We start from the raw sequence: 57,671 nt of genomic DNA, 5'->3' as shown, positions 1-57,671 counted from the left end.
GGTACTTTACAATATTGTACTAATAGTTCATCATTATCACATCAAAGGCACACAGACGAACAGGCAAGGAAAGCCCACGAAGTAGCCGCTACCGGCGCACGAACAGGTAGATGATTCGCAAGTGCTAAGAAACAACGCAGTACCAGTAACAAGACAGGAAGCGGTAACTAAAAGGAATTTTCGCTCTTTAACAATCTGTCCCCTATGCCGAAAGGTGTAGACCAAAGCGAAGTTAGCTTTGTTGTGGCGTGACACTGTGGCCCGATTACATCACAACAAAGCTAATTAACGGAGGTTCTTATGAATGCAAAACAGCGTTGCAAATTACGCCGCAAAAATCGACGCATGGAAGAACAAAATCTTATTGAAGCTAACAGAAAGCTCGAAAGGAAGATCGTCACCGCTTTAACGGGATGTTCAACAAAAACACTAAAGGCTATTTCGCTATCTGCTATCACGCAAAATAAGACAGTGGAATCATTTAATAACCGTTGTTTACACAACACTTTTCTTTATTCAGTCGGCAAGAAAAGTAGCAATATTACAGCCAGACAATGAGCGAATTTCGCCACACTTGGGAATAACAGGAAATTTTTGGCATGGATGCTACTTATTGTAGAGAGTTAAATATAAGAACATTAAAAGGAGAATTAATCATGGTTTAGTGACACAGCTATACCGCTACCAGCCTGATAAATCCAGGCACACGACGACTGTGTAGAGGTCGGGTTCCCACGGCGACGTAGTGAGGGAAAGGCGGCTTAGAGCATCACTGAGTTCCGGTTAGCGCCCGGTTAACGCATAAGTAGGCTATAACACTTCATCGGGAAAAACAGGGAATCATCGGCACGGAAGCCAATTATTAAATTAATATGAGGATTAAACAATGAACATCAGCAAAGCAATCATCAACTACGCAGCCCGCCGCAACATCGACATTGACGCAAGATATTTCGAAACTGTTGAAATGAATGATGGCGAAATTGTTAAAGTAAACAATGTCTGGTTCGCGGTAATTCGTGAAGATGGTGAAGTTCAGTGTGAGCCGATGTTCGTGTATGCAGTGAATGGCAATCATTTAAGATATAACGGTCATTGCGCGATGAAAAAAGAAATTGCGGAAGAATTACCAGCTACTATCGACAGCGACAAGAAACTGAAAGAAGTTATCAAGTTCATCGAATCAGAAATGAAAGCTGGCAACATCGAATAACGCAGATAAACTCAGAAGGTAAACAAAATGAAAATTAATCAAGTAAAATTCAACGAAAATGATTTGGTGAAAGTAAGTTTCTTATGGATGAAAAATAATCCTAGTAAAATAATTCCTCCGCATCGGCATGACAACATTTATAATTTCTCAGTTAAAATTAATGGTTCTTTTCATTGTCTTAACAAATATGAAGAATACAAGGTCTATTCTATAGGTACTACTGGCACATGGTTAGTTATTAAAGATGAAAATCTAAACTGGATTTTTGTTGATTGCGATGAGTTTCGTGAGATTTTCATTAAAGTGTAAATATGAGGGTTAAACAATGATAAAAATACAAGATACTTACAGTTTTGAAATATTGTGTGAAGACGTAAGAATTATGCCCGTCGAAATGGATTGGATTTCAGTTGAAGTGTTTGGTGTAAGCGAAGAAGGCTTGCAAAGAATGATTAACGAATTTTATTGCGAAGATATACTAAAAATAATTGGCGAGAAAGATATTGTTAATTATTTAGAAGAAAATGGTTACTCCGTAATTAAAAGAGAGAAAGAATAATATGGTCGCTCATGTACACGCTGAACTTATGATGCAATATGCACAAGATGCTTTTAAAACTGATAAGCCTTGGCTGCTTTGGGAAATGTTTATTGACGATGGGACGTGGGAAGGTATTTGTAGTCATCCGAGTTGGTACCCCGATTTTAAATATCGCCGCAAGCCTGAGATGATAACAGTAGGCAAAGTCAATTTTCCTAAACCTGTTGATTGCAAATTAGAAGTCGGTGATAAATATTATATAATATTCAATTCATATATGATGGCATGGGGTGATTGTGACGAAGATTATGATAATCTTGAATCTGGAAGAATTCATTTAACTTTTAAAGCGGCAAAACAACATGAAAATGCGTTAATTAAAATAAGTAAGGGTGAGTTTTAATATATATGGAGTAGTGAAGCCAGCGGATGGCATTGGAGTATATATCATGAAAATAAACAAACAACTTTTCAATTTAGCTCAATGTGAAGCTTATATCGCCCGTCAACTAATGAGCGATATAAACTGGTCAATAGCCATGCAATATTTAAGGTTAGCATATGAAGATAGTTAAAGAGTGGCTCTTCGCTATGTTATTTCCCGCCTGTTTAGTTCTCTTCTCGACGTTAATTTTAATTTTTTTGAGGTAATTATGCTTATAGTCAATTGTGATTCTTTTAAAGTCAATCGCACTAGTAAATCAAATGAAATTGAAATAACAGGGAATGTCACTATACAAGGAAATTCCGAGGAAGTGCTTAATTCAACTAATCTTTGTTTCAACGAAATAAAGGAATATTTCGAAAACAAAGGTTATAAAATCGAGGCTTTGTGAAATGAACCCATATGCCGTTTATGATGAAATTGAAGAAAAGCAGTTGGAAGATGAGCATTATAGAGAGGTTATATTAGAGCAACAAGGCATGGACGCCGAAACCATTTATAATAAACTCCCGCTCGAATCCACAAAGCTATTCTCAGATATAACAAATAAATATTTTGGCAATATATTTGAAGACAATATCGAAGCAATGAATTTGCTCAATGATTTCTTATATTCTGCCTGTTTATTAGTAGTAAAGCAAAAGGGGTAAACAATGAAGCCCGGTATTTATTATGACATATCGAACGAAGATTATCACAACGGTGAGGGGGTGAGTAAGTCGCAGTTGGATGATATTGCAAAAAGTCCCGCATTTTATAGATGGAAGAAAAATGCTCCAATCGACACGGAAAAGTTAAAAGCGCTGGATATGGGAACGGCGCTTCATTGCTTATTGTTAGAACCTGATGAATTTTCTAACCGGTTTATTGAAGCCCCGGAATTCAATAGACGGACAAATCAGGGAAAAGCAGATGAAAAGGAATTTCTCAAGGATTGTGAAAAGACAGGAAAAACCGTAATGGATTACGAGCAGCATAGAAAACTGAAATTAATGAGAGATAGTGTCATGGCCCACCATGCGGCCAGATATTTTTTAGAAGCTGATGGATATAACGAAGCATCCATTTACTGGTCAGATCCAGACACGGATGAGTTATGTCGGATAAAGCCAGATAAATTTTTATTAAATCAACCTGTCATTGTCGATGTTAAGAAAGTCGCGGACATGGAAAGGTTTCCGTGTCATATCGAGGAATTTCGCTATCACGTTCAAAATGCAATGTATCAAGAAGGTTATTTGCGTCACTTTGGAGAATCGCCGCTTTTCCTATTTATTGCAGTCAGTGAAAGTATTGATTGTGCCCGCTATCCAGTGCGTGTCTTTGAACTGGATTCAGACGATGTTGATGTCGGGTTCAATCTGTTTAAACAGAATTTACACATTTTCCATGAGTGCCGTATCAACGATGATTGGGGCGGTATCGAACCTATTTCGCGTCCTGACTGGGCCAAACGGAGAAACTAACGTGTCACAAGAAATTACTGCGTTCGAAAATGAACATGAAGCCGATACATCAGCGGCAATTTTTAGCCCTACAGGGCTGCAAAAACTACAGGCATTTGCTGAGGTTATGTCTCAAGGGATTGCGACCGTTCCGAAACATTTAGCAAGCAAACCAGCCGATTGTCTGGCGGTAGCGTTACAAGCCGCGCAATGGCGAATGAATCCATATGCAGTAGCACAAAAAACACACCTTGTTAATGGGGTATTAGGTTACGAGGCGCAGTTAGTAAACGCAGTGGTTACAAGCTCAAAGGCTGTTCGCGGACGCTTTCATTATCGGTATGGCGGAGATTGGGAGAAAATCACAGGGACCAAGAATAAATCAGATGAAAGCGGATTGTTCATTGAAGTGGGTGCAATCCTTAATGGTGAGTCTGAAATTACATGGGGAGAACCTATTTATCTGATTGACATTACGACACGAAACTCTCCGCTGTGGAAAACGGCACCCAAACAGCAAATCGCTTACCTGGCTGTGAAATACTGGGCGCGTCTTTATTGCCCTGAAGTGATTTTGGGTGTTTATACGCCTGATGAGCTTGAGTCAGAGCCTCGCTCTATGCGCGATATAACCCCAGTCACAACAAAGCAATCTCTGAATCAATTAATCAACAATAAGTCAATAAAGGATGAGCCAAAAGGCGACAAACGCACGCCTGATGAATTGCTGTGTGATTTCACCGAGGCTGCAAATAACGCAAAAAGCATTGAAGAATTAAATAAGTTCTATACTTACAGCGCTAAAAAACTCGCTAATGAGCAAAGCTCTCTCGATAAAGCCACGGATATTTATCAAATCAGAAAAGATGAGCTAATAACCGTGGATTAAAAAAGTGAACGTTCTAAATAACATGGGGAATTCAGTAAATGACAGAGGAACAGACTAAATATATTGGTAATCCGTGCCCACTCGGGCACACTCTCAGATATATGTCAAACGGCAATTGTATTGAATGTCAAATTGCCAGTCAAAAGAAAGCGAAAAATAAAGTTAAAAAGCCCAAGCGAGAGAGTAAAAATAAAGTCAATCCCGACGATTTTACTCATCGCGTATTTATTCTCGGAAATCCTGAAAGATGTAAGGAAAAATAATTATGAATATGTATCTATATATTTATAAATCAAAAGACTCACCGTTACTTGATATCGAAATAATACATTTAGGATACACTTTTGAAAAATGGTCAAGAATGACAAAGAAAGAACAAAATGATGTTATTTCCAAGTATATTTTTAACAATCAATCTTATCATTATTTCATCAAAGCTGAATAAATTATTCAATTAAGGGTAATATCATGATTAATGTTGTCAGTTTTTCTGGCGGCAGGACATCGGCATATCTCGTATATATGATGGAACAGCGCAGGAAAGCCGGTGAGAATGTTCAATATGTATTTATGGATACCGGCTGTGAGCACCCAATGACTTATCGATTTATCAGGGAGGTCGTAAAATTCTGGGATATTCCGCTAGTAATATTACAAGCTGAAATGAACCCCGAACTTGGCGCATCTAATAGCTATACAGTATGGGAACCGAAAGATATTCAAACGAGACTGCCCGTATTAAAACCATTCACGGAAATGGTAAAAAAATATGGAACCCCGTATATTGGAGGAGCATTCTGTACTGATAGACTGAAATTGAGACCATTCAGAGATTATTGCAATGACAATTTCGGAAAAGGAAACTATCACACATGGATTGGTATTCGTGCAGATGAGCCACGGAGATTAACCCGCAAGGATGGGGTGAGTTATCTGGCGGATATTTCTGACTTTGACAAGCAGGATATTTTAGATTGGTGGAAAGGACAATTATTTGATTTAACAATACCGGAGCATTTAGGTAATTGCATGTTCTGCATCAAAAAAAGCAGTAAAAAACTAGGATTAGCCTGTCAAGATGAACCAATGATGAAAAGAGTATTTGAAGAATACTGCATTAAAGGGAAGCATGTTAGGGATGGTCATAGAAAAACACCTAAAGAAATAATGTATAGAGGGAATTTGTCATTAGATGGCATAGCCCGAATGTATTCAAATACAGATTATCAAAACCTCTACCGAGAAATAGTTGCAGCCAAACAATTTGATACCGGTTCCTGCTCTGAATCCTGCGAAATATTTTAGTTAGACCTATTTTAACCCCACCCATTAATAACCAGCCTTTATATGGCGGAGGATATATGAAAATTTACAGCATCGAAGTATTTAATTTAAACACTACAGGAGTGTTTTACGGAGAAGCAGTTCCAAAAGGGTGCCTGGGTGTTGTTGTAGACAAATTTAAATTCGATAAATACTACGAAATTTGCGACGGGATTTTCGTTGCTGAGTATGATGGTCTTGCGCACTGCTATGAGCATAAAAAAGGAACAGCAGAGGGGTTCGCTGGATGCACTATTGTTTTGCCAGTTTTTGAAAAATCTGTTGTTTTCAATAAAAAAGCAATACGGCGCAGGGTTTTTAATGGCTCATTGTGGAACACAGTAAACGCTAAACATAAGGCGCAAGAATATTTGAATACAAAACTTTTTGGTATCGGAATCAGAGAATCATGTTATGAAGTTTATTCAGGAGCATTAGCAACAGAAACATTCATGCAGCGAATAGCAAAAGTTGTCATTCTTGGTGAGGCACAACAAAGCCCTCTGATTTAATAATACTGTAGCTTGAGGATTTATTATGGAGAAAACACCGTGGAATCCATGTGAAAAAGCAATACAGCGGGTTAAAGACCCGCTACCAATTCCTGTCAGATGTCATTATTGCTGCGGCCATGTAACAATAGCTCATCATGAAAAGATATTCGGAAAAATCCACAGTAAATGGCCGTGGATATATATATGCACATCATGCGGGGCATATGTCGGCATGCACCCATATACAGATATACCTTTAGGTACTCTCGCAAATAAAGCCACACGGATAGCACGAATGAGAGGAAAAAGGGAATTTGAGGAAATGCGGGAAAAATGGAATTTAGAGCGCACGGATGCATATCAATTGCTAGCAAAGCGTCTTGGAATTAATAAGTGTGAATGTCACTTTGGATGGTTCGATATTGACACTTGTCATCGAGCAAAAGAAATTTGTGAAAATATGATTATTAAGAAAAGGTAATTATCATGACTAAAAATACAGAGTCTTTAATATCCGCATGTCACGAGTTAGCAAGAACAGCAAGTTGTGACGATTATTTAATTTTGAATGATGTTGCTGACAAGTTGGAATCTCTTCGTAAAGAACGCGACAGCTATAAAGAAATGTTTTATGATTCCTGCAAAGGTCTTGCTGCTATAGCTGATGCGGCGGGTATTAAAGCAGAAGATGATTCAGGTTCGCCGGGCCAAGTAATAGAAAAAATTGAGTCAATGCTTAATATAGACTGGAATTTCACAGAACATCCCGAAATTAAAGTCGGTGAAGAAGTTAAATGTTGGGCTTATATTAAAAAAACTTTTAAGTTTGGTCATTATGAGTACGATGAATTAACGGGTAAACCTGAATTTGTTTCTGAATCAATAAAAGAACATTTTCATGTTTCAACATTGATTTATGTAAATAAGTCAACTCCTTCCGGGGAAAATGAACATGAATGTGAAGAAGAAAAACCAGATTGGGCATTAGAAGATGATGAATATGAATGGGTTCATGTAGTTGGCTGGGCAAGAGAATATTCGCATCCTGATTATTCAAATTGGGTTGATTTATTGGAAGAAAATGAAAAAGTATTGGCTTGGGCTGAGTTTATCGAGCCTGACGCGCCGGAGATTGAATAATGAGTAAACAAATGATACTTAAAGCTCAAACAAACATGATCGGCTCTATGAGTCAAACAGAGCTGAATATAACAGAAGCAGAATGGAAAGGAATGACAGATGATGAACAGCAACAAATAATTAATGAATTTATGTCTGATGTTGTCGATATTTGGGTAGATGTTGAAGATGAGGATGAAAATGAATGATTATCTCTGCAACCATTTTTACTTTATCTGGAAACGAATGTTCAAGCGATATGTGATAAATACTCTCATGTATCGCGGAATGAGTTTATCAGAAGCGAAAGAAGCGGCTGCATGTGAGATCGAGGCATATTCAAGGAAAGACGGAGACTGGAAATATATTCATCCTCACGATGCAGCGAAAGAATCATTGTCTTACTGGAGTGATTAATTATGGAAATAAGATTAGATAAATATGTCATCACATCAGATGAGTATCAGTTTATACTTAATGAGATTAAAATAAATAAGGAGGGTAAAAACATCGGTCAAGAAAGATTGCAAACAATTGGCTATTATCCTCGTTTAGAGCAATTAATTAAGAAGCTAATTTTATTAGAAATTCGTCGCGATGATATTAAATCACTGCAAGATATGAGTGATAAAATAAATCAGTTTGCAACAGAAATTTCATTGAAAATAAAATAAGGTTAATTTATGGCAGACTTCGGAGGTAGCAATACACCGGAAGAATTTCGAGACAGATGGCAAACCCCGGTTGAAATATTTACAGCATTAGACATAGAGTTTGGTTTTTATTTAGATGCCGCCGCCGATTATAAAAATTCTTTATGTGCTCATTATCTCACGGAACGAGATGATGCGCTTGAATGTGATTGGGTGAGTTGCGGATCAATATATTGTAACCCGCCCTATTCTAATATTGGTCCGTGGATATTAAAGGCAACAGAACAACGCAGGAAGCAATTACAGACTGTTGTTATGTTAGTCCCAGCCGATACATCCGTGGGGTGGTTTAAATTAGCTATGGAAAGCGTTGATGAAATTAGATTAATAACAGGCGGCAGGATTTCATTTATTAATGCCGGTAATGGAAGACCGGTAAACGGAAATAATAAAGGGAGCTTGCTGTTGATCTGGCGTCCGTTTATAAAACCGCGCTGTATATTCACGACAGTTGATAGGGATGAACTAATATCAACTGGCTCAAACATATTAAAGGAAATAAAGTCACATGAAATTAATCAGCTTAATAAAGCCGATCGCAGTTAACTACTTTGGCATTGAATTATTAGTTCCGTTTTGGACTAAATTTATAGTCACAGAAAACAAGGGAATTGTATTGGCATGGAATAAAAAGCCGTCTGAATTAAAAGGATACTGGGACTCTGAATCACAACAATCTCAATATGAAATTGTAGCTATTGTTGATTTGGAAGATATGGACTGGAAAGAAACTCTCGTCGAACTATGAACGAACAAGTTCTTGAAAATGGACGTCGAAAAATAGCAAAGGAATGCTTAAGCGAGCTGACATCTCTCAGCAAATACGACGATAAAGCAGTCACAGCAATACTCGATAAATATACACAGAAATTCAAATTAATTATGTCTGAGCATCAGAGGAGAAAAGCCAGTCCGAAAAACTGGCTTTCTTATTATGTGAGAAATTTGCAAAAAGAAGGATAGACAAATGAGCGATCCTATTTATCTGACTGATATTGAACTTTTTTCAATAACAGGATTTAAGCAAAAAAGCCAGCAAATAAAGTGGCTAATAAACAATCACGTTCATCATTATGTCAATAGACTTGGTAAGCCCATTGTTATTAGAACTGCGATTACTGGAAAATATACTATTAATCAAGCTAATGCGAATTTTGAAACACCTGATTTTGGAGCATTAATTAATGGCAAGGAAGCGCAAAGATCATAATGATAACAAGCTACCCACACGCGTATCAAAAACCAAATATGCTTATTACTTAAAAACCAAAGATAATAAAACAATCACACTTGGCCCTATAACAATGAGCATGACCGAATTATGGGCCAAATATGATGGAGAAATAGCAAACCAAAAAATAGTAATGACATTCTCTAAATTGTGGGGAATGCACTTGAATAGCCCCGCATTTACTGAATTATCAGCTCGTTCTCAGAAAGATAAATTACAGGGAGCAAAAAATATTCTAAAAGTTTTTGGTCATATTAATGCTGATAATATTAAACCAGAACATATTAGGCAGTATATGGATATAAGGGGAACTCAAAGTAAAACACAGGCTAATCATGAACTATCTTATATGTCTGTAGCATTTTGCTGGGGATATGAGAGAGGTTATTGCAAGATGAATCCGTGTTCGGGGGTAAAAAAGTTCTCACTAAAAAACAGAGAAAAATATATCACAGACGAAGAATACCAGGTCGCTTATGATGTATCTTCCCCTGTTGTTAAAATAGCTATGGAGATATCATATCTATGCGCGTCGAGGATCGGAGATATATTGAAGCTAAAGCATAACCAGATATCAGAACAAGGGATTTATATTAAGCAAGGGAAAACAGGAGCTAAGCAGATAAAGCAATGGACTGATAGATTACGCGAAACTATAAATTACGCAGCAAAACTATTCCCTCCCACGTCAACACAATCCCATGTCATTTTGAATGCAGACGGTAATCAATTCACGAAATCAGGTTTCGATAATCACTGGAGGGAAGCCAAAGAGAAAGCAGCGGAAATATTAGGAAGAAAAATTGATTTCACGTTTCATGATATCAAAGCTAAAGCAATCTCAGATTTTGAAGGAAGCTCAAAAGACAAACAATTATTCAGTGGTCACAAAACCGAATCTCAAGTAAAAGTTTATGATCGCAAAACAAAGATAACCCCTACCCTAGACCTTCCAAAAATCAATAAAAATGAAAGAATATAGAGGAATTGAAATAGTTAAATAGTTGAGATAAAAGGATTTATATTTACGTTTTTATACTGTATATTCTTTCAAATTTTTATAACCAATTGATTTATATATAACTTGTATCGGATTCTGATTCCGGCATTCCCAGGTTCGAATCCTGGTACCCCAGCCATATTCAGAAAGCCCGCTTGCAACAAGCGGGTTTTCGCTTTTCAAGTCCCTTCTGTTTTTTTCCGTTCGTAAGTGCATATATTTATTGCATATATAGAAGAAAAGTAAATTGTCCACGCCATAAACAAATTTACGACGTGCTTGTGATCTTCACTACCAATCTATACGGTTACAATCCTAACGCATACTTAAGCACCGCTTTTTTCATTACGCCAGCCCGTTGAGCTGCCATCAGCGCCAGATTACGAACAACTTTCAACCCTGGCAGCTCATTACTGAACACGGTGTAAAATAGATCCATTCCAGCTTGCATCATCAGGTTATCCGGCATTCTGCGACGCTGATAACGCATCAACACTTCCAATGAATCCCACTGCTCTGTTAATTCTTTCGCCTTCACCAAAACATCAAGCAGAGTATTCACATCCCGATAACCAAGATTTACTCCCTGCCCGGCTAGAGGATTAATGGTATGAGCCGCATCTCCCAACAATACTAATCCTTCACGCACATAATTGTTAGCATGATGACGAGCCAAAGGAAATGAACCGGCGGCAACGGGGGTCACTTTACCTAGCCGTACAGGAAACGCCTGAAAAATTTCCTGCTCAAGTTGAGCCATCGACATTGCCTGTAATTGTCGTATGCGTGCCGGTTTGTCATACCACACCAGCGAAGCCCATTGATTAAATAGTGGAAGAAACGCCCTTGGGCCAGAAGGAAAAAACTGCTGCCAGGTAATATCCTGCTGTGGCTGTTCTGTTTTTACCGTGATCAACATACAAGACTGTCTGTACTGCCAGCCATGACTGCCAATTCCTGCCATTTGCCGAACCTGAGAACGAACACCATCAGCCCCGACAATCAAGCGAGCCGTCATTTCTGTTCCGTCAGCCAGAGTCACTAACCAACCCACTTTCTGCCACTGCATTGATTGCAATACTGCCGGGCATAGCAAAGTCAAATTGGGATATTTTTCAAACTGCTGCCACAAAGCCAGTTGCAAGATACGGTTTTCAACCATATAGCCCAACTCAGGCAACCCTAGGCTTTGGGCATCAAACACCAAATTAGAATCATTCTGTTCCCAGGTCTCTAATGTACGATACGGCGCGCTGCGCATCTGCAATACCGCATCCCATGCGCCAAGTTGTTTGAACAAATCGACAGAAGCACAACTGATCGCAGATACACGTACATCAGGATGACTCTGTGCATCATAAGATTGTGGTGGTTGATGATCCAATAAAGCAACTGTCCAACCCTCCTGTGCCAGCCCCAATGCTGTTGCAGCGCCGATCATGCCAGCACCAACCACCACTACATCAAAAATCTGTTGTGAATTATTCATCTCAGTCATGCTATTAACCCATTGATTAGTACAGTGTACCGAATTTTTAATTCTCCGGTAGAGAATATCCTGTTTAACAGTCTGGTCACTGCTCCTGCAAATGACTACAATACCCGACAACTTTATGCCTAATACACAATTGCTTTTGCCGTGTAATAACACTTTTCAGCACGGTAGAAAGCTCGGATGCACAAGAAAATGTCGACGATCAAAAAACTGTATATTAAAACTTGGGGCTGTCAGATGAATGAATATGATTCATCTAAAATGGCCGACCTGCTGGAAAGTACTCACGGTTATCAGTTAACCGATGTCGCCGAAGAAGCAGACATTTTGCTATTAAATACCTGTTCAATCCGCGAAAAAGCACAGGAAAAGGTTTTCCATCAATTAGGCCGCTGGAAAAACCTAAAAGATACTAATCCAGATATCATCATTGGAGTCGGTGGCTGTGTCGCCTCTCAGGAAGGGGATTTCATCCGTCAACGCGCTCAATGTGTAGATATTATTTTCGGGCCGCAAACATTGCACCGTTTACCTGAGATGATCAACCAGGTGAAAGGCACCCGCAGCCCGGTTGTTGATATCAGCTTCCCGGAAATCGAGAAATTTGACCGTCTGCCTGAACCGCGTGCTGAAGGTCCGTCTGCTTTTGTTTCTATTATGGAAGGCTGCAACAAATACTGTACTTTCTGTGTCGTCCCTTATACCCGCGGAGAAGAAGTTAGCCGCCCATGCGATGATGTACTGTTTGAAATCGCGCAGCTTGCCGCGCAAGGCGTACGTGAAGTCAATCTTCTCGGTCAGAACGTGAACGCTTATCGTGGCACCACTTATGATGGTGATATCTGCTCTTTCGCTGAGTTAATTCGTTTGGTAGCGGCTATAGATGGTATTGACCGTATTCGCTTTACGACTAGCCACCCAATTGAGTTTACAGACGATATTATCGCGGTTTACGAAGATACACCGGAATTGGTTAGCTTCCTGCATCTGCCGGTGCAAAGTGGCTCGGACCGTATTCTGACGTTGATGAAACGCGCCCACACAGCCCTCGAGTATAAAAGCATTATCCGCAAACTGCGTAAAGCACGTCCTGATATCTTGATAAGCTCTGACTTCATTATCGGATTCCCAGGTGAAACCCAAGATGACTTCGAGAAAACCATGAAACTGATCGCTGATGTCAATTTCGATATGAGCTACAGCTTCATCTATTCTGCTCGTCCGGGAACGCCAGCAGCCGATCTGCCTGATGATGTCAGCGAAGAAGAGAAGAAACAGCGTCTTTACCTGTTACAACAACGTATCAACCAACAAGCAATGAGCTACAGCCGTGCTATGTTAGGCAGTGTACAACGTATTCTGGTTGAAGGAACTTCCCGTAAGAATGTGATGGAACTTTCTGGCCGTACCGAAAACAATCGGGTTGTCAACTTTGAAGGCCAGCCTGATATGATTGGCAAATTCGTTGATGTTGAAATTGTTGACGTCTACGCCAACTCACTACGCGGTAAAGTTACCCGTACCGAAGATCAAATGGATCTTCGTACACACGAATCACCTGAGTCCGTTATAGCCCGCACCCGTAAAGAAGATGAAATCGGGGTCGGCACTTATCAGCCCTAAATATAGAGATAATCAGTGATTCAACAAATTCATTCACAAATAGCAACTCAGGAAATTTTCCTCGAACCAGCCGATAATCAGCGCCTAATGAGCCTGTGTGGTCCGTTTGATGACAATTTGAAGCAGCTTGAACGCCGGTTAGGTATTGAAATCAGCCGTCGCGATAACCGCTTTAAACTGATGGGTAAACCGCTGTGCGTTAGCGCAGCCACTAATATCCTACGCCATTTATATGCGGAAACTTCCCCTGTCCGTGGGGTGATCCCTGACATCAAACCAGAACAGATCCATCTGGCAATTACCGAGAGCCGGGTTCTGGAGCAAACCGCCGAGAGCATACCCGAATACGGTAAAGCTGTTAATATTCGCACCAAACGCGGCATGGTGAAACCACGCACGCCCAATCAGGCACAATATATTGCTAATATTCTTAGCCATGATATTACGTTTGGGATTGGTCCTGCCGGCACGGGAAAAACTTACTTGGCCGTTGCCGCTGCGGTTGATGCGCTAGAACGACAGGAAATCCGCCGTATCCTGCTAACCCGTCCGGCAGTAGAAGCTGGCGAAAAATTGGGTTTTCTACCTGGCGACCTGAGCCAAAAAGTTGACCCGTACCTGCGCCCACTCTACGACGCTTTGTTTGAAATGCTAGGTTTTGAAAAAGTTGAGAAGCTGATCGAACGTAACGTCATTGAAGTTGCCCCATTAGCTTATATGCGTGGACGAACCCTAAACGACGCTTTTATTATTCTGGATGAGAGCCAGAACACGACCATCGAACAGATGAAGATGTTCCTGACCCGTATCGGCTTCAACTCCAAAGCGGTTGTTACCGGCGACGTTACGCAGATCGACCTGCCTCGTGGGCAGAAGTCCGGCCTACGCCATGCTATTGAAGTTTTATCAGGCGTCGGCGAGCTGAGTTTCAACTTTTTCCACAGTGATGATGTTGTCCGTCACCCGGTGGTTGCTAAAGTTGTCATTGCCTATGAAGAGTGGGAAGCAACCGAGCAAAAACGCAAACAGACACTCAGCGAACAACGCAAGCAGGAAGCACAATGAGTTCAGTCATACTTGATTTACAAATTGCCTGTGAGCATTTACAAGGTCTTCCTGAAGAAACCCTGTTCCAGCGCTGGCTGGATGGGGTTTTACCTCAATTTCAACCTGAAAGTGAAGTCACTATCCGCATTGTTGACGAGGCAGAAAGCCACGATTTAAATCTGACCTACCGTGGAAAAGATAAGCCAACAAATGTGTTATCTTTCCCATTTGAAGCCCCACCAGAGGTTGATTTACCCCTGCTTGGCGATCTCATTATCTGTCGTCAGGTTGTTGAAAAAGAAGCGGAGGAACAACAAAAAACAGTAGAAGAACATTGGGCGCATATGGTTGTGCACGGCTGCCTACATTTGCTGGGTTATGACCATATCGAAGATGATGAAGCAGAAGAAATGGAATCTTTGGAAACAGAAATTATGCAAGCGTTAGGTTATGCTGACCCCTACCTTGCAGAAAAAAAGTAACCATTCGTACCATTTTTATGCTAAAAAATACCGACAATAACTTATTTAATGGGAAATTTTCATTAAAACGCCATGAGCGACGACCATCCTTCAAGTAACGATAACCCTGGCCCTAAGAAAGGGTTTTTCACTCTTCTTCTTAACCAGCTTTTTCACGGTGAGCCAAAAAGCCGTGATGAACTGGTGGAACTGATCCGTGACTCTGAACAAAACGATCTGATTGATCCTGATACCCGCGATATGCTCGAAGGGGTAATGGATATTTCCGATCAGCGTGTCCGGGATATCATGATCCCCCGTTCTCAAATCGTTACCTTAAAACGTAATCAAACCCTGGACGAATGTCTGGATGTAATTATCGATTCGGCTCACTCTCGTTTCCCTGTGATTAGTGAAGACAAAGACCATATTGAAGGGATTTTAATGGCAAAAGATCTATTGCCATTTATGCGCACCGATGCGCCGCCATTCAGCATAGATAAGGTTCTACGTCAGGCTGTCGTTGTACCTGAAAGTAAACGGGTTGACCGCATGCTGAAAGAGTTCCGTTCTCAACGTTATCATATGGCAATTGTCATTGATGAGTTTGGTGGTGTATCGGGCCTAGTCACTATCGAAGATATTCTTGAACTGATCGTCGGTGAAATTGAAGACGAATACGATGAAGAAGAAGATGTCGATATTCGAGCTTTGAGCCGTCATACCTATACGGTAAGAGCGCTGACTCAGATTGAAGACTTTAATGAAGCCTTTAGCACCCAATTCAGTGATGAAGAAGTGGATACTATTGGCGGTCTGGTTATGCAAGCATTCGGTCATTTACCGGCCAGAGGGGAGTCCGTTGATATCAACGGTTATCTCTTTAAAGTCGCTATGGCCGATAGCCGAAGAATTATTCAAGTTTACGTTACGATACCGGACGATGCGCCAATACCTAACCTTGAAGAAGAATAAAATCTGAATGAACAAAGCTTCATTATTAAATTGCCAGCGGCTGCGCGCCTTACTGGCACTGTTTTTCGGAGCCAGTGGAACACTGGCTTTTTCGCCTTTCGACTTCTGGCCTGCCGCTATTATCTCCCTGTTTGGACTACAACTTCTGACTTTGAACAGAACACCCCGACAAGCGGCATTTATTGCTTTTTGTTGGGGATTCGGCCTGTTTGGCAGTGGTACAAACTGGGTGTATGTCAGCATTGCCAATTTCGGAGGCATGCCAACCGCGGTCAATATTCTGTTGGTCATATTACTTGCCGCCTATCTCTCGCTCTATCCGGCTTTATTCGCTGGCTTACTCAACCGTTTCTTCGCAAAAACGAACGGGGTGAGGCTAGCTATAGCAGCACCTGCATTATGGCAACTCACTGAATTCCTGCGCGGCTGGGTTCTAACTGGTTTCCCCTGGCTGCAATTCGGCTATAGCCAATTAGATGGTCCAATGAAAGCCATTGCACCAATTTGGGGTGTTGAGGCTATCACTTTCCTGTTAATGGCTGTCAGTGGGTTATTCGTTCTGGCCATCGTACATCGGAAAATAGTTTCTGGTATTATCGCTGTCGCCATTCTGCTATTACCGTGGCCAATACGCCATTATCAGTGGTACAACCTACTGCCTGAAAAAGCAGTTGATGTCGCGCTGGTTCAGGGAAATATTCCACAGTCCCTGAAATGGGACCCCAATATGCTCAGCGAAACTATGGACATCTACATGGACAATAGCCTGCCATATATCGGCAAAATACCGATAATCATCTGGCCGGAATCTGCTATTCCTTCATTGGAAAGTTATCAACGCCACTTTCTAACAAAATTAGATGAGCTGTTACGCAATCAACATACCAGCCTTATTACCGGTATTGTCGATGAAAGAGCCGTTGGCGACAGCGATAAGATCTATAACAGCGTGATTGTCCTCGGCGATAAAATACCTTATCAATATCCGGCAGCTATTCGTTACGATAAATACCATCTGGTACCATTCGGCGAATTTGTTCCGCTGGAATCTCTACTCCGCCCTCTGGCGCCATTCTTCAACTTACCCATGTCTTCATTCAGCCGTGGCAACTACATTCAACCACAGCTTTCTGTTGCAGGATATAATTTGACCACCGCGATTTGTTATGAAATTATACTGGGTGAACAGGTTCGTGCGAATTTCAAACCGGATACCGAATTCTTACTCACTGTTTCTAATGATGCTTGGTTTGGTGGTTCAATTGGTCCCTGGCAGCATTTCCAAATGGCACGCATGCGTTCCCTCGAATTAGGACGCCCATTACTACGTAGTACCAATAACGGCATTACAGCCGTTATCAGCCCGGACGGAGAAGTACAGGCAGCACTCCCACAATTTACCCGTACTGTTCTGGCAGCTAAAGTGACTCCCGCAACCGGGATAACACCCTATGCTCGCTGGGGTAACTGGCCGGCATGGATCATTACCGTATTGTTTGCCCTGTTTGCCTTAACATATAACCGCCGTAAATCTTAATCCATATAGCCAAAAGGGAGCGAAATTGCTCCCTTGCACTATTCCTTTGCACTATGCAGGAACCGATTAACTTTTAATCCATTTTCCATCCAATTGATAGAAAAACAAAGGAGTAACAAGTTATGCAAGCAAAACGTCTGCAACCATCAGAAATTTCACCAGAGCTTTATAATGCAGTCGTAAAAGTCGATGAATTAACTTACCAATCCACTCTCGGTAAGGCGCTCATCGAACTCGTCAAAGTCAGAGTTTCCCAAATCAATGGCTGTGCCTTTTGTCTTAATATGCATTCCAAAGCTGCCCGCAAGGCAGGAAATAGCGAACAAAAACTCTATCTCCTGAGCGCCTGGAAAGAGGCAACTATTTTTACATCACGGGAACGTGCGGCGTTAGGCTGGACAGAGGCTTTATCTCGGGTTGCCGAAACTGGGGCAGAAGATGAACATTACACCCCGTTATTAGCAGAATTTGATGAAAAAGAGATTGTCGATTTAACGTTGTTAATCGGCCTTATCAACCTGTGGAATCGTCTGGCAATTGGTATGAAATATACTTTGCCCAATTCGACCACTGACCTATCTTAAGAAATTCAGCATAGTTAATTACTAGCGATAATTAACTATGCTAACCCTCAACAACTGATATCACTCTATGTTATGCAAATAACCTACTTAAACAACTTATTGGTATTAATTTTTTACCCTCTTTACTATTTTGGCACGCTAATTGCTGCTATATCTATGAATGAAAAGGGAAATAGCTGTTTCAATAACCAAAAATGGGAAAATGCACTAAAAAAATGATAATCACGCACCTTTATTGTGCAAGATAAACAACATTGTTCATTTATAGTGCGAGACAGCTCCCGAAATAGAAACAATTCATTTTCATTGACTAACCCTTTTGTACTATTTTTTAACACTATATATACATATGACAGCAAATGATCCTCGATTAAAAACAAATCACAGAGAGACTTTTGCAAACACAACATCGCAAACGATAGCCACATTAAAGGAGTTGTATATGCGTATGCGTAACCTAGTATTAACCATAATGTTACTTGGCATGGCGGGGGCTGTTCAGGCCGAAGAATTAACGGGAACACTGAAAAAGATCAAAGATGATGGTGTGATCATTGTGGGACATCGTGAGTCTTCCGTACCTTTTGCTTACTACGATAATCAGCAAAAAGTTGTCGGCTACTCTCAAGATTATTCTAATCTGATTGTTGAAGCGGTGAAGAAGAAACTGGACATACCAAATCTGCAAGTAAAATTGATACCCATAACTTCTCAAAATCGCATCCCATTGCTACAAAATGGCACTTACGATTTCGAATGCGGTTCCACTTCCAATAACCTTGAGCGCCAAAAACAAGTCACTTTCTCAAACTCTATCTTTATTGTTAATACACGTTTGTTAACTAAAAAAGGTTCCGGTATAAAAGATTTCCCTGACTTAGCAGGCAAAAATGTCGTTGTCTCAGCAGGTACGACTTCTGAAGTATTGCTAAATAAACTCAACGATGAAAAAAACATGAAAATGCGCATCATCAGTGCAAAAGATCATGGTGACTCATTCCGCACTCTGGAATCCGGCCGTGCAATCGCCTTTATGGTGGACGATGCCTTGCTAGCAGGTGAACGCGCCAAAGCGAAAAAACCTGATCAATGGGAAATTGTTGGTACACCTCAGTCTAGAGAAGCCTATGGTTGTATATCGCGCAAAGACGATCTTCAATTCAAGAAATTGATCGATGAGACCATTGTTCAGGCGCAAACCTCAGGAGAGGCAGAGAAATCATTTGAGCGCTGGTTCAAACACCCGATTCCACCCAAGAATCTGAACCTGAACTTCTCTTTGTCTGATGAAATGAAAGCACTATTTAAATCGCCAAATGATAAGGCGCTTGACTAGAAATATAATTAAAAAATGACTATTTGATTGGCATCACAGGGTGCGAGGTGGCCGTTCCCTACCTCGCTTTTTTTTCTCAGCCAATCAATCACTTTCAGGGGATCAAGTTGTACCCTCACAGGGAGTATTACTATGTCAATCGATTGGAACTGGGGCATCTTTTTGCAAGCTGCCCCCTTCGGCAATACGACTTATCTAGGCTGGTTGATAGCTGGATTTCAGGTGACGATCGCCTTGTCTATCTGCGCCTGGATTATCGCTTTCATTGTCGGCTCACTGTTTGGCATCTTGCGCACTGTTCCCAATAAAATATTATCTGGGATAGGGACCTGTTATGTTGAGCTTTTTCGTAACGTACCGCTGATAGTTCAATTTTTTATCTGGTACCTGGTTGTACCTGAACTACTGCCAGAAAAAATTAGTCTGTGGTTTAAAACCGAACTGGACCCTAATATTCAATTTTTTCTCTCATCCGCTGTCTGTTTAGGTCTTTTCACCGCGGCACGGATGTGTGAGCAGGTCCGTGCCGCCATACAATCACTACCACGCGGGCAAAAATCGGCAGGGCTGGCAATGGGGCTAACTTTGCCACAAACTTATCGCTATGTCCTATTACCCAACGCCTATCGAGTGATCATTCCACCCATGACGTCAGAAATGATGAACCTAGTAAAAAACTCCGCCATCGCCTCCACTATTGGTCTGGTAGACATGGCAGCACAGGCAGGTAAGTTACTTGATTACTCAGCACATGCTTATGAAACATTTACGGCCATTACGTTGGCCTATGTCGGAATCAATCTGGTGATTATGCTCGCCATGCACTTGCTTGAGAAAAAAGTACGTTTACCGGGTAATATTGGAGGTCAATAAATGTACGATTTTGACTGGAGTTCGATTATCCCCAGTATTCCGTTTCTGCTACAAGGCTTAGTCATTACAGCAAAAATAACGATTATTGCTGTTGTTGTCGGTATTCTCTGGGGAACCGTGCTGGCCGTTATGCGACTCTCTTCGGTAAAAGTACTGAGCTGGTTTGCCACTTTATATGTCAATCTGTTCCGCTCTGTGCCACTAGTTATGGTACTGTTATGGTTCTACCTAATTGTACCTAGCCTAGTACAGAATGTTCTGGGGATTTCGCCGAAAACAGATATTCGTTTAATTTCAGCTATGGTTGCATTCGCCTTTTTCGAAGCAGCTTACTATTCAGAAATTATCCGAGCGGGAATTCAGAGTATCTCCCGCGGGCAATCTTCGGCAGCACTGGCATTAGGTATGACACCAATGCAAAGTATGAGGCTGGTTATCCTACCTCAGGCATTCCGTGCGATGACCCCGCTACTACTGACACAGGGGATCGTACTGTTTCAAGACACTTCATTGGTGTATGTGCTCAGTCTAGCGGACTTTTTCCGTACTGCGGCAAATATCGGTGAGCGAGATGGCACTCAGGTCGAAATGATCCTATTTGCTGGTTTGGTTTATTTTATTATTAGTATTGCCGCATCTATGCTGGTTAACTATTTGAAGAAAAGGACTGTTTGATGATCTCCCTGAAAAATGTATCCAAGTGGTATGGCCAATTTCAGGTTCTCTCCGACTGCTCAACTGAAGTTAAAAAAGGTGAAGTCGTTGTGGTCTGTGGCCCATCTGGCTCAGGCAAATCCACCCTGATAAAAACGGTTAATGGTCTGGAATCCATCCAACAGGGTGAAATTCTGGTTAATGACATTAAAGTCAATGACAAAAACACCAATCTGGCACAACTACGTTCTAAAGTCGGCATGGTGTTCCAGCATTTTGAGCTGTTCCCCCATCTCTCCATCATTGAGAATTTAACTCTAGCACAGATTAAAGTGCTTAATCGCGATAAAAAAACGGCAGAAGAAAAAGGGTTCAAATTACTTGAACGCGTTGGGCTTGCCAGTCAAGCGAATAAATTCCCATCGCAACTCTCCGGTGGTCAGCAGCAACGTGTAGCAATCGCCCGAGCCCTTTGTATGGACCCGATTGCCATGCTATTTGACGAACCCACCTCCGCACTCGACCCTGAAATGATCAATGAAGTGCTTGATGTCATGGTTAAACTGGCAGACGAAGGGATGACCATGATGGTTGTTACTCACGAGATGGGCTTCGCCCGTAAAGTAGCCAGCCGAGTTATCTTTATGGATGAAGGCAAAATTGTTGAAGATAGCAAGAAAGAAGATTTCTTTGCGAATCCAAAATCAGATCGCGCCAAAGAATTTCTCGCCAAAATTCTTCACTAGCCTCATTTCATCTCCGGTGGCGCCCCCCGTCGCCATCGGATTTTCCCTCAGAACCACTGTTTCTTATATATTAAATCAGATATGCTATGCCGATCTCATATTTTACCAATTAAATGATTGCTACCAGCGTAGCTTTTTACTCACCATAGGATTATCGGTGCCATGCAAGAACAATACCGTCCAGAAGATATAGAGCCGCAAGTTCAGCTTCACTGGCAAGAGAAGCAAACTTTTAAAGTGACAGAAGATAACAGCAAAGAAAAATATTACTGCCTGTCCATGCTACCTTACCCTTCTGGCCGACTACACATGGGCCATGTACGCAACTACACTATCGGCGATGTTATCTCCCGCTATCAGCGTATGCTGGGTAAAAATGTCCTGCAACCTATCGGTTGGGATGCGTTTGGCCTGCCTGCGGAAGGGGCCGCGGTCAAAAACAATACCGCACCTGCGCCGTGGACCTATGCCAACATCGAATATATGAAAGGTCAGTTGAAAACACTGGGCTTCGGTTACGATTGGGATCGTGAAGTCACAACCTGTACACCGGAATATTACCGTTGGGAACAGTGGTTCTTCACCCAATTGTATGAAAAGGGCCTGGTTTATAAAAAAACTTCCGCAGTTAACTGGTGTCCTCACGATCTGACCGTTTTAGCTAATGAACAAGTGGTCGATGGCTGTTGTTGGCGTTGTGACACTAAAGTTGAACGTAAAGAAATTCCTCAATGGTTTATCAAGATCACTGATTATGCCGAAGAGTTGTTAAATGATCTGGATACGCTGGAAGAGTGGCCTGAACAAGTCAAAACCATGCAGCGCAACTGGATTGGTCGCTCCGAAGGGGTAGAAATTACTTTTGATGTGGTTGATAGTCAGGAGAAGCTGACCGTCTATACTACCCGTCCTGATACGTTCCTCGGCGCCACTTATGTTGCGATTGCCGCAGGACATTCTCTGGCAAAACAAGCAGCAACAAATAACCCCGAACTGGTTGCTTTCATTGATGAGTGCCGTAATACCAAAGTTGCAGAAGCAGATATGGCAACAATGGAGAAGAAAGGCATGGCAACCAGTATGTTTGCTATTCATCCACTGACCAAAGAGAAAGTGGCAATCTGGGTTGCAAACTTTGTCCTGATGGAATACGGCACCGGTGCTGTCATGGCAGTTCCCGGCCACGATCAACGCGATTGGGAATTTGCGACAAAATATAACCTGCCAATGAAAGCTGTCATTCTGGACAGTGAAGGTAATGAACCCAATGTTCATGAAGCCCCGGTAACGGATAAGAATGTTCTGTTTAATTCCGGTGAATTTAGCGGTCTGAATCACGAAGCCGGTTTTAATGCCATTGCTGATAAACTGGTGGAAATGGGCGTAGGTAAGCGTAAAGTCAACTATCGTCTGCGTGACTGGGGGGTTTCCCGTCAACGTTACTGGGGCGCTCCTATTCCAATGGCAACGCTGGAAGATGGCACAGTTGTTCCGGTTCCAGCAGATCAATTGCCTGTTATTCTGCCGGAAGATGTCAAAATGGATGGCATCACCAGCCCAATTAAAGCTGATCTTGAATGGGCAAAAACCACTATCAACGGCCAGCCGGCACTACGTGAGACAGATACCTTCGATACCTTTATGGAATCTTCCTGGTACTACGCTCGCTACACCTGTCCAGATTATGACAAAGGCTTGCTCGATCCAACAGCTGCTAATTATTGGCTGCCAGTTGACCAATACATCGGTGGTATCGAACATGCCATCATGCACCTAATGTATTTCCGTTTCTTCCACAAACTGATGCGTGATGCGGGCTTGGTCAGTTCCAATGAACCCGCTAAACGCCTGTTATGTCAGGGCATGGTTCTAGCTGATGCTTTTTATTACATCGGCAAAAATGGTGAAAAAATCTGGGTTTCCCCAGCTGATACTATTGTTGAGCGTGATGATAAAGGCCGTATCGTTAAAGCGACGGATAAAGAAGGCCATGAGCTGGTTTATACCGGCATGAGCAAAATGTCTAAATCTAAAAACAACGGTATTGATCCACAATTGATGGTAGAAAAATATGGTGCTGATACCGTTCGCCTGTTTATGATGTTCGCGGCTCCACCAGAGCTGACATTAGAATGGCAAGAATCCAGCGTTGAAGGAGCAAATCGCTTCCTGAAACGTGTATGGCGCCTGGTTTATGAACATAGCAGCAAAGGGGCGACTCAACCGCTGGACATCACAAACCTGACAGTGGAACAAAAAGATCTATTCCGAGATCTGCACAAAACCATCGCTAAAGTCACAGATGATGTCGGGCGCCGTCAGGCATTCAATACTGCTATCGCCGCGGTAATGGAATTAATGAATAAACTGACCCGCGCACCACAAGAAACTGAGCAGGATCGCGCTCTGATGCAAGAGGCTCTGTTGGCGGTTGTCCGTATGTTGTCACCAATAACACCTCATGCTTGCTTTATTATGTGGCAAGCTCTGGGTGGTGAAGGAGACATTGATACGACTGATTGGCCACAAGCTGATGAACAGGCAATGGTTGAAGATACCAAGCTAGTCGTCATTCAAGTTAACGGTAAAGTGCGTGGTCGTGTTACTGTGCCAGCCGATGCGACTAAAGAATATGTTCATGATCTGGCAGCACAAGAGTATGGTGTGGCGAAATATCTTGAAGGCGTCACTATTCGCAAAGTCATTTATGTACCAGGCAAACTGCTGAATCTGGTCGTCGGCTGATAAAGGAGGCAATGTGCGACATCGTATTTTAACGTTGTTGCTGGGGTTGGCGGTGCTGGTCACCGCTGGCTGCGGTTTTCATCTGCGCGGCACCACTCAGGTGCCGCCGGAACTCAAAAAGTTGCAATTAACAAGCAGTGACCCATATGGGCCACTAGCCCGTTCTGTTCGCCAACAGCTTCGTCTGAATAACGTCACTATCCTTGAGGATGGCAGCGCTGATACTCCTATTTTGAAGTTAATCGGCTCTTCTGAAAATAAAGATACTGTCTCTGTTTTCCAAGATGGTAAGGCTGCTGAGCGCCAATTGACACTGTACGTTGATGCACAAGTCATTATGCCAGACGGCAGCATATACCCGTTGCGATCTAGGGTTGACCGATCTTTTTTCGACAACCCATTAGAAGCCCTGGCGAAAGATGCTGAAAACGAGATAATCAGTCAGGAAATGCGTGAACAAGCCGCTCGCGGGTTAGTTCGCCAGTTATTGACTGTTCACAACGCAGAAAAGCAGAAAACCAGAGAAAAACAGGCGGAACAGCAAGCTGCGCGAGCACAATGATCAAACTCTATCCCGAACAACTAATTTCGCAGCTCAATGAAGGGCTGCGAAACTGTTATCTGATATGGGGTAATGAACCCCTACTATTACAGGAAAGCCAGGATCACATCCGCAAAGCTGCTGAAAAACACGCTTTCACTGAACACTTCACCTATGCACTGGATAATCATACTGAGTGGGATGAAATATTCAGTATCTGTCAGTCATTAAGTCTATTTGCTAGCCGTCAAACACTCACTTTGCTTCTGCCGGAAAATGGCCCTAACGCAGCAATGGCTGAACAACTGGTAAAACTGGCAGGGCTTCTTCACCCAGATATACTGTTAATACTACGTGGTCTGAAATTGACCAAAGTTCAGGAGAACAGTAACTGGTTCAAAGCACTAGGAAAAAACGGTGTTTATATCAGTTGTCAGCCCCCCGAACAGCACCGTCTGCCGCAATGGGTTGCACAACGGGCCAAAGCCATGAAATTGACGCTGGAAGAACAGGCCAATCAACTACTGTGTTACTGTTATGAAGGAAATTTACTGGCGTTAGCTCAAGCACTTGAGCGCCTCTCCCTGCTATACCCTGATGGTAAACTGACCTTACATCGTGTTGAAAATGCTGTGAATGATGCGGCTCACTTTACACCTTATCACTGGGTAGACGCGTTATTAGCGGGTAAAGCAAAACGAGCCTGGCATATTTTGAAACAGTTAAAACAGGAAGATTGCGAAGCTGTTATTCTATTACGTACCGTACAGCGGGAATTGCTGCTGCTACTCACACTGAAACGCCAAAGTACCACAACCCCGATGAAAACGCTGTTAGATCAGCATCGGGTATGGCAAAACCGTCGCCCATTACTGACAAGTGCGCTGCAACGTCTCACTCAATATGATTTGCAGCGAGCAATTCATTTACTTGTACAGATGGAACGCCAGATCAAACAGGATTACGGCCAGTCTATTTGGTCAGATTTAGAAACTCTTTCCATGCTGTTATGTGGAAAAACCTTACCTGAGAGCTTGCTTAATGCCTCATACCACTAATTCTACTTGCCCGAAACAACCCGTTATTCAAGCACTATTTGGTGGAACATTCGATCCCATCCATTACGGGCATTTACAACCAGTTGAAACCCTTGCATATCAAACTGGCCTGAAACAAGTGATTTTACTACCAAACCACGTCCCGCCACACCGCCCACAACCAGAAGCTTCCGCACAACAGCGGCTTGAAATGGTACAACTGGCTGTACAAGATAACCCTCTGTTTACCGTCGATAAGCGTGAACTGGAGCGCACCATCCCCTCCTACACAATTGATACGCTAGAGTCATTCCGTCAGGAACTTGGCAACAAGCAACCACTGGCATTCATAATCGGCCAAGATGCTCTATTATCACTGCATACTTGGCATCGTTGGCAAGAACTGCTGAATCTCTGCCATTTACTGGTTTGCGCTCGTCCTGGTTATCAAACCCAATTTTCCACAACTAAAATGCAACAATGGTTTACAGAACATCAAATCTGCGATCCAAACCAGCTTGGTAGTCAACCTAACGGTTATATCTATCTGGCGGATACGCCACTGCTGCCTATCTCAGCAACAGACATTCGTCAACGCCACCAGCAAGGGTTAAGTTGTGACGATTTACTCCCCCTTGCAGTACAAAAGTATATAGACTCACAGGGGTTATATCGCCAATAGCGAAATCTACCTCGATTAGTCGCTTAGTTGGCTTACCCTTAAGTGACCTGACATGCTATTATTCCGCACTATTTAATCAATTGTGATAAAAAATAAGGATGAGCCTTTTGCAAGGTAAAGAACTCCAACAGTTTGTTATTGATAAGCTTGAAAACTCCAAAGCACAAGATATCGTTTCCCTAGATGTCCAAGGGAAATCCAGTATTACCGATTGTATGATTATCTGCACCGGAACCTCTAACCGCCATCTGATGTCTGTCGCAGATAATCTGGTTGATGACTGTCGTGCGAGCGGCCTTATCCCACTTGGTGTTGAAGGGCAAGGCGTGTCTGACTGGATCGTCGTAGACCTCGGTGAAGTTATCGTACATGTCATGCAAGAAGAGAGCCGCCGCATGTATGAACTTGAAAAGCTCTGGAGCTGAGTTTGAAGCTGCAATTAATTGCTGTAGGTACAAAAATGCCGGACTGGATACAGGCCGGCTTTATCGATTATTTGCGCCGTTTTCCTAAAGATATGCCATTTGAATCGGTAGAAATTCCGGCTGGCAAACGGGGTAAAAATGCGGATATTAAGCGCATTCTGGAAAAAGAAGGCGAACAGATGCTGGCCGCTATTGGCAAAGGCAACCGTATTGTTACCCTGGATATTCCGGGTTCCCGTTGGGAAACACCTCAACTGGCGCAACAACTTGAACATTGGAAGCGAGATGGTAGAGATGTCAGTTTATTGATAGGCGGGCCAGAAGGTCTCGCTCCAGCATGTAAAGCCGCCGCGGAACAAAGCTGGTCACTGTCACCGCTGACCTTACCCCATCCTCTAGTCCGGGTTTTGGTTGCGGAAAGCCTGTACCGGGCATGGAGCATTACCACCAATCATCCCTATCATCGGGAATAATTTGGTTATCAACGGATAAAAGCGAATTCTGGCAATGGGATGAAAAATAAACGTACCCCTTTTCGTGATTATACGGCTGAATCAGCCCTATTTGCTCGCCGCGCATTGGTGGCGTTTATTATCATCCTGGTACTGACTGGTATCCTGATCGCCAATCTTTACCATTTACAAATTACTCGCCACGAAGACTATCAAACCCGTTCAAACGAAAACCGGATTAAACTGGTTCCAATTGCGCCAAGCCGCGGTATCATCTATGACCGTAACGGAACCCCATTGGCGCTTAATCGAACCATCTACCAGTTGGAAATCATCCCCGAAAAGGTAGAAAACCTTGAGCAAACGCTGAATGATTTACGTAATGTTATCGATCTGACTGACGAAGACATTGCCAACTTTGAAAAAGAGCGTAAGCGTTCGCGCCGATTTACCTCTATCCCACTAAAAACGTCGCTTGATCATATTCAAGTCGCACGCTTTGCCGTTAACCAATACCGTTTCCCCGGTTTTGAAATAAAAGGTTACCAACGCCGCTTCTATCCTTATGGTTCAGCACTGACACATATCATCGGCTATGTGGCCAAAATTAATGATAAAGATGTAGAACGATTGGATAAAGAAGGTATTTTACCTAATTACGCCGCTACCCATGACATCGGCAAACTGGGTATTGAACGCTACTATGAAACTGTTTTACACGGCAAAACAGGTTATGAAGAAGTCGAAGTGAATAACCGTGGCCGAGTGATACGCCAATTACATGAACAACCACCACAGGCCGGACAAGATATTTACCTCACTATCGATCTCGAATTGCAGATCTACATTGAGAAACTCCTCACAACCAGCCGTGCTGCGGTTGTTGTCAGTGATCCACGTAATGGGGAAATTCTGGCGCTGGTATCTAACCCAAGCTATGATCCAAACCTATTCGTAAACGGCATCTCCAATAAGAACTACCAGGAATTATTAAACAACCCTGACAGACCGCTTATTAATCGTGCTACTCAAGGGATCTATCCTCCAGCTTCGACAGTGAAACCTTTTATCACCGTTGCAGCACTAAGCACAGGCGTTATCAATAAAAATACCACCATTTTTGATCCGGGTTGGTGGCAATTACCGGGTTCAGAAAAACGCTACCGTGACTGGAAACGTTGGGGACATGGTAGTCTCAATGCGCATAGAGCCATTGTAGAATCAGCGGATACTTTCTTCTATCAAGTTGCCTATGATATGGGAATTGATCGTCTATCCGAATGGATGACCAAGTTCGGCTATGGTGAATATACTGGCATCGACCTGGCCGAAGAACGCACCGGTATCATGCCTACTCGCGAATGGAAACAAAGGAAATATAAAAAACCTTGGTACCAAGGAGATACCATTCCTGTTGGTATCGGCCAGGGATATTGGACAGCAACACCCATTCAAATGGTAAAAGCACTGATAACCTTAATTAACGACGGTAATGTAAAAACACCACATCTGCTGCTAAGCAAGAAGCTGAAAGGTGAGATGATCCCTTATCAACAAACAGAAAATATCCAGATTGGCGATATCCATTCAGGATATTGGGAATTGGCAAAAAGTGGCATGTACGGTGTTGCCAACTTACCAAACGGTACCGGCCACAAGAGTTTTACCGGCACGCCTTATAAAGCAGCGGCCAAATCGGGAACAGCACAGGTCTACAGTTATGAAACCTACAACGCCAGTAAAATTGCTGAACATTTACGGGATCATAAGCTGATGATTGCTTTCGCGCCGTATGAAAATCCGACCGTAGCTCTTTCCATTATTTTAGAGAATGGAGGCGCAGGTCCAGCAGTAGGAACCCTTGTTCGCCAAATCCTCGACCACGTACTATTAGGGGATAACAACACAACATTGCCGAATGCGGTCCCTACTACCCCCGGAACAGAAAGTGACTGATTAACACCATGACAGAAAACCAAAAAAGGGTTCCTCTCTGGACCAGATTACATATCGACCTACCGTTACTCCTGTGCATTTTGGCATTGCTGATATACAGTGCTTTTGTTATGTGGAGCGCCAGCGGTCAAGATATGGGTATGATGGAGCGCAAAATGGGCCAAATTGGCGCCGGACTGGTTGTCATGCTCATCATGGCGCAGATTCCTCCAAGAGTTTATGAAAGCTGGGCCCCCCATCTCTATATCGTTTGTGTCATTTTACTGATTTTTGTCGATGCTTTCGGGCAAATAAGTAAAGGCGCACAACGCTGGCTGGATTTAGGCATCATCCGTTTCCAACCTTCTGAGATTGCCAAAATCGCAGTACCACTGATGATCGCACGCTTTATGAACCGCGATTTATGCCCCCCCTCTCTGAAAAATACCACCATTGCTCTGATGCTCATTTTTCTGCCTACTCTACTGGTCGCCGCTCAACCAGATCTGGGGACTTCAATTCTGATCGCGGCTTCCGGTCTGTTTGTTTTGTTCCTTTCTGGCATGAGTTGGCGATTGATCGGTATTGCAGCTCTACTATTAGCCTGCTTTATCCCCATTTTGTGGTTCTTCCTGATGCATGGCTATCAGCGCGATCGCGTCATGATGCTACTTGATCCAGAAAGCGATCCGCTAGGTAAGGGTTACCACATTATTCAATCAAAAATCGCAATTGGCTCCGGTGGCTTATCAGGTAAAGGCTGGCTATTAGGAACACAATCTCAATTGGAATTTCTGCCGGAACGTCATACAGATTTCATATTTGCCGTACTGTCGGAAGAACTTGGTTTAATTGGCGTACTACTGCTATTAACATTATATATGTTATTAATTATACGTGGGCTGGTCATCGCAACCAGGGCACAGAACACTTTTGGCCGGGTTATAGTTGGCGGCCTGGTGTTAATCCTATTTGTTTATATCTTCGTCAATATCGGCATGGTGAGTGGTATCCTGCCTGTAGTAGGCGTTCCCTTGCCATTTGTCAGTTATGGCGGCTCAGCGTTAATCGTCTTAATGGCTGGTTTCGGCATTATCATGTCGATTCACACACACCGAAAATTGTTGTCTAAAAGTTTATAGAGAAGAGGTTTCAATGCGTCAACACTGGCTTATACTTGGCATGATTGCAGCCCTGCTATCCGGCTGTACTACTCCTGACAAACAAAAACCTTCCCCGTTACCCACAGTATCAACGCAGGATGTTCTGGGAGCAGAACCTCGCTACGAACCTTATCACCCTAGCGCCAATAATGATTATCAGGTGAACGGACATACTTATCACATTGTGCAAAATCCTTCTCAGTTCAGTGAAACAGGTTATGCGAGTTGGTACGGTGAGGAATCTAGCGGCAAAATGACCGCAATTGGCGAGCGTTTTAATCCTTATGCGCTGACAGCCGCCCATCCTACCCTACCAATTCCAAGTTATGTCCGTGTGACCAACTTAAGCAATGGCCGTATGATGATTGTTAGAGTCAATGACCGTGGTCCTTATAAACCTGGACGAATTATTGATCTATCGAAGGCTTCTGCTGAACGCTTAAACCTGACTCAAAGTACCAAAGTTAAGGTTGATTTTATTGAGGTGGCCCAAGACGGTTCTGTCTCTGGTCCCGGTACCATTGGCAGCCAGATAGTTAAACAGAGTTACGCTCTACCGGGTAGACCAACGCTGACAACCAGCCCATTAGGAACGCCAACAATGGAGAACGTCCCTGATCAGACTGGCAGCCAGCCTTTAACAAATCAGCCGGTAGAACAGACTCAATCATTGATGGCACAACCGGAAACTACCGAGCAACTACCCGCAATGAAGCTGCAACCCCCTAAACCTGTTACAAACAGTACTTCGATAGTAACAGCACCGACAGCCGCCTCAGCGAATGGTTTTATGGTTCAGGTTGGCGCTGTTAGCAGTGAGCAGCGAGCAAAAGAGTGGCAACAAACACTGGCGCAACGCTTTAACGTTCAAGGACGCGTAACTCAACATAGTAACGTTTATCGTGTACAGTTGGGGCCATTCAACAATCGCCAGCAAGCTGCCGATTTACAACAAAAACTAGCTGACCAGATACAACAATCTTCTTTTATCGTCAGCCCTTAATTGTTCTCTTACTGATACCTCACTTTGATTCAGATATCAGTAAGAGGAGTAAAAAAATGTCAACCCGAGTCTTGTCAAAATTTGGCAATGTCAGTATTTTTTTCATTTGCTATGATGTGGCTCGATATCAACCTTTTCTCACGGATGCTGTCCAACCGACCATGAAATATACAACCACTTCTCATTTTATAAAAAGCGCCGCCTTGGGTGTCGCGCTGGCAATAAGTGCTTCTGCCTTTGCCGATGGAAATGATGTCAACCTGAAAACGATGATCCCAGGCGTGCCTCAGATCGATGCGGAAGCTTATATCCTTATCGACTACAATTCAGGCAAGGTGCTGGCTGAAATGAATGCAGACGCACACCGTGATCCTGCCAGTCTGACAAAAATGATGACCAGTTATGTCATTGGTCAAGCAATTAAATCAGGCAAAATCCATCCAAATGATATGGTCACTGTCGGTACTGACGCATGGGCAACAGGTAATCCGGTATTTAAAGGTTCTTCCCTGATGTTCCTCAAGCCAGGCGATCAAGTCTCGGTTTCCATGTTATCCCGCGGTATAAACTTGCAATCCGGTAACGATGCCTGTGTTGCAATGGCAGATTATGTTGCCGGTAGCCAAGAGTCTTTCGTTAATTTAATGAATGGTTATGTGAAATCGCTTGGATTAAAGAATACGAATTTCAAAACCGTTCATGGTCTGGATGCAGAAGGCCAATACAGCTCCGCCCGTGATATGGCACTGATTGGTCAAGCGCTGATCCGTGATGTTCCCGAAGAATACGCCATCTATAAAGAAAAAGAGTTTACCTATAACAATATCCGTCAGACAAACCGTAACGGCTTGTTATGGGATAAGAGCTTGAATGTCGATGGTATTAAAACCGGCCACACTAGCGCAGCGGGTTATAACCTGGTCGCTTCTGCAATGGAAGGCGATATGCGTCTGATTTCTGCGGTATTAGGCGGCCACACTTATAAAGGCCGGGAAACAGAAAGTAAGAAACTACTGACCTGGGGTTTCCGTTTCTTTGAAACTGTTGCTCCTCTGCAAGCAAACAAAGAGTTCGCTTCTGAACCAGTCTGGTTTGGAGATAACGATAGGGTTCAGTTAGGAGTTGATAAAGATGTTTATCTGACTATTCCCCGTGGTCGTCTGAAAGATCTGAAAGCCAGCTATGTCATGAATAATAGTGAATTACATGCACCACTGGAGAAAAACCAAGTCGTGGGTACTATCAACTTTCAACTTGATGGTAAGACTATTGAACAACGGCCTTTAGTCGTCATGAATGAAGTAAAAGAAGGCGGTATCTTCAGCCGCTTTATCGATTACATCAAGCTATTATTTCATCATTGGTTTGGCTAATTCTTGAAATAATTAAGCGATAAACAGAGCCCGCCAAAGCGAATCGCGGGCTACCGCCTGATCGCAGCAAATGCCCCCGCATTTTAAGGCGGGGGAAGTATCAAATTTTACAGAAGAAACTGACCGTACCTATCGCGGAAAGCAAAAACAGGAGCGCCCATGAAAACGAAATTAAATGAACTGCTTGAGTTCCCTTGTTCATTCACTTACAAAGTGATGGGCTTGGCGGAGCCTGAGCTAGTCAATCAGGTCGTTGAGGTAGTTCAACGCCATGCACCGGGCGATTACTCTCCACAAGTGAAACCAAGCAGCAAAGGCAACTACCACTCAGTATCCATTACCATCAATGCGACTCATATTGAACAAGTAGAAACGCTGTATGAAGAGTTAGGTAACCTTGAACTGGTACGGGTCGTGTTGTAATAGAAGCCAAAGAATCCCCTATAATTTCACAGGGGATTCTTTATCTATCAGAAATACCACTATTTCAGGTGCACTAAACTGGAGAGAACCTCTTCCGAGGGTTATACTGACCAAATCTTATAGCTATCAAATGAAGTTTCAATTGCAACATAAAACGATTTTCTTACGTCAATTAGGAATACAACCCTACGGGCCGATTTCTGATGCAATGCACTTATTTACTGAGCAGCGAGATATTAATACACCTGATGAAATCTGGCTGGTACAGCATCCAAAAGTCTTTACTCAAGGACAAGCAGGTAAAGCTGAACATTTACTGTTCCTTGGTGATATTCCGATTATTCAATCCGATCGTGGTGGACAAGTCACCTATCATGGCCCTGGCCAACAGGTTATGTATGTCATGATTGACATCAAACGCGCCAAAATTGGTGTACGGCAACTGGTTACGGCGATAGAAGATACTGTCATTAAAACTCTTGCTCACTTTGGTGTGGAAGCCTATGCCCGCCCGGATGCCCCCGGTGTCTACGTCAATGAAGCCAAAATTTGCTCTCTTGGATTACGGATACGCAAAGGTTGTTCTTTCCACGGGTTAGCCCTCAATATCGCAATGGATTTAGAACCCTTTTTACGTATTAATCCTTGTGGCTATGCCGGCATGAAAATGATTCAACTCAGTGATTTAGTTCCTGAAATTACTGTTGAGCAAGTACAGCCTATTCTGGTGGAGAAATTTTGCCATCAGTTAGGATTTAAATTGAACAATTAAAGATGCTATAATTTTTTAACATTTTTCAAAAATTTTTTAATGGTTTGTCATACAGTAGACTGAATGATAAATCTCAACCTGATGAATTTAACACTGGAACCAGCACGATTATGAGTAAACCAATTCAGATGGAACGCGGCATAAAGTACCGCGACGCAGACAAAATGGCGCTGATCCCGGTCAAAACAGTGATGACCGAACGTACAGAAATCTTGCGTAAACCTGAGTGGATGAAAATCAAACTTCCTGCGGATTCCAGCCGCATTCAGGGCATCAAATCCGCCATGCGCAAAAATGGTCTGCATTCCGTCTGTGAAGAAGCGTCCTGCCCTAACCTGGCTGAATGTTTCAATCACGGTACAGCAACCTTCATGATCCTTGGCGCAATTTGCACCCGCCGTTGCCCTTTCTGTGATGTTGCACATGGCCGCCCAATGGCACCTGACACCAACGAACCGGTAAAACTGGCACAAACCATTAAAGATATGGCTCTGCGCTACGTTGTCATCACCTCCGTTGACCGAGATGATCTACGTGACGGTGGTGCTCAACACTTTGCTGATTGTATCTCTGCTATTCGTGAAAAAAATCCATCCATCAAAATTGAAACCTTAGTGCCTGATTTCCGTGGACGCATGGATCGCGCACTTGAAATACTGACAGCAACACCACCCGACGTCTTTAACCATAATCTGGAAAACGTACCTCGGGTTTACCGTCAAGTGCGCCCTGGTGCAAACTATGAGTGGTCACTAAAATTACTTGAAAAGTTTAAAGAAGCCCACCCTGATATTCCAACCAAGTCAGGTCTGATGGTCGGTCTCGGAGAAACCAACGAAGAAATTCTTGATGTTATGCGCGATCTGCGCCGCCACGGTGTGACTATGCTGACTCTGGGACAATACCTACAACCTAGTCGTCATCATTTACCGGTACAACGTTACGTCAGCCCACAGGAATTTGATGAGATGAAAGAAGAAGCGTTAGCTATGGGATTCACCCATGCTGCCTGCGGTCCATTTGTTCGTTCTTCTTATCATGCTGACTTGCAAGCCAGAGGTGAAGAGGTCAAATAACCCAGTTTCTTATACCCTATGGATTTCAAGCTGCATAGCGACGGCAAGGGAGTGAATCCCCGAGAGCATAGCAAACTATGTGACCGGGGTGAGCGAGTGCAGCCAACAAAGAGGCAACTTGAAAGATGACGGGTATATTATGACTAATATTATTCTGGCAGTATTTATCGGAGGTGGCTTTGGCAGCGTATTACGCTGGTTTATCAGCCTCCGCCTTAATAATATTTCTTCTAATATCGCGATTGGCACCCTTACTGTTAACTGTATCGGTGCATTAATTATCGGACTAGGATTGGCCTATTTTAATAAATCTACCCATCTCGATCCGGCTTGGAAATTGATGTTGACCACCGGTTTTTGTGGCGGTTTAACAACCTTTTCCGCCTTTTCTGTTGAAGTGGTTTATTTGTTACAGGAAGGAAAACTAGGATGGGCGCTGGGAACAGTTTTGCTTAATCTTTTTGGATCATTATTAATGACCATGTTAGCTTTTGTATTGATGAATGAACTTTAAATTAAAATTACCTACATATCACACAAGCCAAAAAAAACCCGTTGAAATAACGGGTTTTCGAAATACGGAGTTAAAATCAGATAGCGACAACGTTTACAGCAGATGGACCTTTAGCGCCGTCAGTGATTTCAAACTCTACTTTTTGACCTTCTGCCAAAGTTTTAAATCCGTTACTCTGAATAGCAGAGAAATGCACAAATACGTCTTTGCTACCATCTTCTGGAGTGATAAACCCGAATCCTTTAGATTCATTAAACCACTTAACGTTACCTTTAATTTTTGACATCAAACTTACCTTTAACGTGAAAATTAAGACACAAAATCTGTGTCGCATACAGTACAGCAAATAAGTTGGTTCATTGTCTACAACCAAGATCACGAAAAGCATAATAAAATACGACAGATGTTATCTTTAATTTAGTTTTACCACTAAATAATACACATATATATAAATATCTATAACCCTCCCTGGTCTTTTATCACACAATTTACCTAACAAACAAATGACTAGGTTTTTTCATGTTCCAATAGCCAGCTTTTAATATTCAAGCCTCCGGTATATCCCACCAATTTACCATCATGTCCAATAACACGATGGCAAGGCACAATTAATGAGATCGGATTACGAGAATTAGCCATTCCTACCGCGCGGCAATAATTAACTGAACCTAATGCTAATGAAAGTTGCTTATAACTCCACACTTCTCCAAATGGGATCTTACATAGCTGTAACCATACACGCTGCTGGAATTCAGTTCCTGCCGGGTTGAGTGGAACAGAAAACTCAGTACGCTTACCCGCAAAATATCCCCGTAACTCTTTCACGCACTGCTTAGTAATATCATTTTTTACTTCGGGCGCTGTTTTTTCATCAACAAAATATAGACTGGTCACCCCCTTATCATCCGCAGTGATATGAATATACGGTTTAGGAAATCCTTTGGGTGTATCAAAATAGTGATGATACATAACCACCTCCATTGAAAAAAATATCAATCATTATAGGGATTAGAGTAAATCGTCTTTTCGACAAATTGCAATGATGAATTCAGTTGCTCCCTTACCACCGACTAGAAAACTTAAACTTGTCTAAAGGCGAAAATCCTGCCAACAAACAGAGAATAACCCACATTGTAATTTTAATGATAATCACTCGATGTAAAATTAACACCATATATAGTATGGTTGAAATAAAATTTCGCTATATATAGTATAGTTCAAGTTATGGCCTTTAGTAAAATTATTACTCATGAACCAAATTTTGCCATTGCATGCCCACAAACTGACAAAGGAGTCGTTAATGAGCATTACCATTTATAGCAAACCGGACTGCGTACAATGCAACGCAACCTATCAAGCGCTAAACCGAAGAAACATTCCTTATCAGATTGTCGATTTGACCGAAAACCCGCAGGCTCTAGCGACTATCCGTGCTATGGGCTATCAGCAAGTTCCTGTGGTTGTCACGGACACACAGCATTGGTCAGGATTTCGTCCAGATAAAATCAACGCATTAACTGAAAATTTGTAGGTTTATTATGAATATAAATCCGCTGATCTATTTCTCCAGTTCGTCCGGTAATAGCCATAGATTTGTTCAGAAACTGGAAATACCAGCCTTCCGTATTCCGATCAATCAAGCGGGTAACCCATTAAATGTAACTTCTCCTTACATTTTACTGACACCCAGTTATGGCGGTGGTAGTGCTAAAGGCGCCGTTCCACCACAAGTGATTCGATTTCTAAATATCGCCGAAAACCGGGCACTAATCCGGGGAATCATCGCGGCCGGGAATACAAACTTTGGCGAAGCTTACGGCATCGCTGGACGGATAATTTCAGAGAAATGTCAAATCCCCCTCCTATACCGTTTTGAGCTGTTGGGTACTGAAGAAGATGTACAACGGGTACGCCAAGGTATTCAAAGATTCTGGCAACTGATTCATTAGAGAATAGGTAATTATGACTTTTCAAATTAATGCACAACAGGATTATCATGCTTTAAATGCCTTGCTCAATCTGTACGATAGTGAAGGAAAGATTCAATTTGATAAAGACAAACTGGCTACTCATTACTATTTTCGCCAGCATGTAAATCCAAACACACTATTTTTTGATAGCTTAAAAGAGAAGCTGGATTTCCTCCAACAAGAGGGATATTACGAAACAAACGTGCTGGAACAATACGATTTTGCTTTTATTAAAAAGCTCTTTCAGCAAGCCTATAGCAAAAAATTCCGCTTTCAAACCTTTCTGGGCGCATTCAAATATTACACCGGCTATACTCTGAAAACCTTCGATAATAAACGTTATCTGGAACGCTATGAAGATCGGGTATGCATGGTCGCACTGACCTTGGCCCAAGGCGATCAGCTGCTGGCTTGTCGTCTGGTGGATGAGATGATCAGCGGCCGTTTTCAACCAGCAACGCCAACTTTTCTTAATTGCGGTAAGAAACAGCGAGGAGAATTGGTTTCCTGTTTCCTGTTGCGCATTGAAGACAATATGGAATCCATCGGGCGTTCTGTTAATTCAGCACTACAGCTTTCAAAACGTGGCGGTGGTGTCGCATGCTTACTCAGTAACTTACGGGAAACGGGCGCCCCGATAAAAATGATTGAAAACCAATCATCAGGTGTTATCCCAGTGATGAAAATGCTGGAAGACGCGTTTTCATACGCCAATCAACTCGGTGCACGCCAGGGTGCGGGCGCTGTTTATCTCCATGCTCATCACCCCGATATTCTCCGTTTTCTGGATACAAAACGGGAAAACGTCGACGAAAAAATTCGTATAAAAACACTCTCTATTGGCGTCGTTATTCCTGATATCACTTTTGAGCTGGCTAAACATAATGAAGATATGTACCTATTCTCACCTTATGATATTCAACGGGTTTATGGCGTGCCAATGTCCGAAATTAGCATTACAGAAAAATATGCTGAAATGGTGAATAACCAACAAATTCGGAAATCAAAAATCAATGCCCGTGAATTTTTCATGACATTAGCTGAGATCCAATTCGAATCTGGCTATCCCTATATTATGTATGAAGACACTGTGAATGATGCTAACCCAATTAAAGGTCGGATTAATATGAGTAATTTATGTTCCGAAATTTTACAGGTTAACAGTGCCAGCGAATATGAAGATGATCTAAGTTACCGCCATATTGGCAAAGATATTAGTTGTAATCTGGGATCAATGAATATAGCTAATACAATGGATTCACCTGATTTTGCCCTCTCTATTGAAACGGCTGTCCGCGCTTTAACCGCGGTATCAGATATGAGCCATATCCGTTCAGTTCCTTCTATTGAAAAAGGAAATCAGGATTCTCATGCTATTGGTTTGGGTCAAATGAATCTTCACGGCTATTTGGCAAGAGAAAAAATTCATTATGGTTCTGAAGAGGGAATAGATTTCACCAATATCTATTTCTATATTGTCACTTACCACGCTCTGCGTACTTCCAATCAGATCGCCATTGAACGCAATAGCTACTTTAAAGGTTTTAAAGATTCTCGTTATGCCAGTGGTGAATTTTTCAATAAATATACAGAAAACACATGGCAACCTCAGACAAAAAAAGTCTCTCAATTGTTTGAACAAGCAGGAATAACCATTCCTAATCAACAAGACTGGCTTACATTAAAAGCCTCAATTATGACTCACGGTATCTACAATCAAAATCTCCAAGCTATTGCTCCTACCGGTTCTATTTCATATATCAACAATTCAACCTCAAGCATTCACCCGATTGTATCCCGTATTGAGATTCGTAAAGATGGTAAAACAGGACGAGTATATTATCCAGCGCCATTTATGACGAATAATAATCTTGAATATTACCAAAATGCTTACGAAATAGGACCGAAAAAGATTATTGATACTTATGCTATAGCTACTCAACACGTCGACCAAGGATTATCACTGACACTCTTTTTCAAAGACGATACCACTACCCGTGATATTAACAAAGCCCAAATTTATGCCTGGCGTAAAGGAATTAAAACACTTTATTACATCCGTCTGAAACAAACTGCTCTGGAAGGCACGGAAGTACAAGATTGTGTTTCATGCTCACTGTAAAATGATTCTGGAAATTTATTATGATTAGTAATCCTATACGCGCAATTAACTGGAACCGGATTGAAGATGATAAAGATCTAGAAGTTTGGAACCGACTGACAACTAATTTTTGGTTACCGGAAAAAATTCCATTATCCAATGATATTCCTTCATGGAATACACTGACGACAGAAGAAAAAGAGCTGACTATTCGGGTATTCACCGGGCTGACACTACTGGACACAATTCAGAACACCGTTGGCGCTCCAGCGTTAATGGAAGATGCTCTGACACCTCACGAAGAAGCGGTTATGTCCAATATTAGCTTTATGGAAGCTGTTCACGCACGTTCTTATAGTTCCATTTTTTCAACATTATGCCTAACAACTGATGTGGATGATGCTTATCGCTGGAGTGAAAGGAATATTTCATTACAGAATAAAGCTAAAATTATATTAAATCATTATAGTTATCATCATCCATTAAAGAAAAAGGTTGCCAGTGTTTTTCTAGAATCATTTTTATTCTATTCAGGCTTCTATTTACCTATGTATTGGTCAAGTCGAGGAATATTAACAAATACAGCCGATTTAATCCGACTTATTATCCGAGATGAAGCCATTCATGGTTATTATATTGGATATAAATTTCAACAATCATTAAATAAATATTCAACATTAGAGCAAAAAGAAATTAAAGAATTCACTTTTTCATTATTATTAGAATTATACGAAAATGAAATTAAATATACAGAAGAACTTTATGATATTGTTGGCTGGAGTGAAGATGTTAAAAAATTCTTGCATTATAATGCTAATAAAGCGTTAATGAACCTTGGCTACGAAACCTTATTTCCTCCAGAAATGACAGATGTCAGCCCTGCAATCCTATCTGCATTATCACCAAATGCCAATGAAAACCATGATTTCTTTTCTGGTTCAGGTTCATCATATGTTATCGGTAAAGCAGTTAATACTGAGGATGAAGATTGGAATTTCTAAAGAGAATGGTTTGATTTTACATAGGATAATTCAAAATAACTATAATACTCTAATATTTTAATGGCCAGATTATTGAGCCTCTTTTTTAAACGATAAAACGCCATAAAATCCTTATATTTTTATGGCGTTTTTTCATAACTGTTACCATCTCTACAGATATTTTTTACCATCCCCGCCTCTTATTATCATCCTAAACAACAAGAAACATTAATGTAACTAATTAATTCCAAATTAAATTTCATCACAATTAGATATAATCAACATCATAAACTAATAATCGATTCCATTTACAACATGGTAAATAATTTATTTGGCAACTAGATGAAAAAACATATTAATAACAACAGCATAGATGATATTTATCCTTTTAATAACCACATTGATTTATACGAAATAATTTGCCAATAACAATGAAATTACGACAAATACATCTAATTTAAGTCATTTAATATTACTATTTTTTACATTAATTATTATTAACATAGGGTTGTCAGGCTCTCTCAGTATGTTAGGGTATATATATTCAAAGAATCATGCAGAGATGAATAATGCATAACACCATTACATAACCATCGAAAGGGAAGTAACTATTTCATGGCAATTAAACTTGAAGTTAAAAACCTCTATAAGATATTTGGCGATCATCCAGAATATGCTTTCAAATTATTGAATTCAGGCTTAAGCAAAGATCAGATATTTGAAAAGACAGGTATGACTGTCGGCATACAAAATGCCAATCTGGCCATTGAAGAAGGAGAAATATTTGTCATCATGGGATTATCAGGCTCCGGCAAATCCACAATGGTACGCCTTCTCAATCGTCTGATAAAACCGACTCGCGGCCAGGTACTAATTGACGGTGAAGATATTTCTGAGATTCCAGAAACAGCATTAAGAGAAATTCGCCGTAACAAAATCAGTATGGTTTTCCAATCATTTGCACTGATGCCACATCTAAACGTACTGGAAAACAGCGCCTTTGGTATGGAACTTGCCGGGATCGCCAAACAAGAGCGCGATAAAAAAGCATTGGATGCACTGAAACAGGTAAACCTGGAAAATTATGCGCAATCCTATCCAGATGAGCTATCAGGCGGAATGCGCCAACGTGTCGGGCTTGCCAGAGCATTAGCTAATAACCCAGATATTTTGCTAATGGATGAAGCGTTTTCTGCCCTCGACCCATTAATTCGTACAGAAATGCAAGATGAACTGTTAAGTCTGCAAGGCAATCAGCCACGGACTATCGTCTTTATTTCTCACGATTTAGATGAAGCAATGCGCATCGGCGATCGGATTGCCATTATGCAAGACGGTGTTGTTGTACAAGTCGGCACGCCTGATGAAATCCTGAATAATCCAGCAAATGACTATGTGAAAACTTTCTTTCGTGGCGTAGATATCAGCCATGTATTTAGTGCTAAAGACATTGCCCGCCGCCGTCCAGACTCTCTGCTTCATATTGCACCCGGTTTTGGTCCTCTTTCTGCATTGAAAGTCCTCGATGACGAAAACAGAAACTATGGTTACTTGATCGAACATGGACAAAAATTCGCCGGTATAGTTTCCACAAATTCATTGGAAAAAGCATTACGGGAAAAAAAACTTATCGAACACGCCATATTAGCGGAACCGACCGCCGTTGCCGCAGATATGCCCCTCAATGAGCTGATTGCTGTTGTAGCACAATCACCTTGTGCGGTTCCGGTTGTTGGAAATAACGACAAATACATCGGCGTTATTTCCAAAGGGATGCTGTTGCAGGCATTAGATAAGGAGACACCAAATGAGTAATCAAAACGAACATCAAACTCAGCCTGGACAGAATACACAAGATGCCCCTTCCTCTAATGTGGATAATACAGATCCCTGGAACAACGGAACCAGTGCTGACAATGCAACAGGTTCTGACTGGCTGGATGCTCCCACAACTACGGTACAGCCTGAACATTTCAATATCATGGACCCATTCCAGCACCCACTTATCCCCTTAGATTCATGGGTAACTCATGCCATTGATTGGATTGTGCTAAATTTTCGTCCTGCATTTCAGGGGATACGCATCCCCATTGATTTTGTTCTCAGTGGCTTTGAACAATGTCTGACTTCAATACCAGCGCCTATTGCCATCCTATTTTTCGCCTTGATTGCCTGGCAGTTATCAGGCATTAGCATGGGTATTACCGCGCTGATTTCTCTGGTAATTATTGGTGCAATAGGCGCATGGTCTGAAGCGATGGTTACGCTATCACTAGCTCTGACATCTCTGTTGTTCTGCACTATCGTTGGCTTACCACTCGGTATATGGCTGGCACACAGCAAAAGAGCTGCAAAAATCATTCAACCTCTGCTTGATGCTATGCAAACCACACCGGCATTCGTCTATCTGGTTCCAATTGTCATGCTGTTTGGCATCGGTAACGTGCCTGGAGTTATCGTTACCATTATCTTTGCTCTACCCCCGATTGTCCGTCTGACAATTTTAGGCATCAAACAAGTTCCGACAGATCTGATAGAAGCAGCCGAATCTTTTGGCGCCAGCCCTCGCCAGATGCTGTTTAAAGTTCAATTACCACTGGCTATGCCAACCATTATGGCCGGTGTCAACCAAACCCTGATGCTGGCCCTATCAATGGTTGTTATTGCATCAATGATTGCAGTTGGCGGTTTAGGCCAAATGGTTTTGCGAGGTATTGGCCGTCTCGATATGGGACTTGCCGCAGTAGGCGGCGTCGGGATTGTTATTCTGGCGATTCTCCTTGACCGCCTAACACAGTCTCTTGGCCGCGATAACCGAACGAAAGGAGTAAATCGCTGGTATGCCACTGGGCCAATTGGGTTAATTACTCGTTTATTCAGCCAAAAAGCATAACCTTCAAAAACACCGATCAAACCACAAGAGTTTGGTAAATACATGATGACTGCAACAGGAGGAAAAACCATGCGCAAAATAGTTATCTGGGCGATATCCCTGTCATCACTGATAAGCTCTCAATTATTCGCTGTCGAACTACCAGGTAAAGGTATCAGCGTACAACCCGTACAAAGCACCCTTAGCGAAGAAACATTCCAGACGTTGATCGTCAGTAAAGCATTGGAAAAACTTGGCTATGATGTCAAACCCATCAAAGAAGTAGACTACAACGTCGCTTATTCCTCTATCGCTTCCGGTGACGCAACCTTTATGACCGTGAGTTGGGAACCATTGCATAACACTCAATATCAGGCAACAGGTGGTAATGCAAAATTCTACCGTGTTGGCAACTATGTAGAAAATGCCGCTCAGGGGTACTTAATCGACAAAAAAACAGCGAAAAAATACAACATCACGAATATTGCCCAACTGAAAGATCCGAAAATAGCCAAATTATTCGATACTAACGGTAATGGAAAAGCCGATTTGACTGGCTGTAATCCCGGTTGGGGCTGTGAAATCGCCATTAACCATCATCTTAAAGCTTATGGTTTAAACAATAGCGTTGAACATAATCAAGGGAACTATGCAGCTATGATGGCAGATACTATTACCCGCTATAAAGAAGGCAAACCCATCTTATATTACACATGGACACCTTATTGGGTCAGTGATGTGCTGAAACCGGGCAAAGATGTTGTCTGGCTGCAAGTTCCTTTCTCCGCTATGCCTAACGATGAAAGAATAGATACGAAACTGCCAAATGGTGCTAACTATGGTTTCCCGCCAAGTATTATGCACATTGCCGCCAATAAAAAGTGGGCAGAAGTCAACCCGTCCGCCGCCAAACTATTTTCTATCATGAAAATGCCCCTCGCTGATATCAACGCCCAAAATTTGCGGATGCATAATGGTGAAGCATCACAAACGGAGATTGAACGCCACGCCAATGGTTGGATTAAAGCTCATCAGAAATTGTTTGATGGTTGGATCGAAACCGCCGCCAAGGCTGCCAAAAATAATTAACATTCTGGATATCACAGTGAATTGGTCTATACCAATTCACTATTTTTCACTTTCATTTTCTTTTATACCAAACTTATCGACTCAATTAGTGTTTTTAAGTTTAACCCCTCGATTCCTTCTGTTTTAACATTGAATCTGATAATAAAAAATCATTACAATGTGAAAAATTTATCACGTGACTACTTACTGTTTTTAATAAATTAAATATCTATCTCCCTCACTTAACCTGCTGTTTAAATATAAGAAAACCTATCTATGGAAGAAAATATTTCCCGTACATCATTAAGCCCTGCTTTAGTAGCTCTGATAGCAATTGCCACAGGTCTGGTTGTCGCCAGCAACTACTATGCGCAACCGCTGCTCGATACTATCGCACTACAATTTAATCTGACCGCCAATGAAGCGGGATTTATTGTGACCACAGCTCAATTGAGCTATGCCGTCGGCTTGATATTCCTTGTGCCACTAGGTGATATGTTTGAGCGACGTGGCCTGATTGTCTCCATGACAATATTAGCCGCCGTTGGATTATTAATTACCGCTACATCGCAGAACATCTGGCAAATGCTATTAGGAACGGCACTGACGGGCTTATTTTCGGTAGTCGCCCAAGTACTGGTTCCTCTGGCCGCAACACTTGCCCTCCCCCACCAGCGCGGGAAAGCTGTCGGTACGATTATGAGCGGTTTACTGCTTGGAATATTACTGGCAAGAACCATATCAGGAACAATGACGACTCTTGGTGGCTGGCGAACCGTTTTTTGGGTTGCCAGCGTCTTATTGGTGATCCTTTCTTTAACATTATGGCGCTACCTGCCCCGTTATAAACAAGTAACTGATCTCAATTATTTCCAATTACTACGCTCTATTGCAAAATTCGTTACTACGACCCCTCTTCTAAGAGTACGCTCTATACTGGGGGCACTGACATTTGCCAATTTCAGCATGCTATGGACATCAATGGCATTCCTGCTCTCAGCACCTCCTTTTAACTATTCCGAAGGCGTAATCGGCTTATTTGGGTTAGTCGGTGCCGCCGGAGCACTGATGGCAACCAAAACTGGGCAACTCGTTGATAAAGGAAAAGGCTCTCTGACCACCACCATTTCTCTGGTGCTATTACTACTTTCATGGATACCGATCGGCTTAGCCAAAGAATCATTAATTGGCTTTATGATAGGTATTTTGCTTCTTGATATCGCAATTCAAGGCGTTCACGTTACGAATCAAAGCACGATATACCGCATTATGCCGGAAGCCAGAAACCGACTCACTGCCGCTTACATGACCATCTATTTTATCGGTGGAGCCTTTGGCTCTCTGGTTTCAGGCTATGCTTACAAACACTCAGGTTGGTATGGCGTCGCAGCCGCTGGCATGGCTATCTGTACAATCAACCTAATCGTTTGGTTTTTCGGCAAAAAGTACGAACCAAAGACGTCGTAAAAAAACAAGCCATGACATAAAAACGCTTAAATAAAAACATTTATGAAACATTTATTAAGGATGATATTTTCTATTTGATTTCCTTTTGTTAATGTTACATAACATTTATATAACCAGATGGATTTTATGCCTGTTTCTGATACATCATCCCCCTTAACCAGTAAAAAATCTTCTTTTACTGAAGGAATAATAGACAGTTTACCTATTGTCATCGGTTACATTCCCGTAGCCTTTGCTTTTGGTCTCAATGCTGTAAAACTTGGCTTCAACCCAATAGAAGCCATCTTCTTTTCATGCATCATCTACGCCGGTGCAAGTCAATTTGTCATCACAGCTTTATTAAGCGCAGGTACATCACTATGGATCTCTGCCCTAACAATCATGGCAATGGATGTTCGCCATATTCTTTATGGTCCATCTTTAAGGCACCGTATCAAAGATAAGTTAACGGAGAAAAAAACCGTTATCTGGGCTTTTGGTCTGACAGATGAAGTTTTTGCAGCCGCTACTGCAAAGCTTATTAAGAACCAACGGAGCTGGAGTGAAAACTGGATGGTTGCTATTGTGATCTGTTCCTGGCTGGCCTGGGTCGTAGGTACCGCAGCCGGGGCATTTCTTGGTAACGGTTATTTGGAATCCTATCCTGCCGTAGAAGCTGCCATGATTTTCATGTTACCAGCACTGTTTCTCAGTTTTCTTCTTGCTTCTTGCAGAAAGCAAAATAGTTATTGTGTTGCAACCGCGCTAACCGGGGCACTGTTGGGAATTACATTTTTCTCAATTCCAGTTGCTATTCTGGCGGGTATTGTCGGTGGCTGTATCGCAGCACTGTTACAACCGCAAAACAGTTGCAATGACTCTTCTGAACAAAAGGAAACATCATGATTGACAGCAAGATTCTGCTCATTGGGCTATTTGTTGGGTTAGCTAACTTTTCATTTCGCTATCTGCCGCTACGATTTGGGAAAGCACGTCAATCTGCCGGCAGGAAAGGTGGAAAAACCAGCGTTATTCTTGACAGTATTGGCATTGCATCCATCTGTTCTTTACTCATCGTATCGGGTGTACCTGATGTGATGAGAGAGAGTCAAAAGCTATTTCCGACCCTCATAGGTTGTCTGACTATCTGCTTAATCTTTTACAAAACAAGGAAAATTGTACTCGCAACGTTATTCGGCGCACTGCTTTTTGGACTAACATTCAAAATATTTATGAATTAGGTATCAATATTAAAAGAAATATGATGATAACAAATAACTACAATTGCTAAATTTATCTTTTAATATACCATTTGGATGTTTGATAACAAAAGTTATCTTACCAGTTGAAACTAATAAGGTATCTAAATAATGGAAAGTTCGTTTACGCCTACCGAAGAATTACTGAATATTCGTGCAGCACAGCAAGCCAAATTAAATAAAGATATCCCTTATCAAGAGATCCTGTTGACTAGGTTATCAATGCACGTCCAAAGTAAATTGCTTGAAAACCGTAATAATATGCTGAAAGCCCAGGGAATCAACGAGACTTTGTTCATGGCCCTGATGATCCTTGATACTAAGGAAAGCCACAGCATTCAGCCATCAGAATTAAGTGCCGCATTGGGTTCTTCCCGTACTAATGCCACTCGTATTGCTGATGAATTAGAGAAACAGGAATGGATTGAAAGAAAGGAAAGTCATAATGACCGCCGTTGCCTTCATCTTCATCTGACAGAACAAGGTACAAAATTTTTAAATAGTTTGCTTCCACCTCAACATGATTGCCTGAGAAGACTTTGGTCATGCCTTGACCAAGAGGAACAAAAACAGTTAGAAAAGTTAATGAGAAAATTACTGGTCAGACTTGATACAATGGGCGATTGTATCAAAAAATAGCTTGTTGTTTAATCGATCGATTTTCGACCAAACAATACTTTCTTGGTCAAATTGTTCGAAAAAATTTTCCTGTTAGCTAAGATGATATTTTCTGCAAAAAGCTAACTATTATTCTTCGATAACATTGGATCCTGTGTCGTTCACCTTTCCAGTAGCGATGATATAGCGCTACTGGAAGGTGATCTGAAAAAAATAGTATTACTAGAAGATAAATAACAAGCATGGGGATTTACTATGAGCGCAAATGAGGAAATAGAAGTACAAGCGGCACAAGATCCAAACAGTAGCAAAAAAAGGCAACGCAGTCGGGCCTTAATGTTACTAACCCTTGTCTTCTCCCTGCTCGGTGTTGCCTACTTTTTCTATTGGTTTCTCATTTTACGCCACCACCAAGAAACAGATAACGCCTACGTTACAGGTAATCAAGTTCAAATCATGTCGCAAGTTGCCGGTAGTGTCATCACCGTTAACTTTGATAATACTGACTTCGTGAAAAGCGGTAGTGTATTGGTACAACTCGATCCCCGTGATGCAGAATTAGCATTAGAAAAAGCAAAAACAGCATTAGCCAACAGTGTTCGCCAAACACATCAACAGATAGTTAACAGTAAACAGTATCAGGCTAACATCGCTCTACGCAGATCCGAATTAACCAAAGTTCGAAATGATCTTAGCCGCCGTGAAATACTTAGCGTTCAAAAAGTCATTGGCAAAGAAGAGTTGCAGCATGCGCAGGAAGCCGTCGCCAGCGCCCGAGCCGCGCTGGATATGGCTATCGAACAATATAACGCTAATCAAGCAATTGTTCTGAATACGCCTCTAGAGAAACAACCTGCCGTTGAACAAGCTGCAACGGAAGTCCGTAATGCCTGGCTGGCGCTACAACGCACGAAAATAGTCAGCCCAATCGATGGCTATGTTTCACGCCGTAGTGTACAAGTTGGTGCACAAATTAATAAAAATACGCCACTAATGGCGATAGTTTCGGCAAACGATATGTGGATCGAAGCTAACTTCAAAGAGACGCAAATTTCTGGTATGCGCATTGGTCAACCCGTGGAAATCACCAGCGATTTCTATGGTGGGAGCAAAGTATTTAGCGGCAAAATTACTGGCCTTGATATGGGTACTGGCAGCGCCTTCTCTTTATTACCCGCTCAGAACGCCAGTGGCAATTGGATTAAGGTTGTACAACGTTTACCCATCCGCATTGAATTTGATCCTGGGCAATTAGAAAAATACCCATTACGCATCGGTCTCTCGACTAAAGTCAGAGTAGATACTACAAATCCTAACGGCCCCGTTCTGTCTGATAAAACACGCACCAAATCGGCTTATCACACCACGGCTCTGGCAATAGATATGTCTCCTGCCAATAAGATAGTTAATGACATTATTAATAGTAATGCTGGAAAATAATACCGGAGGCCAAGGTGATAAGACAGCCGCTTACAGGCGCCAAACTTGCATGGATGACCATTGCGTTATCCTTGGCAACATTCATGCAAGTGTTAGATTCCACCATTGCTAACGTAGCAATACCCACTATTTCAGGTAATCTGGGATCATCTAATTCTCAAGGGATCTGGGTCATTACCTCTTTCGGCGTTGCCAATGCAATTTCCATCCCGATTACTGGATGGTTGGCAAAACGCATCGGCGAAGTTAAATTATTCATCTGGTCAACCGCGCTATTCTCCATCGCTTCTTGGTTATGCGGTATTTCCAACAGTCTTAACATGCTAATCTTCTTTCGGGTTATTCAAGGATTAGTCGCAGGTCCTCTTATCCCTCTTTCACAAAGCCTACTCCTGAACAATTATCCACCAGCCAAAGGAAATATGGCATTGGCGTTATGGTCACTCACGATTATTGTCGCGCCGATTTTTGGTCCTATTCTGGGTGGTTACATCAGTGATAACTACCATTGGGGATGGATTTTCTTTATCAACGTTCCTGTTGGTATAGCGGTTATTCTGATTGCTATGCAAACGCTGAAAGGGCGTGAAACTCAAACAGAGATCAAACCTATCGACACAATAGGATTGATGTTGTTAGTTGTCGGCGTTGGTTGTTTACAAATCATGCTAGATCAAGGTAAAGAGCTAGACTGGTTTAATTCTACAGAAATTATCATCTTGGCGGTTATCGCAACCATCTCATTAGCATTTCTAGTGGCATGGGAATTGACCGACGATAACCCGATTATTGACCTATCACTGTTTAAAGAGCGTAATTTTACAATTGGCTGCTTCTGTTTAAGCTTAGCTTATATGCTCTATTTCGGCACAATTGTGTTATTACCTCAATTACTACAGGAGGTGTTCGGTTATACGGCAACCTGGTCAGGTCTTGCATCAGCACCGGTAGGATTGTTGCCACTCATCATTTCGCCACTGATTGGTAAATTCAGCAATAGAGCAGATATGCGCTACATAGTGACGTTCAGCTTTGTTGTTTATGCCATCTGCTATTACTGGCGTGCATATACATTCGAACCAGGCATGGATTTTGCCGCAGTCGCATGGCCTCAGTTTATCCAGGGGTTTGCTATTGCCTGTTTCTTTATGCCACTCACAACCATTACCCTTTCTGGTTTACCGGCAGGGCGAGTGGCATCCGCATCAAGTCTATCGAATTTTATCCGAACGTTGGCAGGTTCAATAGGAACATCACTAACGACAACCATGTGGACCCAACGGGAATCAATGCATCATTCCCATTTTACCGAACACATCAATCCTTATAGCCCTGATACTCAACAGATTTATCAACAATTATCGGAATCGGGAATGAGTAACCAACAAATTCCCGCTTATCTGGCAAAAGAGATTACCCATCAAGGACTCATAATTTCAGCGAATGAAATTTTCTGGCTCTCCGCCAGCGTATTCCTGATATTAATCGTACTCGTGTGGTTTGCGAAACCACCATTCACACAAGGAAGTAAAGAGAATATTGGCGGAGCGCACTAAATCTTAAATAGCAAAGCGGGGAACATGACACTCCCCCGCTTTTCCTATCAAACTTTATTCTGTCGCCACCATTCAGCCAGCATAATGCCAGTTGCAACAGAAACGTTCAGACTTTCGACTAAACCCGTGCCGCCAACAAACAAGCTCATATCACCATGTTTCCAAGCACTGTCACTCAAACCATCACGTTCCTGACCAAGAACCAGAACCATTTTTTCCGGTAATTCAGCTTTAGCTAAATCGGTACTACCTTTATGGCTGGATGTCGTCACAATGGTGTAACCCGCTTGACGAAATTTATTCAATGTGGCGAGCAAGCTATCAGCATCGATACCTTTAATATGCTCAGCGCCACCTTCTGCTGTACGGATAGCCGCCCCCGACTCCAGCAAGGCCACATCATGCAAAATCACCCCTTGCACACCGAAATGCGCACAGCTTCGCATAATAGCGCCAAGGTTGTGAGGATTACCCACATCTTCAAGAGCCAAAACACAATCTTTTACTGGAACATCTTTCAGGTAGGTCTCTGCGTCCAAACCGTTACGTTTCTTAATCAGAAAACAAACACCACCATGATGTTCAGTACCTGACACTTTTGTCAGTTCAGCTTCATCCACAACGTGATAGGCTTTACGGTTAGCAGCCATCCATTTCAGCGCATTGCGGAAACGCGGTGTCACTGACTCAACAAACCAAGCACGCACTATCGCTTCAGAACGGTTTTTAAACATCGCCTGACAAGCATTTTCACCATAAATCCGGGTTTCTTCCATGCGCTGACGACGGAGCTGTTCAGGATCAATCTGGCTTTTCCCACTGATACCACCATGCTCTGATGGTAAAGAATCACTCTCAGGGCGCGACACTGTTTTCCAAGGCGATCTTTCACGCTCATTGACACGCGGAGAACGGGATGTGCGCTCACCGTCCCGACGACGCTGACCTTGATCGCGCCCTTTGCCAGACGGACGTTTGTTATTGCTGCGGCTGTCATTATCGCCCTCACTGCGGACATACATCACTTTGACTTTGCCATTTTTACCACTGTATGAATCGTTCATTCGTTTCTCCAACTGCTTTATGGCGCGAAGATTACCTGATGTGCGCATCTTAAGCTACCTCTGACAACCATAATCCAATAAAATGCGCCCTTAATTTTCCTGCTTTCGGCGAGGCATGCCGTACTTGCCACGGAGAGCACAGTCAGGCTACCTGTTAAAACAGACACCCACCGAAGATATTCAAGCTACAGCCTGGGACCATTTTAGAACAAGCTGGCAATTTAATTGCTTCTCAGCAACCGCATCCGATAACGTAAGTCACAGCAATGATTTGCGAAATCAGCTACAGTTATCAATTAACCACAAATAAGGAGCCTCCTGATGAGCCAGCGCGGACTTGAAGCTTTATTACGCCCTAAATCCATTGCTGTAATTGGCGCCTCAGAAAAACCAGAACGAGCGGGTTCAGTTATGATGCGCAACCTGCTCGCAGGAGGCTTTGCCGGGCCAATACTACCGGTAACCCCCAATAGTCGCTCTGTTCAAGGGGTTTTCGCTTACCCTTCAATAGATAAATTACCAATCACACCAGATTTAGCCATTATCTGTACTCATCACCACCGCAATTTGCCATGCCTGGAACAACTGGGGCAATTGGGTTGCAAGACAGTGATTATTCTTTCTTCACCAAAGCCTCAATTTCCTGAACTAAAACAGTGTTGCCAGCGCTATAGCATCCGACTACTAGGACCAAACAGTTTGGGACTATTAGCCCCCTGGCAAGGGCTGAACGCCAGCTTTTCTCCGATTCCAATTCTCAAAGGGAAATTAGCCTTTATTTCTCAATCTGCGGCAGTCTCAAATACGATTCTTGACTGGGCGCAACATCGGGGCGTCGGATTTTCCTACTTTATCGCGTTAGGTGACAGTGTAGATATCGATATTGATCATCTGCTCGATTTTCTGGCTCGTGATAGTAAAACCAGTGCTATCTTGCTCTATGTAGAGCATATCCATGACGCTCGTCGCTTTCTTTCAGCATCCAGAAGCGCTTCTCGCAATAAACCTATCTTGGTGGTCAAAAGCGGCCGTACCAAACGAGCACAGAAATTGCTTGGTGAACAACAAAATCTGGATGCAGCTTATGATGCAGCAATTCAGCGAGCCGGATTATTACGCGTCCAAGATACGCATGAAATGTTTTCTGCTGTAGAAACCCTAAGCCATATGTCGCCTTTACGGGGAGAACGACTATTTATCGTCAGCAATGGCGCCGCTCCAACAGCAATGGCGCTGGATGAATTATTCCGCCGTAACGGTAAGCTGGCAATATTAGGTGAAGAGACAACCAAGGCATTAAAAACACAATTACCAGAAACTATCTCCCTACATAATCCTCTGGATTTAAGAGATGACTCCACGGTGGAACGTTATATCGCCGCGTTAAAACCGTTACTAGACAGCCACGACCATGATGCCCTGTTGCTCATCCATTCTCCTAGCGCAATTGCTCCCGGTATTCAAACCGCTACAAAAGTCATTGAAACAATCCGTAAACACCCAAGAGGAAAATGGCTAACTGTTTTTACCAATTGGTGCGGTGAATACTCTTCTCAAGAAGCACGCCGCCTATTCAGTGAAGCAGGTATTCCAACTTATCGCACCCCAGAAGGGGCAATTACTGCTTTCATGCACATGGTGGAATATCGCCGTAATCAAAAGCAATTAACAGAAACACCCGCCCTACCAGCAAACATCACCGCTAATACTGCACGTGCCCATCAATGCATACAACAAGCGCTGGAACAAGGAAACTCTCGTCTAGATACCCATGAAGTTCAACCTATTCTGGCAGCCTATGGCCTCAATACATTGCCAACATGGATTGCTTATAACAGTGATGAAGCAGTCAATATTGCCCAACAGATCGGTTATCCTGTCGCTCTGAAATTACGCTCGCCAGATATCCCGCATAAATCAGAAGTTCAGGGGGTTATGCTCTATTTGCGAAATGCAAATGAGGTCAAGGCTTCTGCTCAAGCGATTATCGAACGTGTCAACCAGAATTTCCCACACGCAAGAATTCAAGGGCTGTTAGTTCAAAGCATGGCAAACCGTGCCGGCGCACAAGAGCTACGTATTGCCGTAGAACAAGATGAGGTATTTGGCCCACTGATTATGTTAGGTGAAGGCGGTATTGAGTGGTCGCAGGAAACACAAGTAGCCGTCGCGTTGCCGCCACTCAATATGGCATTAGCGCGATATCTGGTTATTCAGGCGATTAAAAGTAGAAAAATTAAGCTCAAGGGCGCTCCCCAATCATTAGACATACTAGCACTCAGCCGACTGTTAGTTCAGGTATCTAATCTGTTACTTGATTGCCCGCAAATTGTACGACTAGATATTCATCCGTTACTGGCTTCCGGAGACGAATTCACATTATTAGATGTTTCAATGGAATTGTCTTCGATAGAAGGTGATCCACGAACCCGATTAGCTATCCGTCCATATCCAAGCGAACTAGAAGAAACGATAAAACTCAGAGGGGATGCAGAATGCCTACTACGTCCGATTCTGCCAGAAGATGAACCGTTGCTGAAAGATTTTATCGGCCAGGTTACTAAAGAAGATCTCTATTACCGCTACTTTAGTGAAATCAGTGAATTCACACATGATGATCTGGCAAATATGACTCAGATTGATTACGACCGCGAAATGGCATTTGTTGCCATACGACATCCTAAAACGACTCCGGAAATTATCGGGGTTACTCGTGCCATAGCTGATCCTGATAATATCGAAGCAGAATTCGCTGTGCTAGTGCGTTCTGACTTAAAAGGGATTACCCTTGGATATCAGCTTATGATAAAACTGATTAACTATACACGAGAGTATGGCATAAAACGCCTTAATGCTATCACCATGCCAGAAAACCGTACTATGATAAAACTGGCTAAAAAACTGGGATTTACCATAGATGTTCAATTTGAGGATAGCATTGTAAACTTATCCCTCGAACTTTAAATTAACTTCGTGATGAATCGCACAGACTTGAATCATTAGGCATTAGAGCGTTAAATCATGCTCACAATTAGCCAGACTAATGGTATTATCGCCAGATCATTTGATTCATTGCTTTACATAATAGTCTTTTAGCCATCCAACATAAGAGAAAAAGCGCACTGTGATGTTGTCTAAATTCAAACAAGCTAAACATCAACAACACCTTGCACAACTGCCTAAGCTACCTCAGTCAGTTGCTGATGTTAAAACACTTTATCAACCTGAAGTGTTCCGCAGCACCCTGCTGGAAAAAATTGCTAACGCTGAAAAACATATTTATATCATCTCCCTCTATCTGGAAAATGATGACGCAGGGAGAGATATCCTGAATGCACTTTATACAGCTAAACAACAACGTCCGGACTTGGACATTAAAGTGCTCGTTGACTGGCATCGGGCACAACGTGGACGAATTGGCGCCGCTGCAATGGTAACGAATGCCGATTGGTATTGTTCTATGGCAGAAGCTTATCCCGATGTGAAAATTCCAGTACTAGGTGTGCCTGTAAATACCCGTGAAGCACTGGGTGTTTTACATTTAAAAGGTTTTATCTTTGACGATACTGTAATTTATAGCGGGGCAAGCATTAATGACGTTTATCTCCATCAACATGATAAATATCGTTATGATCGCTACCATTTGCTTCACAATGCAGAACTTGCAAAAGCAATGAAACACTTTGTTGATAATTACATTATCGCTACAGGAGCGGTACAGAAACTGGATTGTAAGGATCGTCCTCGTATTCCTGAAATTAAAAACCTGATCCGTCAATTACGTTTTTCTTTGCGACACACGACCTATAAAATCAATAATCAGGCAACGAATGATGAATTATCTGTTACTCCACTTGCTGGTCTGGGAAAGAAAAACCTGCTAAATAAAACCATTAGTCATCTAATCGCCAGCACAGAACAAAAACTGATTATTTGTACTCCGTATTTTAATCTTCCAGCTATCATTGTCCGACGGATTGTTAATCTACTCCGTAAAGGTAAACACGTGGAAATTATTGTTGGAGATAAAACTGCTAACGATTTTTATATTCCACCAGAAGAACCATTTAAAATTATCGGCGCATTACCCTATTTATATGAAATCAATCTACGCCGTTTCATCAGCAGACTACAATATTATATTGATAACAATCAACTGACGATCAGGTTATGGAAAGATGGTGATAATAGCTACCACCTAAAAGGTGTGTGGGTGGACAATCAATGGCAATTGATTACAGGAAATAATCTCAATCCTCGTGCTTGGGGACTAGATTTAGAAAATGCTATTCTTATCCACGATCCTCATAAAGAAATGCAGGAGCAACGTACAGAAGAACTGCACTGTATCCGTACTTATACTACAGTTGTCAGTAATTATCAGGAATTGGACAGCATTCAGCTTTACCCAGTCAAAGTACGTAAACTTATCCGCCGCTTACGCCGTATCCGGGTAGATAAATTGATTAGTCGTATTCTATAATTGAATCGATAAAGCGAATTATCTTTTCTAAATAAAATCTCCTGATATTAAATATATTTCTGGAGATTTTTTACCATCGAATTTTAATTTAATAAATTTCAATTCTCATTTCTAACAAAATTTTTTCGAATCATAATTCTCTAATGTTTTCTTTAGAAATATTAATATAGCAGGTCACATATGCCTTATTAATCATATACTATTTTAAAGCCTCATATATTATACAATAAGGATAGTGATTTTTAACAAATTAAGAGAACATAGCACTCCCTCTTTTCAGCTTTATTCCCAATATCTGATAAAAATAAAACTTAAATAATGAAATTTATTTTCAACACTTAAATATCCGATGCTAACTCAAAAAACAAATGGCTTTTCATAATGATGCTTTACTTTCTATCAAATATTAGACCCCAAGTAATATAGCCTTTCAACCAACAAATGCAGAGGAGCAGATATATTTATAAAAAAACATCGATACAATCCCATTTTGGGATGTTATTTATTCCTAAAAGACTATAACGAACAGCTAAAATCAAATATTACCTTTCACTTAAGAAGTATATTTCAGAAATATTATTTTACTTACTTATATGTTTCTGATTTTCATCTTATGGATATTTATCGTCCGAGTGTTGAAGACATTAACCAGAAATATGGGAAATCTCATTTCCTATAATCTAGTTTATTTAAAGATAACGTTTATGAAATAAGCTCATGGAATAAATCCTTTAAGAAATCTCAACGACTATAGGAAGAAGAGCAACTTATATCATCTAATAAAAATCTATGGTCACCCTCGTTTTTGCAACACTCATTTTGATGAATTTTGGGCTTGCTTAAATCTATGGTCACCCTCGTTTTTGCAACACTCATTTTGATGAATTTTGGGCTTGCTTAAATCTATCCGGCGTCACTATAGGCAAGGA

At 42.0% G+C, this 57,671-nt stretch carries 64 protein-coding genes; 60 read left to right on the top strand and 4 right to left on the bottom strand.

Annotated elements, in window-relative coordinates; genetic code table 11:
* The first annotated feature begins 300 nt into the window (after positions 1 to 300).
* From Phpb_RS14990 to Phpb_RS14880, 21 genes are all read left to right on the top strand, one after another.
* On the top strand, positions 301 to 558 hold the full coding sequence (locus Phpb_RS14990; protein ID WP_065391036.1) for a transcriptional antitermination N peptide: 258 nt from the start codon (positions 301 to 303) through the stop codon (positions 556 to 558).
* Between the two features lie 328 nt (positions 559 to 886).
* Entirely contained in the window at positions 887 to 1,213 is a 327-nt protein-coding gene (locus tag Phpb_RS14985; protein WP_065391035.1) for a hypothetical protein, read from the top strand.
* Between the two features lie 27 nt (positions 1,214 to 1,240).
* The gene (locus Phpb_RS14980) at positions 1,241 to 1,522 is read left to right on the top strand and encodes a hypothetical protein (RefSeq protein ID WP_065391034.1); all 282 of its coding nucleotides are present in this window, start codon (positions 1,241 to 1,243) and stop codon (positions 1,520 to 1,522) included.
* A 16-nt stretch (positions 1,523 to 1,538) separates the two neighbouring features.
* Positions 1,539 to 1,772, top strand: coding sequence for a hypothetical protein (locus Phpb_RS14975; protein ID WP_065391033.1), 234 nt, complete (start codon positions 1,539 to 1,541; stop codon positions 1,770 to 1,772).
* Between the two features lies 1 nt (position 1,773).
* Positions 1,774 to 2,157: a hypothetical protein gene (locus Phpb_RS14970; protein WP_065391032.1), complete on the top strand. Its 384-nt coding sequence runs from the start codon at positions 1,774 to 1,776 to the stop codon at positions 2,155 to 2,157.
* Positions 2,158 to 2,591: 434 nt separating this feature from the next.
* Entirely contained in the window at positions 2,592 to 2,849 is a 258-nt protein-coding gene (locus tag Phpb_RS14960; protein WP_065391030.1) for a hypothetical protein, read from the top strand.
* Positions 2,850 to 2,852: 3 nt separating this feature from the next.
* On the top strand, positions 2,853 to 3,665 hold the full coding sequence (locus Phpb_RS14955; protein ID WP_065391029.1) for a PD-(D/E)XK nuclease-like domain-containing protein: 813 nt from the start codon (positions 2,853 to 2,855) through the stop codon (positions 3,663 to 3,665).
* A gap of 1 nt (position 3,666) precedes the next feature.
* On the top strand, positions 3,667 to 4,533 hold the full coding sequence (locus tag Phpb_RS14950) for a RecT family recombinase (RefSeq protein ID WP_065391028.1): 867 nt from the start codon (positions 3,667 to 3,669) through the stop codon (positions 4,531 to 4,533).
* A gap of 38 nt (positions 4,534 to 4,571) precedes the next feature.
* A complete protein-coding gene (locus Phpb_RS14945; RefSeq protein WP_065391027.1) occupies positions 4,572 to 4,796 on the top strand; it encodes a hypothetical protein in 225 nt (74 codons plus the stop codon).
* Positions 4,797 to 5,001: 205 nt separating this feature from the next.
* Complete coding sequence (locus Phpb_RS14935; RefSeq protein ID WP_065391025.1) at positions 5,002 to 5,838, top strand: phosphoadenosine phosphosulfate reductase domain-containing protein; 837 nt, start codon at positions 5,002 to 5,004, stop codon at positions 5,836 to 5,838.
* A 56-nt stretch (positions 5,839 to 5,894) separates the two neighbouring features.
* A complete protein-coding gene (locus tag Phpb_RS14930; RefSeq protein ID WP_065391024.1) occupies positions 5,895 to 6,368 on the top strand; it encodes a hypothetical protein in 474 nt (157 codons plus the stop codon).
* 25 nt (positions 6,369 to 6,393) lie between these two features.
* Positions 6,394 to 6,831, top strand: coding sequence for a zinc-finger-containing protein (locus Phpb_RS14925; protein ID WP_065391023.1), 438 nt, complete (start codon positions 6,394 to 6,396; stop codon positions 6,829 to 6,831).
* A gap of 5 nt (positions 6,832 to 6,836) precedes the next feature.
* Positions 6,837 to 7,490 carry a hypothetical protein gene (locus tag Phpb_RS26345; RefSeq protein ID WP_065391022.1) on the top strand — a complete coding sequence of 218 codons (654 nt, stop codon included), beginning with the start codon at positions 6,837 to 6,839 and terminating at the stop codon, positions 7,488 to 7,490.
* Entirely contained in the window at positions 7,490 to 7,678 is a 189-nt protein-coding gene (locus Phpb_RS14915) for a DUF7167 family protein (RefSeq protein WP_065391021.1), read from the top strand. The genes Phpb_RS26345 and Phpb_RS14915 overlap by 1 nt, the downstream gene beginning before the upstream one ends.
* 37 nt (positions 7,679 to 7,715) lie before the next feature.
* Complete coding sequence (locus Phpb_RS26090) at positions 7,716 to 7,886, top strand: hypothetical protein (RefSeq protein WP_165603304.1); 171 nt, start codon at positions 7,716 to 7,718, stop codon at positions 7,884 to 7,886.
* Between the two features lie 2 nt (positions 7,887 to 7,888).
* Positions 7,889 to 8,143, top strand: coding sequence for a DUF5405 family protein (locus Phpb_RS14905; protein WP_065391019.1), 255 nt, complete (start codon positions 7,889 to 7,891; stop codon positions 8,141 to 8,143).
* 9 nt (positions 8,144 to 8,152) lie between these two features.
* Complete coding sequence (locus Phpb_RS14900) at positions 8,153 to 8,728, top strand: phage N-6-adenine-methyltransferase (RefSeq protein ID WP_065391018.1); 576 nt, start codon at positions 8,153 to 8,155, stop codon at positions 8,726 to 8,728.
* Positions 8,691 to 8,930, top strand: coding sequence for a hypothetical protein (locus Phpb_RS14895; protein ID WP_065391017.1), 240 nt, complete (start codon positions 8,691 to 8,693; stop codon positions 8,928 to 8,930). Before Phpb_RS14900 ends, Phpb_RS14895 begins: the two co-directional genes overlap by 38 nt.
* Positions 8,927 to 9,145, top strand: coding sequence for a hypothetical protein (locus Phpb_RS14890; RefSeq protein WP_065391016.1), 219 nt, complete (start codon positions 8,927 to 8,929; stop codon positions 9,143 to 9,145). Before Phpb_RS14895 ends, Phpb_RS14890 begins: the two co-directional genes overlap by 4 nt.
* A 4-nt stretch (positions 9,146 to 9,149) precedes the next feature.
* Positions 9,150 to 9,392 carry a DUF4224 domain-containing protein gene (locus tag Phpb_RS14885; protein WP_065391015.1) on the top strand — a complete coding sequence of 81 codons (243 nt, stop codon included), beginning with the start codon at positions 9,150 to 9,152 and terminating at the stop codon, positions 9,390 to 9,392.
* Positions 9,367 to 10,395, top strand: a complete 1,029-nt coding sequence (locus Phpb_RS14880; protein WP_065391014.1) for a tyrosine-type recombinase/integrase — start codon at positions 9,367 to 9,369, stop codon at positions 10,393 to 10,395. Before Phpb_RS14885 ends, Phpb_RS14880 begins: the two co-directional genes overlap by 26 nt.
* 325 nt (positions 10,396 to 10,720) lie before the next feature.
* Here Phpb_RS14880 and ubiF read toward each other — a convergent pair whose 3' ends face one another.
* The gene (gene ubiF, locus Phpb_RS14875) at positions 10,721 to 11,902 is read right to left on the bottom strand and encodes a 3-demethoxyubiquinol 3-hydroxylase (RefSeq protein WP_205634789.1); all 1,182 of its coding nucleotides are present in this window, start codon (positions 11,900 to 11,902) and stop codon (positions 10,721 to 10,723) included.
* 198 nt (positions 11,903 to 12,100) lie between these two features.
* On the opposite strand from ubiF, the gene miaB reads away from it, so the two are divergent.
* From miaB to crcB, 24 genes are all read left to right on the top strand, one after another.
* Positions 12,101 to 13,531, top strand: coding sequence for a tRNA (N6-isopentenyl adenosine(37)-C2)-methylthiotransferase MiaB (gene miaB / locus Phpb_RS14870; RefSeq protein ID WP_065391012.1), 1,431 nt, complete (start codon positions 12,101 to 12,103; stop codon positions 13,529 to 13,531).
* Between the two features lie 87 nt (positions 13,532 to 13,618).
* Positions 13,619 to 14,596, top strand: a complete 978-nt coding sequence (locus Phpb_RS14865; RefSeq protein ID WP_181147861.1) for a PhoH family protein — start codon at positions 13,619 to 13,621, stop codon at positions 14,594 to 14,596.
* Positions 14,593 to 15,060 carry an rRNA maturation RNase YbeY gene (gene ybeY, locus Phpb_RS14860; RefSeq protein WP_036776707.1) on the top strand — a complete coding sequence of 156 codons (468 nt, stop codon included), beginning with the start codon at positions 14,593 to 14,595 and terminating at the stop codon, positions 15,058 to 15,060. Before Phpb_RS14865 ends, ybeY begins: the two co-directional genes overlap by 4 nt.
* Positions 15,061 to 15,132: 72 nt before the next feature.
* On the top strand, positions 15,133 to 16,014 hold the full coding sequence (corC, locus tag Phpb_RS14855) for a CNNM family magnesium/cobalt transport protein CorC (RefSeq protein WP_036776710.1): 882 nt from the start codon (positions 15,133 to 15,135) through the stop codon (positions 16,012 to 16,014).
* 7 nt (positions 16,015 to 16,021) lie between these two features.
* Positions 16,022 to 17,551: an apolipoprotein N-acyltransferase gene (gene lnt, locus Phpb_RS14850; protein WP_065391011.1), complete on the top strand. Its 1,530-nt coding sequence runs from the start codon at positions 16,022 to 16,024 to the stop codon at positions 17,549 to 17,551.
* A 122-nt stretch (positions 17,552 to 17,673) separates the two neighbouring features.
* Positions 17,674 to 18,135 (top strand): carboxymuconolactone decarboxylase family protein, encoded by a 462-nt coding sequence (locus Phpb_RS14845; RefSeq protein ID WP_065391010.1) that lies wholly within the window; start codon positions 17,674 to 17,676, stop codon positions 18,133 to 18,135.
* Between the two features lie 442 nt (positions 18,136 to 18,577).
* The gene (locus Phpb_RS14840; RefSeq protein WP_065391009.1) at positions 18,578 to 19,471 is read left to right on the top strand and encodes an amino acid ABC transporter substrate-binding protein; all 894 of its coding nucleotides are present in this window, start codon (positions 18,578 to 18,580) and stop codon (positions 19,469 to 19,471) included.
* Between the two features lie 132 nt (positions 19,472 to 19,603).
* Positions 19,604 to 20,344, top strand: coding sequence for an amino acid ABC transporter permease (locus tag Phpb_RS14835; protein WP_065391008.1), 741 nt, complete (start codon positions 19,604 to 19,606; stop codon positions 20,342 to 20,344).
* Positions 20,345 to 21,019, top strand: a complete 675-nt coding sequence (gene gltK, locus Phpb_RS14830) for a glutamate/aspartate ABC transporter permease GltK (RefSeq protein ID WP_065391007.1) — start codon at positions 20,345 to 20,347, stop codon at positions 21,017 to 21,019.
* A complete protein-coding gene (locus Phpb_RS14825; RefSeq protein ID WP_065391006.1) occupies positions 21,019 to 21,744 on the top strand; it encodes an amino acid ABC transporter ATP-binding protein in 726 nt (241 codons plus the stop codon). Before gltK ends, Phpb_RS14825 begins: the two co-directional genes overlap by 1 nt.
* Positions 21,745 to 21,906: 162 nt before the next feature.
* Entirely contained in the window at positions 21,907 to 24,489 is a 2,583-nt protein-coding gene (gene leuS / locus Phpb_RS14820) for a leucine--tRNA ligase (RefSeq protein ID WP_065391005.1), read from the top strand.
* Positions 24,490 to 24,502: 13 nt separating this feature from the next.
* Positions 24,503 to 25,051 carry an LPS assembly lipoprotein LptE gene (lptE, locus tag Phpb_RS14815; RefSeq protein ID WP_165603303.1) on the top strand — a complete coding sequence of 183 codons (549 nt, stop codon included), beginning with the start codon at positions 24,503 to 24,505 and terminating at the stop codon, positions 25,049 to 25,051.
* Entirely contained in the window at positions 25,048 to 26,088 is a 1,041-nt protein-coding gene (gene holA / locus Phpb_RS14810; protein ID WP_065391003.1) for a DNA polymerase III subunit delta, read from the top strand. The genes lptE and holA overlap by 4 nt, the downstream gene beginning before the upstream one ends.
* Positions 26,072 to 26,749 (top strand): nicotinate-nucleotide adenylyltransferase, encoded by a 678-nt coding sequence (gene nadD / locus Phpb_RS14805; RefSeq protein WP_065391002.1) that lies wholly within the window; start codon positions 26,072 to 26,074, stop codon positions 26,747 to 26,749. The genes holA and nadD overlap by 17 nt, the downstream gene beginning before the upstream one ends.
* 98 nt (positions 26,750 to 26,847) lie before the next feature.
* Positions 26,848 to 27,174, top strand: coding sequence for a ribosome silencing factor (gene rsfS / locus Phpb_RS14800; protein ID WP_074525019.1), 327 nt, complete (start codon positions 26,848 to 26,850; stop codon positions 27,172 to 27,174).
* A 2-nt stretch (positions 27,175 to 27,176) separates the two neighbouring features.
* Positions 27,177 to 27,647 carry a 23S rRNA (pseudouridine(1915)-N(3))-methyltransferase RlmH gene (rlmH, locus tag Phpb_RS14795; RefSeq protein WP_065391001.1) on the top strand — a complete coding sequence of 157 codons (471 nt, stop codon included), beginning with the start codon at positions 27,177 to 27,179 and terminating at the stop codon, positions 27,645 to 27,647.
* A 39-nt stretch (positions 27,648 to 27,686) separates the two neighbouring features.
* Positions 27,687 to 29,582, top strand: a complete 1,896-nt coding sequence (mrdA, locus tag Phpb_RS14790) for a peptidoglycan DD-transpeptidase MrdA (RefSeq protein WP_065391000.1) — start codon at positions 27,687 to 27,689, stop codon at positions 29,580 to 29,582.
* A gap of 8 nt (positions 29,583 to 29,590) precedes the next feature.
* Entirely contained in the window at positions 29,591 to 30,703 is a 1,113-nt protein-coding gene (gene mrdB, locus Phpb_RS14785; protein WP_065390999.1) for a peptidoglycan glycosyltransferase MrdB, read from the top strand.
* Between the two features lie 13 nt (positions 30,704 to 30,716).
* Positions 30,717 to 31,727: an endolytic peptidoglycan transglycosylase RlpA gene (gene rlpA / locus Phpb_RS14780; RefSeq protein WP_065390998.1), complete on the top strand. Its 1,011-nt coding sequence runs from the start codon at positions 30,717 to 30,719 to the stop codon at positions 31,725 to 31,727.
* 161 nt (positions 31,728 to 31,888) lie between these two features.
* The gene (gene dacA, locus Phpb_RS14775) at positions 31,889 to 33,100 is read left to right on the top strand and encodes a D-alanyl-D-alanine carboxypeptidase DacA (RefSeq protein WP_065391100.1); all 1,212 of its coding nucleotides are present in this window, start codon (positions 31,889 to 31,891) and stop codon (positions 33,098 to 33,100) included.
* Between the two features lie 159 nt (positions 33,101 to 33,259).
* Complete coding sequence (ybeD, locus tag Phpb_RS14770) at positions 33,260 to 33,523, top strand: DUF493 family protein YbeD (RefSeq protein WP_011145617.1); 264 nt, start codon at positions 33,260 to 33,262, stop codon at positions 33,521 to 33,523.
* A gap of 130 nt (positions 33,524 to 33,653) precedes the next feature.
* A complete protein-coding gene (gene lipB, locus Phpb_RS14765; protein ID WP_065390997.1) occupies positions 33,654 to 34,295 on the top strand; it encodes a lipoyl(octanoyl) transferase LipB in 642 nt (213 codons plus the stop codon).
* A gap of 110 nt (positions 34,296 to 34,405) precedes the next feature.
* Positions 34,406 to 35,371 (top strand): lipoyl synthase, encoded by a 966-nt coding sequence (gene lipA / locus Phpb_RS14760; RefSeq protein ID WP_036776751.1) that lies wholly within the window; start codon positions 34,406 to 34,408, stop codon positions 35,369 to 35,371.
* Positions 35,372 to 35,510: 139 nt separating this feature from the next.
* Positions 35,511 to 35,885, top strand: coding sequence for a fluoride efflux transporter CrcB (gene crcB, locus Phpb_RS14755; RefSeq protein WP_065391099.1), 375 nt, complete (start codon positions 35,511 to 35,513; stop codon positions 35,883 to 35,885).
* A 76-nt stretch (positions 35,886 to 35,961) separates the two neighbouring features.
* Here the strand turns inward: crcB and cspE are convergent, their stop codons facing one another.
* Both cspE and Phpb_RS14745 read right to left on the bottom strand, forming a co-directional pair.
* On the bottom strand, positions 35,962 to 36,171 hold the full coding sequence (cspE, locus tag Phpb_RS14750) for a transcription antiterminator/RNA stability regulator CspE (protein WP_021323071.1): 210 nt from the start codon (positions 36,169 to 36,171) through the stop codon (positions 35,962 to 35,964).
* Between the two features lie 221 nt (positions 36,172 to 36,392).
* Complete coding sequence (locus tag Phpb_RS14745; RefSeq protein ID WP_011145612.1) at positions 36,393 to 36,854, bottom strand: methylated-DNA--[protein]-cysteine S-methyltransferase; 462 nt, start codon at positions 36,852 to 36,854, stop codon at positions 36,393 to 36,395.
* Between the two features lie 331 nt (positions 36,855 to 37,185).
* Here Phpb_RS14745 and nrdH point away from each other — a divergent pair, with 331 nt between their 5' ends.
* The 13 genes from nrdH (at position 37,186) to emrB (ending at position 51,195) form a co-directional block, all read left to right on the top strand.
* Positions 37,186 to 37,416, top strand: a complete 231-nt coding sequence (gene nrdH / locus Phpb_RS14740; RefSeq protein WP_065390996.1) for a glutaredoxin-like protein NrdH — start codon at positions 37,186 to 37,188, stop codon at positions 37,414 to 37,416.
* Between the two features lie 13 nt (positions 37,417 to 37,429).
* Entirely contained in the window at positions 37,430 to 37,834 is a 405-nt protein-coding gene (nrdI, locus tag Phpb_RS14735) for a class Ib ribonucleoside-diphosphate reductase assembly flavoprotein NrdI (RefSeq protein WP_065391098.1), read from the top strand.
* 13 nt (positions 37,835 to 37,847) lie between these two features.
* The gene (nrdE, locus tag Phpb_RS14730) at positions 37,848 to 39,977 is read left to right on the top strand and encodes a class 1b ribonucleoside-diphosphate reductase subunit alpha (RefSeq protein WP_075489479.1); all 2,130 of its coding nucleotides are present in this window, start codon (positions 37,848 to 37,850) and stop codon (positions 39,975 to 39,977) included.
* A gap of 20 nt (positions 39,978 to 39,997) precedes the next feature.
* Complete coding sequence (gene nrdF / locus Phpb_RS14725) at positions 39,998 to 40,957, top strand: class 1b ribonucleoside-diphosphate reductase subunit beta (RefSeq protein ID WP_065390995.1); 960 nt, start codon at positions 39,998 to 40,000, stop codon at positions 40,955 to 40,957.
* 594 nt (positions 40,958 to 41,551) lie between these two features.
* Positions 41,552 to 42,751, top strand: coding sequence for a glycine betaine/L-proline ABC transporter ATP-binding protein ProV (gene proV, locus Phpb_RS14720; RefSeq protein WP_065390994.1), 1,200 nt, complete (start codon positions 41,552 to 41,554; stop codon positions 42,749 to 42,751).
* Positions 42,744 to 43,829, top strand: a complete 1,086-nt coding sequence (gene proW, locus Phpb_RS14715; RefSeq protein WP_065390993.1) for a glycine betaine/L-proline ABC transporter permease ProW — start codon at positions 42,744 to 42,746, stop codon at positions 43,827 to 43,829. The genes proV and proW overlap by 8 nt, the downstream gene beginning before the upstream one ends.
* Positions 43,830 to 43,898: 69 nt before the next feature.
* Positions 43,899 to 44,897, top strand: a complete 999-nt coding sequence (gene proX, locus Phpb_RS14710) for a glycine betaine/L-proline ABC transporter substrate-binding protein ProX (RefSeq protein ID WP_065390992.1) — start codon at positions 43,899 to 43,901, stop codon at positions 44,895 to 44,897.
* A gap of 255 nt (positions 44,898 to 45,152) precedes the next feature.
* Positions 45,153 to 46,343, top strand: coding sequence for an MFS transporter (locus Phpb_RS14705; protein WP_065390991.1), 1,191 nt, complete (start codon positions 45,153 to 45,155; stop codon positions 46,341 to 46,343).
* A 126-nt stretch (positions 46,344 to 46,469) separates the two neighbouring features.
* On the top strand, positions 46,470 to 47,228 hold the full coding sequence (locus Phpb_RS14700; RefSeq protein ID WP_065390990.1) for an AzlC family ABC transporter permease: 759 nt from the start codon (positions 46,470 to 46,472) through the stop codon (positions 47,226 to 47,228).
* Positions 47,228 to 47,563, top strand: a complete 336-nt coding sequence (gene ygaH, locus Phpb_RS14695; protein WP_205634788.1) for an L-valine transporter subunit YgaH — start codon at positions 47,228 to 47,230, stop codon at positions 47,561 to 47,563. Before Phpb_RS14700 ends, ygaH begins: the two co-directional genes overlap by 1 nt.
* A gap of 129 nt (positions 47,564 to 47,692) precedes the next feature.
* Positions 47,693 to 48,220, top strand: a complete 528-nt coding sequence (mprA, locus tag Phpb_RS14690) for a transcriptional repressor MprA (RefSeq protein ID WP_036776777.1) — start codon at positions 47,693 to 47,695, stop codon at positions 48,218 to 48,220.
* Between the two features lie 234 nt (positions 48,221 to 48,454).
* Positions 48,455 to 49,639, top strand: coding sequence for a multidrug efflux MFS transporter periplasmic adaptor subunit EmrA (gene emrA / locus Phpb_RS14685; protein ID WP_065390988.1), 1,185 nt, complete (start codon positions 48,455 to 48,457; stop codon positions 49,637 to 49,639).
* 14 nt (positions 49,640 to 49,653) lie between these two features.
* Entirely contained in the window at positions 49,654 to 51,195 is a 1,542-nt protein-coding gene (gene emrB / locus Phpb_RS14680) for a multidrug efflux MFS transporter permease subunit EmrB (RefSeq protein WP_065390987.1), read from the top strand.
* Between the two features lie 47 nt (positions 51,196 to 51,242).
* Here the strand turns inward: emrB and Phpb_RS14675 are convergent, their stop codons facing one another.
* The gene (locus Phpb_RS14675; protein ID WP_065391096.1) at positions 51,243 to 52,259 is read right to left on the bottom strand and encodes a tRNA/rRNA methyltransferase; all 1,017 of its coding nucleotides are present in this window, start codon (positions 52,257 to 52,259) and stop codon (positions 51,243 to 51,245) included.
* A 321-nt stretch (positions 52,260 to 52,580) separates the two neighbouring features.
* Here Phpb_RS14675 and Phpb_RS14670 point away from each other — a divergent pair, with 321 nt between their 5' ends.
* Both Phpb_RS14670 and pssA read left to right on the top strand, forming a co-directional pair.
* Complete coding sequence (locus Phpb_RS14670) at positions 52,581 to 55,223, top strand: bifunctional acetate--CoA ligase family protein/GNAT family N-acetyltransferase (RefSeq protein ID WP_065390986.1); 2,643 nt, start codon at positions 52,581 to 52,583, stop codon at positions 55,221 to 55,223.
* Between the two features lie 163 nt (positions 55,224 to 55,386).
* Complete coding sequence (gene pssA, locus Phpb_RS14665; protein WP_065390985.1) at positions 55,387 to 56,742, top strand: CDP-diacylglycerol--serine O-phosphatidyltransferase; 1,356 nt, start codon at positions 55,387 to 55,389, stop codon at positions 56,740 to 56,742.
* Positions 56,743 to 57,671: the final 929 nt, after the last annotated feature.

It is taken from the genome of Photorhabdus namnaonensis, assembly GCF_001684335.1.
Classification (GTDB): Bacteria; Pseudomonadota; Gammaproteobacteria; order Enterobacterales; family Enterobacteriaceae; genus Photorhabdus; species Photorhabdus namnaonensis.
Note: the sequence above shows the minus strand (reverse complement) of the source record. Positions and strands in the feature narration are given on the sequence as shown.

What these genes read in the sequence shown, in the direction of transcription:
- Phpb_RS14990 (WP_065391036.1), top strand. Translation starts at nt 301, where the DNA reads ATGAATGCAAAACAGCGTTGCAAATTACGCCGCAAAAATCGACGCATG.
- Phpb_RS14975 (WP_065391033.1), top strand. Translation starts at nt 1,539, where the DNA reads ATGATAAAAATACAAGATACTTACAGTTTTGAAATATTGTGTGAAGAC.
- emrA (WP_065390988.1), top strand. Translation starts at nt 48,455, where the DNA reads ATGAGCGCAAATGAGGAAATAGAAGTACAAGCGGCACAAGATCCAAAC.
- Phpb_RS14745 (WP_011145612.1), bottom strand. Translation starts at nt 36,854, where the DNA reads ATGTATCATCACTATTTTGATACACCCAAAGGATTTCCTAAACCGTAT.
- nrdF (WP_065390995.1), top strand. Translation starts at nt 39,998, where the DNA reads ATGATTAGTAATCCTATACGCGCAATTAACTGGAACCGGATTGAAGAT.
- Phpb_RS14970 (WP_065391032.1), top strand. Translation starts at nt 1,774, where the DNA reads ATGGTCGCTCATGTACACGCTGAACTTATGATGCAATATGCACAAGAT.
- proV (WP_065390994.1), top strand. Translation starts at nt 41,552, where the DNA reads ATGGCAATTAAACTTGAAGTTAAAAACCTCTATAAGATATTTGGCGAT.
- Phpb_RS14960 (WP_065391030.1), top strand. Translation starts at nt 2,592, where the DNA reads ATGAACCCATATGCCGTTTATGATGAAATTGAAGAAAAGCAGTTGGAA.
- Phpb_RS14980 (WP_065391034.1), top strand. Translation starts at nt 1,241, where the DNA reads ATGAAAATTAATCAAGTAAAATTCAACGAAAATGATTTGGTGAAAGTA.
- Phpb_RS14885 (WP_065391015.1), top strand. Translation starts at nt 9,150, where the DNA reads ATGAGCGATCCTATTTATCTGACTGATATTGAACTTTTTTCAATAACA.
- Phpb_RS14905 (WP_065391019.1), top strand. Translation starts at nt 7,889, where the DNA reads ATGGAAATAAGATTAGATAAATATGTCATCACATCAGATGAGTATCAG.
- proX (WP_065390992.1), top strand. Translation starts at nt 43,899, where the DNA reads ATGCGCAAAATAGTTATCTGGGCGATATCCCTGTCATCACTGATAAGC.
- crcB (WP_065391099.1), top strand. Translation starts at nt 35,511, where the DNA reads ATGACTAATATTATTCTGGCAGTATTTATCGGAGGTGGCTTTGGCAGC.
- ybeY (WP_036776707.1), top strand. Translation starts at nt 14,593, where the DNA reads ATGAGTTCAGTCATACTTGATTTACAAATTGCCTGTGAGCATTTACAA.
- mrdB (WP_065390999.1), top strand. Translation starts at nt 29,591, where the DNA reads ATGACAGAAAACCAAAAAAGGGTTCCTCTCTGGACCAGATTACATATC.
- Phpb_RS26345 (WP_065391022.1), top strand. Translation starts at nt 6,837, where the DNA reads ATGACTAAAAATACAGAGTCTTTAATATCCGCATGTCACGAGTTAGCA.
- holA (WP_065391003.1), top strand. Translation starts at nt 25,048, where the DNA reads ATGATCAAACTCTATCCCGAACAACTAATTTCGCAGCTCAATGAAGGG.
- miaB (WP_065391012.1), top strand. Translation starts at nt 12,101, where the DNA reads ATGTCGACGATCAAAAAACTGTATATTAAAACTTGGGGCTGTCAGATG.
- leuS (WP_065391005.1), top strand. Translation starts at nt 21,907, where the DNA reads ATGCAAGAACAATACCGTCCAGAAGATATAGAGCCGCAAGTTCAGCTT.
- ybeD (WP_011145617.1), top strand. Translation starts at nt 33,260, where the DNA reads ATGAAAACGAAATTAAATGAACTGCTTGAGTTCCCTTGTTCATTCACT.
- Phpb_RS14845 (WP_065391010.1), top strand. Translation starts at nt 17,674, where the DNA reads ATGCAAGCAAAACGTCTGCAACCATCAGAAATTTCACCAGAGCTTTAT.
- Phpb_RS14670 (WP_065390986.1), top strand. Translation starts at nt 52,581, where the DNA reads ATGAGCCAGCGCGGACTTGAAGCTTTATTACGCCCTAAATCCATTGCT.
- lipA (WP_036776751.1), top strand. Translation starts at nt 34,406, where the DNA reads ATGAGTAAACCAATTCAGATGGAACGCGGCATAAAGTACCGCGACGCA.
- Phpb_RS14880 (WP_065391014.1), top strand. Translation starts at nt 9,367, where the DNA reads ATGGCAAGGAAGCGCAAAGATCATAATGATAACAAGCTACCCACACGC.
- Phpb_RS14835 (WP_065391008.1), top strand. Translation starts at nt 19,604, where the DNA reads ATGTCAATCGATTGGAACTGGGGCATCTTTTTGCAAGCTGCCCCCTTC.
- ubiF (WP_205634789.1), bottom strand. Translation starts at nt 11,902, where the DNA reads ATGAATAATTCACAACAGATTTTTGATGTAGTGGTGGTTGGTGCTGGC.
- proW (WP_065390993.1), top strand. Translation starts at nt 42,744, where the DNA reads ATGAGTAATCAAAACGAACATCAAACTCAGCCTGGACAGAATACACAA.
- Phpb_RS14945 (WP_065391027.1), top strand. Translation starts at nt 4,572, where the DNA reads ATGACAGAGGAACAGACTAAATATATTGGTAATCCGTGCCCACTCGGG.
- Phpb_RS14915 (WP_065391021.1), top strand. Translation starts at nt 7,490, where the DNA reads ATGAGTAAACAAATGATACTTAAAGCTCAAACAAACATGATCGGCTCT.
- lnt (WP_065391011.1), top strand. Translation starts at nt 16,022, where the DNA reads ATGAACAAAGCTTCATTATTAAATTGCCAGCGGCTGCGCGCCTTACTG.
- Phpb_RS14925 (WP_065391023.1), top strand. Translation starts at nt 6,394, where the DNA reads ATGGAGAAAACACCGTGGAATCCATGTGAAAAAGCAATACAGCGGGTT.
- nrdH (WP_065390996.1), top strand. Translation starts at nt 37,186, where the DNA reads ATGAGCATTACCATTTATAGCAAACCGGACTGCGTACAATGCAACGCA.
- pssA (WP_065390985.1), top strand. Translation starts at nt 55,387, where the DNA reads ATGTTGTCTAAATTCAAACAAGCTAAACATCAACAACACCTTGCACAA.
- Phpb_RS14930 (WP_065391024.1), top strand. Translation starts at nt 5,895, where the DNA reads ATGAAAATTTACAGCATCGAAGTATTTAATTTAAACACTACAGGAGTG.
- Phpb_RS14955 (WP_065391029.1), top strand. Translation starts at nt 2,853, where the DNA reads ATGAAGCCCGGTATTTATTATGACATATCGAACGAAGATTATCACAAC.
- rsfS (WP_074525019.1), top strand. Translation starts at nt 26,848, where the DNA reads ATGAGCCTTTTGCAAGGTAAAGAACTCCAACAGTTTGTTATTGATAAG.
- gltK (WP_065391007.1), top strand. Translation starts at nt 20,345, where the DNA reads ATGTACGATTTTGACTGGAGTTCGATTATCCCCAGTATTCCGTTTCTG.
- Phpb_RS14675 (WP_065391096.1), bottom strand. Translation starts at nt 52,259, where the DNA reads ATGAACGATTCATACAGTGGTAAAAATGGCAAAGTCAAAGTGATGTAT.
- dacA (WP_065391100.1), top strand. Translation starts at nt 31,889, where the DNA reads ATGAAATATACAACCACTTCTCATTTTATAAAAAGCGCCGCCTTGGGT.
- Phpb_RS14985 (WP_065391035.1), top strand. Translation starts at nt 887, where the DNA reads ATGAACATCAGCAAAGCAATCATCAACTACGCAGCCCGCCGCAACATC.
- Phpb_RS14700 (WP_065390990.1), top strand. Translation starts at nt 46,470, where the DNA reads ATGCCTGTTTCTGATACATCATCCCCCTTAACCAGTAAAAAATCTTCT.
- Phpb_RS14895 (WP_065391017.1), top strand. Translation starts at nt 8,691, where the DNA reads ATGAAATTAATCAGCTTAATAAAGCCGATCGCAGTTAACTACTTTGGC.
- Phpb_RS14865 (WP_181147861.1), top strand. Translation starts at nt 13,619, where the DNA reads ATGAGCCTGTGTGGTCCGTTTGATGACAATTTGAAGCAGCTTGAACGC.
- mrdA (WP_065391000.1), top strand. Translation starts at nt 27,687, where the DNA reads ATGAAAAATAAACGTACCCCTTTTCGTGATTATACGGCTGAATCAGCC.
- Phpb_RS26090 (WP_165603304.1), top strand. Translation starts at nt 7,716, where the DNA reads ATGTTCAAGCGATATGTGATAAATACTCTCATGTATCGCGGAATGAGT.
- Phpb_RS14705 (WP_065390991.1), top strand. Translation starts at nt 45,153, where the DNA reads ATGGAAGAAAATATTTCCCGTACATCATTAAGCCCTGCTTTAGTAGCT.
- nrdE (WP_075489479.1), top strand. Translation starts at nt 37,848, where the DNA reads ATGACTTTTCAAATTAATGCACAACAGGATTATCATGCTTTAAATGCC.
- Phpb_RS14825 (WP_065391006.1), top strand. Translation starts at nt 21,019, where the DNA reads ATGATCTCCCTGAAAAATGTATCCAAGTGGTATGGCCAATTTCAGGTT.
- Phpb_RS14890 (WP_065391016.1), top strand. Translation starts at nt 8,927, where the DNA reads ATGAACGAACAAGTTCTTGAAAATGGACGTCGAAAAATAGCAAAGGAA.
- mprA (WP_036776777.1), top strand. Translation starts at nt 47,693, where the DNA reads ATGGAAAGTTCGTTTACGCCTACCGAAGAATTACTGAATATTCGTGCA.
- corC (WP_036776710.1), top strand. Translation starts at nt 15,133, where the DNA reads ATGAGCGACGACCATCCTTCAAGTAACGATAACCCTGGCCCTAAGAAA.
- Phpb_RS14900 (WP_065391018.1), top strand. Translation starts at nt 8,153, where the DNA reads ATGGCAGACTTCGGAGGTAGCAATACACCGGAAGAATTTCGAGACAGA.
- cspE (WP_021323071.1), bottom strand. Translation starts at nt 36,171, where the DNA reads ATGTCAAAAATTAAAGGTAACGTTAAGTGGTTTAATGAATCTAAAGGA.
- Phpb_RS14935 (WP_065391025.1), top strand. Translation starts at nt 5,002, where the DNA reads ATGATTAATGTTGTCAGTTTTTCTGGCGGCAGGACATCGGCATATCTC.
- lipB (WP_065390997.1), top strand. Translation starts at nt 33,654, where the DNA reads ATGAAGTTTCAATTGCAACATAAAACGATTTTCTTACGTCAATTAGGA.
- rlpA (WP_065390998.1), top strand. Translation starts at nt 30,717, where the DNA reads ATGCGTCAACACTGGCTTATACTTGGCATGATTGCAGCCCTGCTATCC.
- Phpb_RS14840 (WP_065391009.1), top strand. Translation starts at nt 18,578, where the DNA reads ATGCGTATGCGTAACCTAGTATTAACCATAATGTTACTTGGCATGGCG.
- nadD (WP_065391002.1), top strand. Translation starts at nt 26,072, where the DNA reads ATGCCTCATACCACTAATTCTACTTGCCCGAAACAACCCGTTATTCAA.